At 66.8% G+C, this 55751-nt stretch carries 56 protein-coding genes (1 of these 56 running past the window's edge); 34 read left to right on the plus strand and 22 right to left on the minus strand.

Going from position 1 to position 55751, the window contains the following annotated elements:
* Positions 1-247: 247 nt before the first annotated feature.
* Together ASE50_RS03580 and ASE50_RS03585 are read right to left on the minus strand one after the other, a co-directional pair.
* Positions 248-1474, minus strand: coding sequence for a spinster family MFS transporter (locus ASE50_RS03580; RefSeq protein WP_414881699.1), 1227 nt, complete (start codon positions 1472-1474; stop codon positions 248-250).
* A gap of 149 nt (positions 1475-1623) precedes the next feature.
* The gene (locus ASE50_RS03585; RefSeq protein WP_056395715.1) at positions 1624-3861 is read right to left on the minus strand and encodes a TonB-dependent receptor; all 2238 of its coding nucleotides are present in this window, start codon (positions 3859-3861) and stop codon (positions 1624-1626) included.
* Positions 3862-3976: 115 nt separating this feature from the next.
* Here ASE50_RS03585 and ASE50_RS03590 point away from each other — a divergent pair, with 115 nt between their 5' ends.
* Positions 3977-4624, plus strand: coding sequence for a TetR/AcrR family transcriptional regulator (locus ASE50_RS03590; protein WP_056395718.1), 648 nt, complete (start codon positions 3977-3979; stop codon positions 4622-4624).
* A gap of 268 nt (positions 4625-4892) precedes the next feature.
* Here ASE50_RS03590 and ASE50_RS03595 read toward each other — a convergent pair whose 3' ends face one another.
* On the minus strand, positions 4893-5411 hold the full coding sequence (locus tag ASE50_RS03595) for a YceD family protein (RefSeq protein ID WP_056395721.1): 519 nt from the start codon (positions 5409-5411) through the stop codon (positions 4893-4895).
* Positions 5408-5920 (minus strand): ubiquinol-cytochrome C chaperone family protein, encoded by a 513-nt coding sequence (locus ASE50_RS03600; RefSeq protein ID WP_056395724.1) that lies wholly within the window; start codon positions 5918-5920, stop codon positions 5408-5410. The genes ASE50_RS03595 and ASE50_RS03600 overlap by 4 nt, the downstream gene beginning before the upstream one ends.
* 116 nt (positions 5921-6036) lie before the next feature.
* Here ASE50_RS03600 and ASE50_RS03605 point away from each other — a divergent pair, with 116 nt between their 5' ends.
* The 6 genes from ASE50_RS03605 (at position 6037) to ASE50_RS03630 (ending at position 11678) form a co-directional block, all read left to right on the plus strand.
* Entirely contained in the window at positions 6037-6513 is a 477-nt protein-coding gene (locus ASE50_RS03605; protein ID WP_056395727.1) for an outer membrane protein assembly factor BamE, read from the plus strand.
* Positions 6514-6686: 173 nt separating this feature from the next.
* Complete coding sequence (locus tag ASE50_RS03610) at positions 6687-7187, plus strand: RcnB family protein (RefSeq protein WP_056395730.1); 501 nt, start codon at positions 6687-6689, stop codon at positions 7185-7187.
* Positions 7188-7438: 251 nt separating this feature from the next.
* Positions 7439-8818: a glycosyl transferase family protein gene (locus ASE50_RS03615; RefSeq protein WP_056395733.1), complete on the plus strand. Its 1380-nt coding sequence runs from the start codon at positions 7439-7441 to the stop codon at positions 8816-8818.
* The gene (locus ASE50_RS03620) at positions 8815-9801 is read left to right on the plus strand and encodes a hypothetical protein (protein WP_056395737.1); all 987 of its coding nucleotides are present in this window, start codon (positions 8815-8817) and stop codon (positions 9799-9801) included. Before ASE50_RS03615 ends, ASE50_RS03620 begins: the two co-directional genes overlap by 4 nt.
* A 204-nt stretch (positions 9802-10005) precedes the next feature.
* Positions 10006-10920 (plus strand): sulfite exporter TauE/SafE family protein, encoded by a 915-nt coding sequence (locus tag ASE50_RS03625; RefSeq protein WP_056395740.1) that lies wholly within the window; start codon positions 10006-10008, stop codon positions 10918-10920.
* Entirely contained in the window at positions 10917-11678 is a 762-nt protein-coding gene (locus ASE50_RS03630) for a TIGR02186 family protein (RefSeq protein WP_056395742.1), read from the plus strand. Before ASE50_RS03625 ends, ASE50_RS03630 begins: the two co-directional genes overlap by 4 nt.
* 80 nt (positions 11679-11758) lie before the next feature.
* Here ASE50_RS03630 and ASE50_RS03635 read toward each other — a convergent pair whose 3' ends face one another.
* The 11 genes from ASE50_RS03635 to ASE50_RS03685 all read right to left on the minus strand — a co-directional run bounded on the left by ASE50_RS03635 (position 11759) and on the right by ASE50_RS03685 (position 18625).
* On the minus strand, positions 11759-12256 hold the full coding sequence (locus ASE50_RS03635; RefSeq protein WP_056395745.1) for an MmcB family DNA repair protein: 498 nt from the start codon (positions 12254-12256) through the stop codon (positions 11759-11761).
* A 62-nt stretch (positions 12257-12318) separates the two neighbouring features.
* Positions 12319-12927 carry a cell wall hydrolase gene (locus ASE50_RS03640; protein WP_056395747.1) on the minus strand — a complete coding sequence of 203 codons (609 nt, stop codon included), beginning with the start codon at positions 12925-12927 and terminating at the stop codon, positions 12319-12321.
* 152 nt (positions 12928-13079) lie between these two features.
* Positions 13080-13415 (minus strand): DUF1491 family protein, encoded by a 336-nt coding sequence (locus ASE50_RS03645; RefSeq protein ID WP_056395749.1) that lies wholly within the window; start codon positions 13413-13415, stop codon positions 13080-13082.
* Positions 13412-13912: a PaaI family thioesterase gene (locus ASE50_RS03650; protein WP_082438771.1), complete on the minus strand. Its 501-nt coding sequence runs from the start codon at positions 13910-13912 to the stop codon at positions 13412-13414. Before ASE50_RS03650 ends, ASE50_RS03645 begins: the two co-directional genes overlap by 4 nt.
* Entirely contained in the window at positions 13863-14330 is a 468-nt protein-coding gene (locus tag ASE50_RS03655) for a PTS sugar transporter subunit IIA (protein WP_056395753.1), read from the minus strand. Before ASE50_RS03655 ends, ASE50_RS03650 begins: the two co-directional genes overlap by 50 nt.
* A 1-nt stretch (position 14331) precedes the next feature.
* Positions 14332-14928 carry a ribosome hibernation-promoting factor, HPF/YfiA family gene (gene hpf, locus ASE50_RS03660; RefSeq protein ID WP_056395755.1) on the minus strand — a complete coding sequence of 199 codons (597 nt, stop codon included), beginning with the start codon at positions 14926-14928 and terminating at the stop codon, positions 14332-14334.
* Between the two features lie 58 nt (positions 14929-14986).
* Positions 14987-15673 carry a DNA polymerase III subunit epsilon gene (gene dnaQ / locus ASE50_RS03665; RefSeq protein ID WP_056395759.1) on the minus strand — a complete coding sequence of 229 codons (687 nt, stop codon included), beginning with the start codon at positions 15671-15673 and terminating at the stop codon, positions 14987-14989.
* Positions 15674-15680: 7 nt separating this feature from the next.
* Positions 15681-16277 (minus strand): dephospho-CoA kinase, encoded by a 597-nt coding sequence (gene coaE / locus ASE50_RS03670; RefSeq protein WP_056395761.1) that lies wholly within the window; start codon positions 16275-16277, stop codon positions 15681-15683.
* Between the two features lie 130 nt (positions 16278-16407).
* Complete coding sequence (locus ASE50_RS03675; RefSeq protein WP_056395764.1) at positions 16408-17217, minus strand: shikimate dehydrogenase family protein; 810 nt, start codon at positions 17215-17217, stop codon at positions 16408-16410.
* The gene (locus ASE50_RS03680) at positions 17214-17810 is read right to left on the minus strand and encodes a Maf family protein (RefSeq protein ID WP_082438772.1); all 597 of its coding nucleotides are present in this window, start codon (positions 17808-17810) and stop codon (positions 17214-17216) included. The genes ASE50_RS03675 and ASE50_RS03680 overlap by 4 nt, the downstream gene beginning before the upstream one ends.
* Positions 17807-18625, minus strand: a complete 819-nt coding sequence (locus ASE50_RS03685; protein WP_055998804.1) for a pyruvate, water dikinase regulatory protein — start codon at positions 18623-18625, stop codon at positions 17807-17809. The genes ASE50_RS03680 and ASE50_RS03685 overlap by 4 nt, the downstream gene beginning before the upstream one ends.
* Before the next feature lie 307 nt (positions 18626-18932).
* On the opposite strand from ASE50_RS03685, the gene hemE reads away from it, so the two are divergent.
* The 10 genes from hemE (at position 18933) to ASE50_RS03735 (ending at position 29614) form a co-directional block, all read left to right on the plus strand.
* Positions 18933-19967 carry a uroporphyrinogen decarboxylase gene (hemE, locus tag ASE50_RS03690; RefSeq protein WP_056395767.1) on the plus strand — a complete coding sequence of 345 codons (1035 nt, stop codon included), beginning with the start codon at positions 18933-18935 and terminating at the stop codon, positions 19965-19967.
* A complete protein-coding gene (locus ASE50_RS03695) occupies positions 19964-20419 on the plus strand; it encodes a CopD family protein (RefSeq protein ID WP_056395770.1) in 456 nt (151 codons plus the stop codon). The genes hemE and ASE50_RS03695 overlap by 4 nt, the downstream gene beginning before the upstream one ends.
* 145 nt (positions 20420-20564) lie before the next feature.
* Positions 20565-21821, plus strand: a complete 1257-nt coding sequence (gene rho, locus ASE50_RS03700; protein WP_055786574.1) for a transcription termination factor Rho — start codon at positions 20565-20567, stop codon at positions 21819-21821.
* Positions 21822-22093: 272 nt separating this feature from the next.
* A complete protein-coding gene (locus ASE50_RS03705; RefSeq protein WP_055998811.1) occupies positions 22094-22324 on the plus strand; it encodes a DUF6489 family protein in 231 nt (76 codons plus the stop codon).
* The gene (gene mnmE / locus ASE50_RS03710; RefSeq protein WP_056395772.1) at positions 22314-23606 is read left to right on the plus strand and encodes a tRNA uridine-5-carboxymethylaminomethyl(34) synthesis GTPase MnmE; all 1293 of its coding nucleotides are present in this window, start codon (positions 22314-22316) and stop codon (positions 23604-23606) included. The genes ASE50_RS03705 and mnmE overlap by 11 nt, the downstream gene beginning before the upstream one ends.
* A gap of 22 nt (positions 23607-23628) precedes the next feature.
* A complete protein-coding gene (gene mnmG / locus ASE50_RS03715; protein WP_056395775.1) occupies positions 23629-25455 on the plus strand; it encodes a tRNA uridine-5-carboxymethylaminomethyl(34) synthesis enzyme MnmG in 1827 nt (608 codons plus the stop codon).
* A complete protein-coding gene (gene rsmG, locus ASE50_RS03720; protein ID WP_056395778.1) occupies positions 25452-26072 on the plus strand; it encodes a 16S rRNA (guanine(527)-N(7))-methyltransferase RsmG in 621 nt (206 codons plus the stop codon). Before mnmG ends, rsmG begins: the two co-directional genes overlap by 4 nt.
* Positions 26069-26848: a ParA family protein gene (locus ASE50_RS03725; protein ID WP_056395779.1), complete on the plus strand. Its 780-nt coding sequence runs from the start codon at positions 26069-26071 to the stop codon at positions 26846-26848. The genes rsmG and ASE50_RS03725 overlap by 4 nt, the downstream gene beginning before the upstream one ends.
* Entirely contained in the window at positions 26845-27771 is a 927-nt protein-coding gene (locus tag ASE50_RS03730; protein WP_056395782.1) for a ParB/RepB/Spo0J family partition protein, read from the plus strand. The genes ASE50_RS03725 and ASE50_RS03730 overlap by 4 nt, the downstream gene beginning before the upstream one ends.
* A 193-nt stretch (positions 27772-27964) precedes the next feature.
* Complete coding sequence (locus ASE50_RS03735) at positions 27965-29614, plus strand: ATP-binding protein (RefSeq protein WP_056395785.1); 1650 nt, start codon at positions 27965-27967, stop codon at positions 29612-29614.
* Here ASE50_RS03735 and ASE50_RS03740 read toward each other — a convergent pair whose 3' ends face one another.
* Complete coding sequence (locus ASE50_RS03740; RefSeq protein WP_056396047.1) at positions 29615-31069, minus strand: M23 family metallopeptidase; 1455 nt, start codon at positions 31067-31069, stop codon at positions 29615-29617.
* A gap of 199 nt (positions 31070-31268) precedes the next feature.
* On the opposite strand from ASE50_RS03740, the gene ASE50_RS03745 reads away from it, so the two are divergent.
* The 5 genes from ASE50_RS03745 to ASE50_RS03765 all read left to right on the plus strand — a co-directional run bounded on the left by ASE50_RS03745 (position 31269) and on the right by ASE50_RS03765 (position 36093).
* Positions 31269-33779, plus strand: a complete 2511-nt coding sequence (locus ASE50_RS03745; RefSeq protein ID WP_056395789.1) for a helicase-related protein — start codon at positions 31269-31271, stop codon at positions 33777-33779.
* Positions 33779-34102 carry a S4 domain-containing protein gene (locus ASE50_RS03750; RefSeq protein ID WP_235512139.1) on the plus strand — a complete coding sequence of 108 codons (324 nt, stop codon included), beginning with the start codon at positions 33779-33781 and terminating at the stop codon, positions 34100-34102. Before ASE50_RS03745 ends, ASE50_RS03750 begins: the two co-directional genes overlap by 1 nt.
* Before the next feature lie 39 nt (positions 34103-34141).
* Positions 34142-34480, plus strand: coding sequence for a ferredoxin FdxA (gene fdxA / locus ASE50_RS03755; RefSeq protein ID WP_055998827.1), 339 nt, complete (start codon positions 34142-34144; stop codon positions 34478-34480).
* A 264-nt stretch (positions 34481-34744) separates the two neighbouring features.
* Positions 34745-35278: a CarD family transcriptional regulator gene (locus ASE50_RS03760; protein WP_055998829.1), complete on the plus strand. Its 534-nt coding sequence runs from the start codon at positions 34745-34747 to the stop codon at positions 35276-35278.
* Positions 35279-35415: 137 nt separating this feature from the next.
* Entirely contained in the window at positions 35416-36093 is a 678-nt protein-coding gene (locus tag ASE50_RS03765) for a head GIN domain-containing protein (protein WP_056395793.1), read from the plus strand.
* 286 nt (positions 36094-36379) lie between these two features.
* Here ASE50_RS03765 and ASE50_RS03770 read toward each other — a convergent pair whose 3' ends face one another.
* Positions 36380-37468: an alkene reductase gene (locus tag ASE50_RS03770; RefSeq protein ID WP_056395796.1), complete on the minus strand. Its 1089-nt coding sequence runs from the start codon at positions 37466-37468 to the stop codon at positions 36380-36382.
* Positions 37469-37591: 123 nt separating this feature from the next.
* Here ASE50_RS03770 and ASE50_RS03775 point away from each other — a divergent pair, with 123 nt between their 5' ends.
* The gene (locus tag ASE50_RS03775) at positions 37592-38437 is read left to right on the plus strand and encodes a DMT family transporter (protein ID WP_321163360.1); all 846 of its coding nucleotides are present in this window, start codon (positions 37592-37594) and stop codon (positions 38435-38437) included.
* Here ASE50_RS03775 and ASE50_RS03780 read toward each other — a convergent pair.
* A complete protein-coding gene (locus tag ASE50_RS03780) occupies positions 38434-39621 on the minus strand; it encodes an aromatic amino acid transaminase (RefSeq protein ID WP_056396054.1) in 1188 nt (395 codons plus the stop codon). The two genes, ASE50_RS03775 and ASE50_RS03780, sit on opposite strands and share 4 nt — an antisense overlap.
* A 91-nt stretch (positions 39622-39712) precedes the next feature.
* A complete protein-coding gene (locus ASE50_RS03785; RefSeq protein ID WP_056395802.1) occupies positions 39713-39970 on the minus strand; it encodes a glutaredoxin domain-containing protein in 258 nt (85 codons plus the stop codon).
* A gap of 114 nt (positions 39971-40084) precedes the next feature.
* Here ASE50_RS03785 and ASE50_RS03790 point away from each other — a divergent pair, with 114 nt between their 5' ends.
* The 3 genes from ASE50_RS03790 to feoB are packed head-to-tail and all read left to right on the plus strand — an operon-like array spanning position 40085 to position 42935.
* The gene (locus ASE50_RS03790; RefSeq protein ID WP_235512142.1) at positions 40085-40756 is read left to right on the plus strand and encodes a COQ9 family protein; all 672 of its coding nucleotides are present in this window, start codon (positions 40085-40087) and stop codon (positions 40754-40756) included.
* Between the two features lie 52 nt (positions 40757-40808).
* Positions 40809-41066, plus strand: coding sequence for a FeoA family protein (locus tag ASE50_RS03795; protein WP_056395807.1), 258 nt, complete (start codon positions 40809-40811; stop codon positions 41064-41066).
* A gap of 15 nt (positions 41067-41081) precedes the next feature.
* Positions 41082-42935 (plus strand): ferrous iron transporter B, encoded by a 1854-nt coding sequence (gene feoB / locus ASE50_RS03800; protein ID WP_056395808.1) that lies wholly within the window; start codon positions 41082-41084, stop codon positions 42933-42935.
* Positions 42936-42957: 22 nt separating this feature from the next.
* Here the strand turns inward: feoB and ASE50_RS18115 are convergent, their stop codons facing one another.
* Complete coding sequence (locus ASE50_RS18115; RefSeq protein ID WP_082438776.1) at positions 42958-43134, minus strand: DUF4169 family protein; 177 nt, start codon at positions 43132-43134, stop codon at positions 42958-42960.
* A 115-nt stretch (positions 43135-43249) separates the two neighbouring features.
* Between ASE50_RS18115 and ASE50_RS03805 the strand changes: the two genes are divergently transcribed.
* Positions 43250-44158, plus strand: a complete 909-nt coding sequence (locus tag ASE50_RS03805) for an endo alpha-1,4 polygalactosaminidase (protein ID WP_056395811.1) — start codon at positions 43250-43252, stop codon at positions 44156-44158.
* Positions 44159-44228: 70 nt separating this feature from the next.
* On the plus strand, positions 44229-44786 hold the full coding sequence (gene ssb / locus ASE50_RS03810; RefSeq protein WP_056395815.1) for a single-stranded DNA-binding protein: 558 nt from the start codon (positions 44229-44231) through the stop codon (positions 44784-44786).
* 19 nt (positions 44787-44805) lie between these two features.
* Here the strand turns inward: ssb and ASE50_RS03815 are convergent, their stop codons facing one another.
* A complete protein-coding gene (locus ASE50_RS03815; RefSeq protein WP_235512144.1) occupies positions 44806-46299 on the minus strand; it encodes a glycoside hydrolase in 1494 nt (497 codons plus the stop codon).
* A 133-nt stretch (positions 46300-46432) separates the two neighbouring features.
* Here ASE50_RS03815 and ASE50_RS03820 point away from each other — a divergent pair, with 133 nt between their 5' ends.
* The 6 genes from ASE50_RS03820 to ASE50_RS03845 all read left to right on the plus strand — a co-directional run bounded on the left by ASE50_RS03820 (position 46433) and on the right by ASE50_RS03845 (position 55519).
* Complete coding sequence (locus ASE50_RS03820; protein WP_056395817.1) at positions 46433-49633, plus strand: glycoside hydrolase family 2 TIM barrel-domain containing protein; 3201 nt, start codon at positions 46433-46435, stop codon at positions 49631-49633.
* Complete coding sequence (locus ASE50_RS03825; protein ID WP_056395821.1) at positions 49633-50988, plus strand: family 43 glycosylhydrolase; 1356 nt, start codon at positions 49633-49635, stop codon at positions 50986-50988. Before ASE50_RS03820 ends, ASE50_RS03825 begins: the two co-directional genes overlap by 1 nt.
* Before the next feature lie 623 nt (positions 50989-51611).
* Positions 51612-51800 carry a hypothetical protein gene (locus ASE50_RS03830; protein WP_056395825.1) on the plus strand — a complete coding sequence of 63 codons (189 nt, stop codon included), beginning with the start codon at positions 51612-51614 and terminating at the stop codon, positions 51798-51800.
* A 116-nt stretch (positions 51801-51916) separates the two neighbouring features.
* Positions 51917-52813 (plus strand): amidohydrolase family protein, encoded by an 897-nt coding sequence (locus ASE50_RS03835; RefSeq protein ID WP_200909473.1) that lies wholly within the window; start codon positions 51917-51919, stop codon positions 52811-52813.
* Positions 52814-52823: 10 nt separating this feature from the next.
* Entirely contained in the window at positions 52824-54509 is a 1686-nt protein-coding gene (locus ASE50_RS03840; RefSeq protein ID WP_056395831.1) for an alpha-L-fucosidase, read from the plus strand.
* Complete coding sequence (locus tag ASE50_RS03845; RefSeq protein WP_056395834.1) at positions 54506-55519, plus strand: zinc-binding alcohol dehydrogenase family protein; 1014 nt, start codon at positions 54506-54508, stop codon at positions 55517-55519. The genes ASE50_RS03840 and ASE50_RS03845 overlap by 4 nt, the downstream gene beginning before the upstream one ends.
* Here the strand turns inward: ASE50_RS03845 and ASE50_RS03850 are convergent.
* Positions 55509-55751, minus strand: partial view of a serine hydrolase domain-containing protein gene (locus tag ASE50_RS03850; RefSeq protein ID WP_082438783.1) — the 3' end only. The gene runs 804 nt beyond the window's last position; only the last 243 of its 1047 coding nucleotides appear in the window; its start codon lies beyond the right edge, outside the window; it ends in the stop codon at positions 55509-55511. The genes ASE50_RS03845 and ASE50_RS03850 overlap by 11 nt on opposite strands.

Below are 55751 nucleotides of genomic sequence, written 5' to 3' on the forward strand. Positions count from 1 at the left end.
CGGGCAATCGAACACCGTTCCTCGAGCGATAACTGACGGTAGATGGACATGGCAGCACCTGTCTCAGGTGTTGCACTTCGTTTGTGAACTCAGAGGGGCCCCGCTTCTTCCTTTGCCCGGACGAAGAAGAAAGAAGCGGGACGCCGGGTCAAGCCCGGGGTGACGGGTGGAGAGGTTCTCTGCGCCTCTGCGCCTCTGCGCGAAATCTACCCTTCTTCGCGGTCTTCGTGCTTTCGCGTGAACCCCATCACGCCACCCAGTCACGCTCCAAACGACGGCTCGCGAGCGCCATCAGCGCACCGGCGACCAGATACAGGCACAGCGCCGCCGCGATGGCGTAGCGCAGCGATTCGGTACCGTAGGTCGGGGCCAGCCCCTTCGACAGCTGCCCCACGACCCAGCTGCCAAGGCCGATGCCGATCAGATTGTTGATGAGCAGGAAACTGGCCGATGCCGTCGCGCGCATGTGCGAGGGCACCAGATGCTGGACGGCGGTCAGCACGGGCCCAAGCCAGACATAGACCAGCGCCTGCGGCACCACGAACAGGGCGAACGCGGCGAGCCAGCCGTTCGACAGCACCCCGGCGATGAACAGCGGCGTGCCGAGCGTGTAGCACAGCGCGGGCATCAGCGCGTACCAGCGCCTGTCCCGCGCCCCCAGCCGGTCGCCGAGCCAGCCGCCGATCAGGATGCCCGCCACCCCGCCGCTCAGGAGCAGCGCGCCGAAGAACTGGCCGGTCTGGACCAGATTAAGGCCGAAGCTGCGCATCATCAGGCTGGGCATCCAGAAACCGACGCCATAACCGCACATCGACCCCGCCGCCGCGCCGAAGGCGAGCAGCCAGAAACTGGGTTTACGCGCAAGAATGCCGAAGACTCCGCCGACCGGCATGTGATCGACGGCGACAGCGGCGCGCGGCGGGTCCTTCACCAACAGGCGAAAGAACGGCGCGATGACGATGCCGGCCAGCCCGACCGCGTAGAAGGCGGTGCGCCATTCGACCGCCTGCGCGATATAGCCGCCGAGCAGGACGCCGCCCGCCGCGCCCAGCGGAATGCCGAGCGAATAGATGGCGAGCGCGCGGGCACGGCGTTCGGGGGGAAAGGTGTCGGCGATCAGCGCATAGGACGGGGCGACGCCCCCCGCCTCCCCCACCCCGACGCCCAGCCGGAACAGGAACATCTGCGTGAAATTCTGCGCCGTGCCGCACAGGATGGTGAAGGCGCTCCACACGGTGAGGCTGATCGTGATGATCCATGTGCGGCTGGTGCGGTCGGCGATCAGCGCCAACGGAATGGCAAGCGTCGAATAGAGCGCGGCGAAGGCGAGGCCGCCGAGCATCCCCATCTGCCCGTCGTCGAGGCCGAGGTCGCGCTGCACCGGTTGGGCGAGAATCGCGAGAATCTGCCGGTCGAGGAAGTTGAAGCTGTAGACCAGCAGCAACATGGCGAGGGTGATGCGGGGATTTTTCATTTGATGACTCATGTTCCTCCCCGTTCACGGGGAGGGGGACCAGCATAGCTGGTGGAGGGGGAGCGCCGCGAACGCAACCGTGGTGGAAGCGGACACCCCCCTCCACCACCGCTGCGCGGCGGTCCCCCTCCCCGCGAAGCGGGGAGGAGTTAGAAGCGGACCTCGAACGTTGCGGTCGCCGTCCGTGGCGGGCCGTAATAGCCGATGACCGAATTGCCGAAGAGCGCGCCGGGAAAATTATACCCCCCGACCCGGTAACGCTGATCGGTCAGGTTGCGCAGCGCGACGCCGACCCGGTAGCGGCCCCCGCCCGAAATCCAGTTGGCGGAGGCGTTGACCAGCGCATAGCCGTCCTGATCGAGCGCGGGGGTCGGGATTTCGAACAGCGCGTAATCGCTGCGCAGCGTGACTTCGGGCGTCACCGACAGCGAACCGCCGGCAAAATCGGTCGAGGCGGTGAACGATGCGGCGGCGGTGAATTCGGGCGTATTCTGGAATACGCGCTGGTTCGATACATCGACCGGCGTGGTGCCGCCGCCGATAAAGGTCAGGAATTGCTTATAGTCGGCATTGGTATAGCCGAACGACATTTGTGCCGAGAAATTGCGCGACGGGACCATCCGCCCTTCGATCTCCAGCCCGTAGATATCGGCCTTGCCCGCGTTATCCACGAAGCTGGCGATGCCGCCATTCACATTGGGCACCTGAATCGTGACCTGTTGATCGGTGTAGCGCGAATAATAGCCGGCCATGTTGAGGAACAGGGTGCGGTCGAGGAACGCGCCCTTCATGCCGACTTCGTAGCTGGTGATCTTTTCGGGATCATAGCCATTCACCGTCGTCGGGGTGAACACCGCGTCGCCGCGCATGTCGAACCCGCCCGATTTGAACCCCCTGCCCCACGATGCATACAGGTTCAGGTCCTGCCGCGGTTCGTACGCGATCGAGACGCGCGGGGTGAACTGGTCGAAGCTGCGGTCGTTGGTGTAATCGGTGCGGATCAGCCCCGGCACCGCGGCGGCATTGCCGAACGCCGGGCTGCGGATGCCGGTATAGTTGCGGCGGAAGACGGTGCCGGTCTTGTCGTCCCTGGTATAGCGCAGGCCCGCCGAGATTTTCAGCCGGTCGGTCAGGTCGTAGCTGACGTCGCCGAACGCGGCATAGCTTTTGGTCCTGACCTGTCCCGAGGTCAGCGTGGTCAGGTTGAGGCCGCCCAGCACGGTATCGAACGCGCCCGACGCGTCGGCGTTGAGATAATAGAGGCCGACGACGCCCTGCACCCGTTCGCCTTCGATCAGCAGTTGCAGTTCCTGGGTGAATTGCCAGTCGTCATATTCGGCGGGCACGTCGAGCGTCGGCAGCGCGGTGTTGTCGAAATCGATGACGGTGTTGGTCGCCCCTTCGCGGTAAGCGCTGATCGATTTGAAGGTGAGCAGGTCGGACAGCCGGAACTCGCCGGTCAGCGACAGCCCCTGCGCCACCACCCGGTTGCGATCGCCGACCCCGGCGCGGGTGTCGTACACGCTGGCGGTCGGTGCATAGCGCGGATCGGTGCCGTTCCCCAGCAGCCGGGTGCCGTGGCGCGGGTTCGACCGGTCGAGCGTCCGGTCGCCGGCGACGCGCACGAAGATGCTGTCGCTCGGCGTCCATTCGGCCGAGACGCGTGCGGCCAGCACGTCCTTGTCATATTGGTCGGCACCGGTGGTCAGGTTGGTGCCGTACCCGTCGCGCTTGTACCGCGCGACCGCACCGCCGATCGACAGCGTGTCACCGATCGGCACCGTCACCTGCCCGATCAGGTCGAGCTGGTTGTACGCGCCATAGGAGGCGCGCGCAGTACCGGCGAAGTCATGGCCCAGCCGCCGGGTCACATATTTGATCGCACCGCCGATGGTGTTGCGGCCATAGAGCGTGCCCTGCGGCCCGCGCAGCACCTCGACCCGCTCCACGTCGAAAATGTCGAGCACCGCGCCCTGCGGCCGGGCGACATAGACATCGTCGAGATAGAGGCCGACGCCCGGTTCGAAGCCCCAGAGCGGGTCCTGCTGGCCGACGCCACGGCTGAACGCGATCAGAGTCGAGTTCGACCCGCGCGCGATCTGCAGCGTCAGATTGGGCGTCTTGTCCTGCAACGCGGTGATGTCGACCGCGCCGCTGCGGGTCAGCTGGTCGCCGGTCACCACCGACATGGCGATGGGCACATCGATGACGCTTTCGGCACGACGGCGGGCGGTGACGACGATGTCGCCATCGCCCTGATCCGCGACCACCGACGCCGATTCGGCGGGGGTTTCAGGCGGTGTTTCGGTCGTTTGCGCCAATACCGGCGATGCGACCAGCGCCGCCCCCAGCAACAAACCCGCGCGGATTCCGAACGTGCGACGCATCGACCTCTCCCTGTTATGGACGCCACCCGTTGGCCGGGTTGTACGTCGTTGTGCTTGGCTATACTGAAAGCTGAACCGGGTTTCAACTTGTCCCCGGACCGGGAGAGCATGTTTTATGGCCGACACGGGCGCGAGCAGCGGCGGCGACGACAAGACGCCGCGCACCGAACGCGGCCGCCGCACCCGCCGCGCGATCCTTGACGCCGCCGCCGCCGAATTCGGGGAAAAGGGATTTCACGAAGGATCGATCAGCGCGATCACGCGGCGGGCCGGCGTGGCGCTCGGCAGTTTCTACACCTATTTCGATTCGAAGGACGCGGTGTTCCGTGCGTTGGTCGCCGATATGTCGGCACAGGTGCGCGATCATGTCGCACCGGCGATCGCGCAGGCCGATGGGCAGATCGCGGCGGAGCGGGCCGGGTTGCTGGAATTCATCCGCTTCGTTCGCGCGCACAAGGAAATCTACCGCATCATCGACGAAGCCGAGTTCGTCGATCCGGCCAGCTTTCGGCTTCATTATTCGACGACGGCGGATCGGATCGCCGCCCGTTTGCGCGCGGCGGCGGGTCGGGGCGAGGTGTCGGCGGACGTGTCGGAGGTCCATGCCTGGGCGATCATGGGCATGAACGTGTTTCTGGGGCTACGCTACGGGGTGTGGGACGAGGATCGGACGCCGGAGGCGGTGGCGGACGCGATTGCTTCGTTGCTGGCGCGGGGGATGGTTGATTCGCGCGACGGCTCGAAGGGCGCGAAGGAAGATTAGGGGTTCGCGCGGAGGCGCGGAGGCGCGGAGGGTTTTGCTTTGGGTGGGCCGGGTGGCCTTGTTTCGCGATGTGGACGCTGGCGGGGCGGCTGTTTTCGAGCGCTTCGGGCGCAACGTCGTCGCCCCGGACCTGATCCGGGGCCCCGCTTCTTTCACTGCCCGCTGAAAGAAGAAGCGGGACCCCGGGTCGAGCCCGGGGTGACGGGAGGCTGGCTCTCTGCGGCTCCGCGTCTCTGCGCGAAATTTTTCCTTCGCGCCCTTCCCGCCCCTATTTCTTCAGCAAATCCTTCAGCGCACCCAGCGCCGGCAGCGGCCCCGCCTCTTCCTCCTTGAGCACGCCGGCCGTGCGTAACACTTCCTCGGCACGGGGGCTGCGCGGGTACGGATCGAGCGCCAGTGCCAGCGTTTCGGCTGCCGCCTCGCCCAGATCGATCGACGCGCCAGCATAGAACATCGTGTCCATCGCTTCGTCGTCGAGCTCGAACTCGCCACCATCGACGCTGCCTTCGGGCAGGAAGCGCAGGGTGAAGGGTTCGTCGACCGATTCGGGAACCGGTTCGCCGCTGGCGACGCAGGGTTGCGCGACCTGTGCCGTCAGACGGCCGGTGGCGACGATGTCGGCGGCGTCGCGGTGCAGGCTATAGTCTGCCTCCAGCGAATCGAGCGCGAGCAGGCCGAATCGCCCCATCAACCGGCGACGTTCGTCGGCATCGGCGGCGATATGTTGGCGGGTTTCGCCCTCCCCGATCTGGTCGATGCGGACGGGGCGGTGGAATTCGGGGGTCATTCGGGCAGCTTTCCGGCAAGAAGATCGTCGACGGACACGGCGTCGAGCGCGGCGCGCAGCCGCCGCAGATGCGCGGCGACATATACGAGCGCATGGGCATCGGGTTCGACACCGCGATAGAGGTTGCGGACCAGCGCCGATTCGAACGTTCCGTCGACCAGCCCGTCGCGATACGCGCCGATCCGCCCGCCGAGCATCGCCATCATCCGCCCAATATGCTTGCCGACGACCATATCGCCAAAGCCGATCTGGCGAAGCTGTCCATCCATGTCGTCGACGAAACATTCGGCGAGCGACGCGGCGGGTGCGGCCCCTGCCCCCTCGCCCTCCAGCCGGAGCATGACCATCGACAGGATGGCGGCGATCATGTCGAACCGCCCGTCGAGCGTGTCGGGCACCTGTCCGTCGAGATACCATGCAGGTTGCCGCCCGCGCGCGACGACCGCGTCGTACAGGGAGGCGGCGACCCGCGGGGGCGGCGCACGACGGAACAGGCGAGGCAGACGCATGGTTCTCCGGAAGGCAAGGGCGCGCTTGTGGATGGCGCGGGTCCGTCATATTGAACGCGTGGCCGCGCGATGCAATCGGGTGTGGCCCGGTCGCGCGTTCGCTGGACGGAGATTTTATGGTTCGCTTCCCCACCCGTGGCGCAGTGGCGCTGATGATCGCCTGTGCCGCGGCGGGCCTGGGAGGCTGCACGAAGCTGCGCAGCCATCAGGGCTATGTCATCGATCCCGATCTGGTCAACGCGGTGCAGCCGGGCGTCGATACCCGCCAGTCGGTGTTGCAGACGCTGGGCACGCCGACCTTCGTCGGGCAGTTTTCGGACCGCGAATGGTTCTATCTGTCGCGCGATAGCCGCAATCTGGCGTTCAACCGCCCGCGCGCCGTCGACCAGACGACGTTGAAGATCACCTTCGATCAGGCCGGCAACGTGTCCAAGATCGACCGGACCGGCGTCGATCAGGTCGTCGGCATCAGCCCGTCGGACAAGAAGACGCCGACGCTGGGCCGCGAATCGAACTTCTTCAGCGACCTGTTCGGCAATATCGGCACGGTCGGTGCGCCGGGCACGGGTGGGCCGGGACCAGGCCAGCAATAAGGGCTGAAGGCCGAGTTGCTCTCTTCCTGATCCCCGCGCAGGCGGGGATGACGGTACGGGGCGTGGACGATCGCTTCCGCCCAAGCCTTTCGGAACGCTGACAACCGCATTCGCCGATCGTTCAGCGCGAATCGCCCATCCCGTCGTCATCAACCGATGACGGGAGAGCGTATATGCGTAAGATGATCCTGGCCGTGCTGGCCGCGACGGTCGCCGTACCGACCATGGCAGCACCAGCCGCTGCACAATCGACGCGCGAATTGCGGCGCGACCGGGCCGACTATCAGGATGCCCGGCACGAATATCGACAGGCGTTGCGCCATGGCGACCGCCGCGACATTCGCGACGAGCGCCGCGATCTGGAACGCGCCCGTGCCGATTATCGCCAGACGCTGCGCGAGCGGCAATGGCGACGCGACGCGGGGCACGGCGCACATCGCCGGTCATATGCGCGCGGCAACTGGAACGCGCCGTTCCGCTATCAGGCATTTCGCCCCGGCGCGGCGATCGGGCGTCCCTTTTATGGACAGCGTTATTGGGTGAACGATCCCGGCCGTTATCGCCTGCCGCCCGCGCGCGGGTATCAGCGCTGGGTCCGTCACTATGACGACGTCGTGCTGGTCGATGCCCGGCGTGGGCGGGTAATCGACGTAGTCCGTAATTTCTATCGTTAAAAACAACGGGCTGGGCCTTATGCCCGGCCCGCGGTTCGGCCGCGCCGTCGGTACGCTCGGCGCGGCCGGTGCGCAGGGGCACCAGTCCCGAAAGGGGATTTAGGACCGTTTTTGCGAACGTCCGGGACTCGCAAGGGTTCAATTGCAGTGCACAAATAGTTGACCATCCCACTCATGCCTTAGTCTGAGCCCGCTTGCCGATCCGCCGCGCCGCCGACTAGCGTCGCGGCCGGGGCATATCGGGGGCTGTCATGGACGCGGCGATCGCGTGGATCGACGGGATCGCGCGCGAAACCATGTTGTTTGCCGCGATCGGATTTCTGATCGGCGGGATCGACGATCTGGCGGTCGACCTCGCCTATATCGTGCGGGCGATCCGGATGCGGTGGCGTCGATCGGGTGTGCCGGTCATGGCCGATTTCCCGGTCGCGACCTGTTGCGGGCGGATCGCGGTGCTGGTGCCGGCATGGGACGAGGCGGCGGTCATCGGCGCGATGCTGCGCGCGACGCTCGGCCGATTCGAGCATCCCGACTGGCGGCTCTATGCCGGTGCCTATCCCAACGACCGGGCGACGATCGATGCGATCACGGCGGTGGCGGCACAGGACGCGCGCGTCCGGCTGGTCCTGAACCCGCATCCCGGCCCGACCACTAAGGCCGATTGCCTCAACGCGCTGTGGCGGGCGGTGCTGGCCGATGGCGCGGCGGAGGGCAGGGCGTTCACCGCGATCGTCCTGCACGATGCGGAGGATGTGGTGCATCCCGGCGAGCTGCGGCTGTACGATCATCTGCTGCGCCGCGCCGATGCGGTGCAGATCCCGGTGCTGCCGCTGCCCGATCCGGCATCGCGCTGGGTATCGGGCCATTATATCGACGAATTCGCCGAATCGCATGGCCGGCAATTGCCGGTGCGCGATGCGCTGGGCGCGGGATTGCCGTTCGCCGGGGTCGGCTGCGCGATCTCGATCGCGATGCTGGCGCGGATCGCCGAATCGCGCGGTGGGGTCCCGTTCGACGATGCCAGCCTGACCGAGGATTACGAGCTGGGCCTGACCGTGCGCGCACTGGGCGGGCGGGGGGTGTTCGTCCGCGCGCTCGAAACGCCGGGCGGGCCACCGGTCGCAGTGCGGGCCTATTTTCCGGCGACGCTTGGCACCGCGATCCGTCAGAAGGCGCGCTGGATGACGGGAATCGCGCTGGCTGGGTGGGACCGAACCGGCTGGCATCGCGGATGGCGCGACCATTGGATGCGGATGCGCGACCGGCGCACCATCCTCGCGATCCCGGTATTGGCGATCGCCTATATCGCGCTGGTGACGTGGGGCATCGACGAGGCGCTGCATTGGTGGCGCGGCAGCGAACCGACCTCAGTCGAACCGGGCATATGGTGGGTGTTGTTCGCCAATATCGCGCTGTTCGGGTGGCGGATGGCCGTGCGGTTCGAAATGGTGCGGCGCGCCTATGGCCGGGGCGAGGCGCTGCGGTCGATCCCGCGCGTCTTCGTCGGCAATTTCGTCGCGCTGTTCGCGGCGCGGCGGGCGATGGTCCGCTATGCCGCGCTGCTGCGTGGGCAGCCGGTCCGCTGGGACAAGACCGCGCATCATTTTCCGACCGATCTGACCGCCCGATGACACCGGGGCGGGGGCGGCCGGTACGGTTTCTGGCGGTGGTTACCGTCGGCTGGATCGGTATGCGGGTCGTGCTGTTGCTGCCCGATGCGGTGGAGGTGGTGACACGGGGTGCCGCGGTGCTGGGGGTGCCACGGGTCGTGGCGGCACCGGTGACGACTGCGCACGGGTTACCCACGAGTTATCCACAGGTCTCCGAGTCCCTTTATCCCCGGTTTCATCCACAGCCGGGTCGCACCATGGTCGCCGCCGCGCCGCTCGGCCGGGTGGATTTCGCGTTGGTCTCGCCGGTCGCAGCAGCGGTCGCATTGCCCGGTAATGCGGTTTCGGACCCTCTTATCCTGCCGCGACCCGATCTGCCGCCGACAGTTGTCCGGCCGGGACTGACCGGCAGCGCGTGGCTGGCGGTGCGCGGCGGGTCGGCGACGGGCGGACCGGTGCAGCTGGGCGGCGGACAGGCCGGGGTGCGGCTGCGGCTGCCGGTCGCCGCGAACGACCGGCTTGCGGTCGTCGGGCGTGTCGCCGCGCCGCTGGCAGGGCAGGGGAGCGAAGCGGCGCTGGGCGTCGAATGGCGGCCGGGCGGGGGGCCGGTGGCGATCGTCGCCGAACGGCGGATCGCGCTCGATCGCGGCGCGAACGGGACCGGCTTGGGGGTGATCGCCGGACTCGACCGCATGGTCGGCGAGCGGATCGTCATCGAAGGCTATGGGCAGGCCGGTGTCGTCCTGCGCGCGGGGACGCAGCCCTATGCCGATGGCGCGGCGCGCGCGCTGTACCGGGTCGGATCGGGGCGGTTGCGGATCGGCGTCGGCAGCTGGGGCGTCGCACAGCGTGAAGGCGCGCGGGTCGATATCGGGCCATCGGCGGTGGTCGTGCTGCCCGTGGCAAAGCAGGCGGTGCGGCTGTCGCTCGACTGGCGGCAACGCGTGACGGGACGGGCGGCACCGGGGTCGGGGCTGGCCCTGACGCTGGGCAGCGACTTTTAAGGGTTCGTTTGAGAACTCGCGGTAAGGGCGAGTTTCAAGGCGGCACCGGCCGCTCCCCCTACCCGACCACCCACAAGGCACACTCAATGGGTGGCGGGGTGGGGGAACGGGCCGGTGCCGCAAAATGCGTCGCGACGCATTTCCAAACGGACTCCATGGCGTCTGGCTGGCCGTGGACGCGCGAACGCGGTAACCGGGGCGGCCATGGATCTCTACCTTCCCATCGCCAACCTGTCGGTCAATGCGCTGGTCATCGTCCTGCTGGGCGGTGGGGTGGGGTTCCTGTCGGGGATGTTCGGCGTCGGCGGCGGGTTCCTGACCACGCCGCTGCTGATCTTCTACGGCATTCCGCCGACCGTCGCCGCCGCTTCCGCCGCCAGCCAGGTGACCGGTGCCAGCGTGTCGGGCGTGTTCGCGCATCTCCGGCGCGATGGCGTGGATTTCCGCATGGGATGGGTGCTGGTCGCCGGCGGCGTGCTGGGCTCGATCGCGGGCGCGGGCATTTTCCGGCTGCTGCAATCGAGCGGACAGATCGATACTGTCATCGCCATCCTGTACGTGGTGATGCTCGGGTCGATCGGCGGGCTGATGCTGAAAGAGGCGATCGTCGCAGTACGGGTGCTCCGTGGCGCGATCCCGCCCCGGCCGGCGCGGCGACGCCACCATCCGCTGGTCGCGGCGCTGCCGCTGCGGTGGCGATTCTATGCGTCGGGGCTGTATATCTCGCCGTTCGCGCCGCTGCTGCTGGGGTTCGCGACCGGCATTTTGACCGTGCTGCTGGGGGTCGGCGGCGGGTTCATTCTCGTGCCGGCGATGCTGTATCTGCTCGGCATGGGGACGCGGGTGGTGGTCGGCACATCGCTGTTCCAGATCCTGTTCGTCACCGCGGCGGCGACGATGATCCATGCGCTGACGACCAAGGCAGTCGATATCGTGCTGGCGGTGCTGTTGCTGATCGGATCGGTGACCGGGGCGCAGATCGGGGCGCGCTTTGCGCAGAGGGCGAAACCCGAATATCTGCGGCTCGCGTTGGCGATCATCGTGCTGGCGGTGGCGTCCCGCATGGCGCTTGGGCTGGGGTGGCGGCCCGACGATATCTTTTCGGTGCAACCGGTATGAAGCGCGCGCTGACGCTGGCGCTGCTGGCCCCGCTGACGATGGCGGCGGCGGCACCGGTGCTGGTCCCCGACGTGTCGACCCGCGACGTGCGGATCGCGTACAGCTTTACCGGGGCCGAACTGCTGCTGTTCGGCGCGATCCTCTATCCTGGCGGGCGGGTGCCGCAGGGCGATACCCCGGCCGAGGTCGTGGTGGTGGTGAAGGGCCCCCCCGAATCGATCGTGGTGCGCGAAAAGGAAAAGGTAGCCGGCATCTGGGTCAACGCCGACCAGATGCGGTATCGCTCCGCCCCGTCCTTCTACGCGATCGCATCGGCGCGCCCGATCGAGCGGATCGTCGACGAACGGACGCGGGCGATCTACGAACTGGGGCTCGACAGCCTGCAGTTATCGCCCAGCGCGGGCACGTCCGCCGAAGATCAGGCACGCTTTGCCAAGGGGTTCGTGACGGTGCGGCAGCGTGCCGGGCTGTATGTCGAGGCACCGAACGCGGTCGAGATCACTGACGACGTGCTGTACCGCGCCAACATCACCATTCCGGCACGGGTGCCGGTGGGAACGTTCACGGCGGAGACGTTTCTGATCCGCGACGGGCGCGTGCTGGCCGCCGCCGTGCGTGAAATCGATATCCGCAAATCGGGGTTCGAGCGGTTCGTGGCGATGGCGGCGCAGCAGGCGTCGGTGCTGTACGGGCTGGCGGCGGTGCTGCTGTCGGTCGGGTTCGGCTGGGCGGCGGGAGCACTGTGGCGGCGGTTTTGACGCGTTCCTCCACTGGCGGTTCTCGACGGACGCTTCTCGACTACGTTCGAAGCTGCGCGAACTGAACGGGTATGGTGAAACTAGAACCCCTGAATCGCGTCCGGGTCGATCGCACCGATCAGGCGGCGGGCGGCGCGGCGGGCGAAGGCGAGGGTGCAGCGTTTGCGGACATGGGCGGGCAGGGGGGTCGTCGATGCCTCGCGCAGGATCGTCGCTTCGTAGCGGTCGGCGACGATGATGCCGGTGCGATCGGGCAGGAACGCCTCGCCGCGCAGCGGTGCGACATCGAAACCGGCCGGCACTGCCCAGAAATAGCGGTCGCAGGAGCCGAGATAGTCGGTCCATTTGCCGTCACCGAGCAGGTCGGCGCGCGATACCTTGATCTCGACGATGACGATCTGCCCGCGGGCATCGATCGCCATCAGGTCGGCACGACGTCCGCCATCGAGCGGGACTTCGGCCATCGCGGTCAGATCATGGGCCAGCAACATGCGGGTGACGCCGCGCGCAACCTCGGCAGCGATCAGCGGATAGGGGTCGGGTGCGGGCGGCAGGGCGCCGAGGGCAAGACTGGCCATCGGCCGATCATAAGAACATTATGCGAACGATGGAAGCACCTTCCGGTAATCGTCCCGGCAATTCAGCGATAAAAGATGTGGTTGCCGAGTGATGCGACGCGGGTGCGGCTCCATTTCGGGCTGACCCGACGGGCGTGGAAGAACAGGGCACCTTCGGCCGGGCTGTCCCACAGATCCTGCGTGGCGATGCGGGCGATGGCGACGGCGGTCTTCCACGCCGGGCGGCTGGTGTCGACGTCGGGCAGGCGGCCGCCCTTCACGAACGAGAACTGGCCGTGCTGGGTCAGAACGCCGCAGACCGAGTCCGGGAAACGACCCGACGTGGTGCGGTTGAGGATTACGTCGGCGACGGCGAGTTGGCCGGCGAGTGGTTCACCCTTGGACTCATAATAGACGCCGATGGCGAGGCAGTTGAGTTCCGCGTCGTCGATCGTGGCGGTCTGCGCAGCGACTGCGGCGTCAAGCGTCGAGAAATCGGCGTCGGTGTCGGTTGCGGGTGCCATCTCTTGCACGATTTCAGCGGGAGCGGCAAAATGCACCGGAACCTTTGCCGGGATCGACAGGTTGGTGACGTGTCCGGGCGAGGCGGTTTCCTCGGCCGATAGTGGTGCGCCCGTTCCGGCGAAAAAGGTCATGGCGGCAAGAACCGCCATGGGGAAGCGCAGCTTCATCCGTCGTCCGCTTCATGCGGTGAACCGGCACGTCAAACCCGTTCCACGTGGAACCTGTGCGCCTGCCCCCCGACTGCGCCACCGATCGAAATCCTGACCGGACCGGCGCTTGTCTTCGTTGCAAGGCGGGTACGGTCCCAAAGGTTAACAGGTCAATTCGTCCACAGCGTTTCAGCGGCCAACGGTTCGACTGCTGCGACGATCGCCTCGACCACCCATAGATCCGGGTCGCGGATGCGACGTGCCTGCCAATAGTCGGTCAGCGCCGCTTCACCCCCCAACTCCGGTTTGCGCTGGACGATCCGTGATCGCCCGTCGAGATCGCGTTCGCGCTCGAACAGGCGGACGGTCCCGTCGCGGTCGATGGCGAGCAGCAGGACGACGCCGGAATCCCGATCGCCCCGGGCCAGTACCATCGCGCTGCCGCCGGCATTCTCCACGGCGCGCGCAAAGGCGTTGACGCGGAGCGCCGTCGGCCAGTCGCTCATGCCTGCGCGTAGCCGGGCAGGGTGGCGAGCGGGATGCGGCTTTTCATGAAGGTGCCGGTACCGCGCGCCGCCTCCTCACCCTCACCATCGATCAGATGCGCATCGGCGATGAACACGCGCCGCCTGCCGCTGACCCAGCGTCCTTCCGCAATGACCCGTCCGGGCCCCAGCGGCCGTTGCAGCAACAGGTTGAACGCGGTGGTCAGCAGGAAGCGGTCAGTCACCAGACTGTTGGCGGCATAAAAGGCCGCATCGTCGAGCATCTTGAAATAGGTCGTGCCATGCGCCGCGCCGGCGGCATGGAAATGGCGTTCGTCGATGGTGAAGTGGATGCGGGCCACGCCGGCCTCGACGATCTCCAGCCGGGAATCGAACAGGCGGTTGATCGGCGCGACGGCATAGAGTGCCTCCAACGCCCGGAAATGCGCCGCTTCGCCGGCGGGCGTGTCAGGCAGCGTCACGCGCCTCGACACCCGACAACAATGCGTAGAGCGCATCGGCCGAACCGGCCCCGCGCAGTTTTGCCCGGAACGTCGCATCGCGCAGCGCGCGCGAGACGCGGGCCAGTGCCTTGAGATGGTCACCGCCGGCATCGGCCGGGGAGAATAATGCGAAAATCAGATCGACCGGCAGTTCGTCGACCGCGCTGAAATCGATCGGGCGTGCCAGCCGTACGAAGACGCCGCGCACCGCGCCCGGCGGGTCGAACCGGACATGCGGGATGGCGATGCCGCCGCCAAAGGCGGTCGTGCCCAGTTTCTCCCGATCGGCCATGCGATCGGCAAGCAGCTTCGCATCGACCCCCGTCGCCGGTGCGGCGACGGAGGCGATGTGGGTAAATAACGCCTTGCGGGTGCCGGCGGAGCTATCCGCCAGCACCGTTTCGGGCGTCAAAAGGTCATGGAAATCGTACAAATCAGGCTGCGCGATTGGGCTCGACCCAGCCGATCGTGCCGTCGTGGCGGCGATAGACCATGTTGAACGATCCTGTGCCGCTATTCTTGAACAGCAGCGCGTTGGTATTGCGCAGGTCGAGCATCATCACCGCGTCGGACACGCTGGCATCGGGCACGTCGACCCGGGTTTCGGCGATGATGAGGGGGGCGTCGGGCACCTCCTCTTCCTCCTGCTCGCCGCCGAAGACGGTGTAGCCGGCATTGTCGAAACCGTTGTCATAGCCGCCAGCCTCGTTCATCGCGACGACCTGTGCGGCGTTGCGATCCTTCAGGCGGCGGGTGTAGCGGCGCAGCTGCTTTTCGATCTTGTCGGCGGCACCGACGAACGCGCCCTGCGCCTCCTGTCCGGTGTTATGGCCCTTCAGCACGAGACCCTGCGTCACGTGGCAGACGATGTCGCAGACGAAACCGTTGTCGTGCGGCCCCTTGCTGAAAGTCGCGTTCGCCGAAATCGCGCGCTGGAAATATTTGTCGGCGATGCCCTGGAGACGCTCCTGGACCATCTCCTTCAGTGCGTCCCCAGTGTCGACCTGGTGCCCCGAAACCCGGATGTCCATGTAATCCTCCGTCATTGTGAAATCGTGTGAGCCGCTGAAAGCGGATGGTGTCAACGCCTCACGTCGGCAACTGGCCCCATAACGGGTCCTTCAACGTTGCGACGAAGGCGGCGTGGACCGCACGTTCGTCGGCACTCGGTGCGAAATGCCGCGGCGGCCGTGCCGTTGCCGGCGTAGTGATGCCGACCGTCTCGACGAGGATCGTCGGCGACGTATCGAGGCCGAAGCCGATCTGGCGACCGCCCATCAGCTCGACATAGACCTGTGCGAGCAATTGCGCGTCGAGCAATGCGCCGTGCAGCACGCGACGGCTGCGGTCGATGCCGAAACGGACGCACAGCGCGTCGAGCGTGTGTTTGGCACCGGGATGACGGCTGCGCGCCATGGCCAGCGTATCGACCATGCGGGTAAGACAGATCGGGTCGCGTCCGCACCCGCCCAGTTCGCCGTTCAGAAAGCTGAAATCGAACGTCGCATTGTGCGCGATCAGCGGACTGTCGCCGATGAATGCCAACAGATCGTCGATCGCGGTATGAAAGGCAGGTTTGTCGGCGAGGAACGCGTCGGACAGGCCATGGACCGCTTCCGCTTCCTTCGGCATCGACCGGCCGGGGTTGAAATAGGCATGATAGACATTGCCCGTCTCGACCCGGTTGACCAGTTCGACGCAGCCGATTTCGACCAGCCGGTCACCTTCCGAAAATTTGAAGCCGGTGGTTTCGGTATCGAACACGATCTCGCGCATTGCGACCTTATCCGCCTTCGCCGCCCCCCATGCAAGCGACGAGCGCGGCGACCTGCGCCCTGGTCGCGGCGAGTGTCGTGTCGGTGCGGATAAGATGCGTCGCGCGCTGCCGTTTTTCGGCGTCGGGCAGTTGCGAGGCGAGGATCGCGGCGAAAGCCGACTCGGTCATGGTCGGGCGCGCCAGAACGCGCGCGCGCTGAACCTCCGGGGCGGCGGTGACGACGGCGACCGAGTCGCATCGCGCGTCGCCGCCGGTTTCAAACAATAGCGGGACGTCGAGCACGACCAACGGCGCGACGGCATGGTCGTCGAGGAAACGTTGCCGCTCGGCAGCGACGGCGGGGTGGACGATCGCTTCGAGTCGATGGCGCGCTGCGGGATCGGCGAAAATCCGGTCGCGCAGCGCCTTGCGGTCGACTCCGGCCGGGCCGGTGGTGCCGGGGAAAGCGGCTTCGATGACCGGAAGCAACGCGCCGCCGGGTCCTTGCAGCGCGTGGACGGTGGCATCGGCGTCGAATACCGGCACGCCGAGGTCGCGGAACATGCCAGCGACGGTCGATTTGCCCATGCCGATCGAGCCGGTCAGGCCGAGGATATGGGTCATGGTGTCGCTGACATCGGCGTACCCCCGCGCATGCGGGGGTCCAGGGTTTCACAGACCGACAGTTGCGTTTGGCAACCCTGGCCCCCCGCCTGCGCGGGGGTACGGTGTGGTCGAGGCAGGGTAGTGCGCTTCACGCCACCAGTCGTTCGCGCAGTTCGTCGTCGCGATCGCGGGGCGGGGCGGCACCGAAGAACAGCTCGAACGCCAGCGCCGCCTGTCCGACCAGCATTTCGAGGCCATCGACGGTGTCGAGCCCGCGATCATGCGCCTGCGCCAGCAGCGGCGTTTCGATCGGCGCATAGACCGCGTCATAGACGACCGCATCGTGCGGTAGCGGGGCGAGATCGATATCGAGCGGCGGCTGGCCGGTCATGCCGAGCGTGCTGGCATTCACCAGCAGCTTTACCGCCGGCAAGGGGGCGGTGAGCGGCAGCGCGTCGCCCTTCAATCCGAAGGTTGCGAGGAGCGCGGCGGCCTTGAGCGGATTGCGGTTGAGGACGGTTATCCGGCCGACGCCCAGTTTCGACAGCCCGAACAGGATCGCGCGCGCGGCACCACCGGCACCGATCACCGCGACCGGTTGTCGGGTCAGGTCGAGGCCGGCGATCGGGGCGTGGAACCCGGCGGCGTCGGTATTGGTCCCGATCCAGTCGCCGCCTTCGCCGCGGAACACGGTGTTGATCGCACCGATCGATCCGCGCACATCGCCCGGATCGGCGACATGGTCGAGTGCGGCCAGCTTGTGCGGGACGGTAACGTTGCAGCCGCGCCAGTTCGGATCGGTCCGGCGCGCGGCGAAATAGTCGGCCAGCGCCGCCGGTTTCACCTGGAACCTTTTATACTCGGCATCGATGCCGAGTTGGTCGAGCCAGAAGCCGTGGATCAGCGGCGATTTGGATTGGGCGATCGGATCGCCGATCACTTCGGCATAGGGCTTCATGCGGGCAACATTCCCCGTTGGCGCAAATAGCGCGCGATTTCGAGCAAGGGCATGCCGAGGATCGTCCAGTGATCGCCGTCGATCCGGTCGAACAATTGCACGCCCGGCCCCTCGATCCGGAAACAGCCGACGCAGCCGGCGATCGCCGGCCATTCGGCGTCGAGATAGGTTTCGATAAAGGCGTCGGACAGCGGCCGGACGGTCAGTCTGGCATGGCCGATATGCCGCCAGACCGGACGGCCGCCCTCGACGAACACCGCCGCGCTGAACAGGTCGTGGCGTCCACCGGACAGCGCGCGCAGATGCGCGGCGGCATCGGCGCGGTCGACCGGCTTGTCGAGGACGGTGCCGTCGGCCAGCGCCACCACCGAATCCCCGCCGAGCACCATCGCCCCGCCGACACGGGTCGCGGCGCGCATCGCCTTCATCTCGGCGAGCGCATCGGCCAGATCGCGGGGTTTCAGCTGTTCGCCAGCCAGCGCCGCCTTCGCCGCCTCTTCGTCGAGGCCGCTCGGGATCGCGTCGTGCGGGATGCCGGCGGCGTCGAGCATCGCTCGGCGGGTCGCACTCATCGAGGCGAGGACGAAGCTCATGCGCGCGGCTCGATACGGCGTTCGTTGCACAAAGTGATGATCGCCGCCGCCGTTTCCTCGATCGAGCGGCGGGTGACGTCGATCACCGGCCAGCCATTGTCGGCGAACATCCGCCGCGCGAACGACAGCTCGCGCACCACCGCATCCTGTTCGACATAATCGGTGTCGGGCATCTGGTTGAGCGACAACAGCCGGTTGCGGCGGATCGCGATCAGCCGGTCGGCGCTGGTCGTCAGCCCGACGACCAGCGGGCTGTTCAGCCGGAACAGGATCGGCGGCGGCGGGCTTTCGACGACGATCGGGATATTGGCGGTCTTGTACCCGCGATTGGCGAGATAGATCGACGTCGGCGTCTTGGAGGACCGCGAAACACCGGCGAGGACGATGTCGGCCTCTTCCCAATCCTCCGACGCGATGCCGTCGTCATGGGCGATGGTCCACTGGATCGCATCGACCCGCGCGAAATAGGCGGCGTCGAGGCTGTGCTGCCGCCCCGGACGCGCCTTCGCCTCCTGCCCAAGCAGGCTCGACAGTGCATGGCTGACCGCGTCCATCGGCGCGACGATCGGCAGGCCCAGCGCGGCGCAGCGTGCCTCCAGCATCCGCCGGATCGCCGGATTGACCAGCGTGTAGAGGACCAGTCCGGGATTGACCGCGATTTCGGTCAGAATGCGTTCGAGATGCGCTTCGGATCGCACCATCGGCCAGAAATGCCGCATCGTGTCGACATCGTCGAACTGCGCCAGTGCCGCCTTGGCGATATTCTCCAGCGTCTCGCCGGTGGAGTCGGACAGAAGGTGGAGGTGCAGCCGCATACGGGGCCTTTCTGCACAAGGCTGTGGATAACTCGGGGGCAGGGGCTAGCGTAACTCGCCCCCGCCGCCAAGCTGTGGAAAAGCCCGATATCGATCCCGAGTTATCCACAATCCCGACACAGGCCGCGATTTTATCCACAGCCTGTGGATAACGGGGATGACATTCGGGGAATCGGCGGACTCGCGTGTGTTTCGTCCCGTCAATCTGTTGGCATTTCGGGTAATCCACCATAAGCCCCGTTACCCACCGCCCAACCACTTCCAACAATCCTATTAGATTCTACTTCTTGGTAGAGGAGCGACGACGCTGACCGGTCCTGCATCCCCGAAACCGCTTCTCCAGGTGCTGGCCGGGGGAAAGCCGCCCATGCCGCCGCTGTGGCTCATGCGGCAGGCGGGGCGGTATCTGCCCGAATATCGCGCGCTCCGTGCCGAGAAGGGCGGCTTCCTCGATCTGGTGAACGACCCGGCCGCCGCGACCGAAGTGACGTTGCAGCCGCTGCGCCGGTTCGCGTTCGACGGGGCGATCCTGTTCAGTGACATTCTGATGGTGCCGAATGCGCTGGGGCAGAAGCTGTGGTTCGAAGCGGGCGAGGGGCCGCGGCTGGCGCCCGAATTGCGGACGCGGGCGGCGATCGACGTGCTGGTACCCGATGCGACGATCCTCGACCCGGTCTATGCGACGGTTCGTGGTGTAGCGGCTTCCCTGCCTGCCACGACGACCTTCCTCGGCTTCGCAGGATCGCCATGGACGGTGGCGACGTACATGATCGCGGGCAAGGGTAGTCGCGAGCAGGCCGAGGCGCGGCGTATGGCCTATGGCGATCCTGTCGCGGTGCAGACGCTGATCGACCGGATCGTCGCGATGACGATCGACTATCTGGCGGGGCAGGTCGAGGCCGGGGTCGAGGTGGTACAACTGTTCGACAGCTGGTCGGGCAGTCTTGCGCCGGCCGAGTTCGAACGCTGGGTGATCGCGCCGACCGTGGCGATCGTCGACGGACTGCGGGCACGGTGTGATGTACCGGTCATCGGCTTTCCAAAGGGCGCGGGCGGCAAGCTCGCCGCCTATGCGCGCGAGACCGGGGTCGATGCCATCGGCCTTGATGAGACGGTCGATCCGGTCTGGGCGAACGCGGCATTGCCGGCCGGCCTGCCGGTGCAAGGCAATCTCGATCCGTTGTTGCTGATCGCCGGGGGCGAGGCGCTCGATGCCGGGGTCGACCGGGTGCTGGCGGCATTCACCGACCGGCCGCATGTCTTCAACCTTGGCCACGGCATCCAGCAGGACACGCCGATCGCGCATGTCGAGCGACTGGTGTCGCGGGTGCGGGGGGCATGAGCGGGTTTCTCGGCGGCGCGTATTTCTGGGTGAAGGCGGCGCATATCGTCTTTGTCATCTTCTGGATGGCGGGGCTGTTCATGCTGCCGCGCTATCTGGTGCATCATCAGGAGGGGTTGAACGACCCCGCCGAGCCGCCGCGCTGGATCCGGCGCGAGGCGTTGCTCAAGCGGATGATCCTGACCCCGGCGATGGTGATCGTCTGGGTGCTCGGGCTGCTGCTCGCCGCCAATGTCGGCCTGTTCGACGGCGGGGCTGGGCTGGGATGGCTCCATGCCAAGCTGCTCGTGGTGGTGCTGCTCAGCGGCTACCATGGCTGGGCGGTTAGTTATGCGCGGAAGCTGGCGGCGGGGCGGCCGACCCTGACGCCCAAACAGCTGCGGCTGGCGAACGAATTGCCGGCGCTGGCGGCGATCGCGGCGGTGGTGCTGGCGGTGGTGAAGCCGTTTTAGCAGGGTGATACGCTTGACTTGAAGCGAGCCGCGACCTAGTCCATCCGGCAGTGGTGCCCGGTCCTCGGTGCGCCCGTCCCAGCCGCTTGCGTCCGCTTGTCTTTGCCGACCTTGCCTCCTCATCGCTGATCTGGACCACCCCCCGATGCATCTCAAAGATTTAAAGAAACACGCCCCCGCCGAACTGGTCTCGATGGCCGAGGAACTCGGGGTCGAAGGCGCGTCGACGATGCGCAAGCAGGACCTGATGTTCGCGATCCTGAAGGCGCGCGCCGAGAATGGCGAGCAGATCATGGGCGTCGGCACGATCGAAGTGTTGCAGGACGGCTTCGGCTTTCTGCGCAGTCCGGAGGCCAATTATCTGGCCGGGCCGGACGATATCTATGTCTCGCCCAACCAGGTGCGCAAGCACGGCCTGCGCACCGGTGACACCGTCGAGGGCGAGGTTCGCGCGCCGAAGGATGGCGAGCGCTATTTCGCGCTGAGCAAGCTGGTGTCGGTCAATTTCGACGATCCCGATGCGGTCCGTCACCGCGTCAACTTCGACAACCTCACACCGCTGTATCCCGAGAGCAAGCTGACGCTCGATCAGCTCGACCCGACGGTTAAGGACAAGTCGGCGCGGGTGATCGACATCGTCAGCCCGCAGGGCAAGGGCCAGCGCACGCTGATCGTCGCGCCGCCGCGCGTCGGCAAGACCGTCATGTTGCAGAACATGGCGAAGGCGATCACCGACAACCATCCCGAAGTGTTCCTGATCGTCCTGCTGATCGACGAACGACCCGAAGAAGTCACCGACATGCAGCGCAGCGTGAAGGGCGAGGTCGTGTCCTCGACCTTCGACGAACCCGCGCAGCGCCACGTCCAGGTCGCCGAAATGGTGATCGAGAAGGCCAAGCGGCTGGTCGAGCACAAGAAGGACGTCGTGATCCTGCTCGACAGCATCACGCGCCTCGGTCGTGCCTATAACACGGTCGTGCCGTCGTCGGGCAAGGTGCTGACCGGCGGTGTCGACGCCAATGCGCTGCAGCGGCCGAAGCGCTTCTTCGGTGCGGCGCGTAACATCGAGGAAGGCGGGTCGCTGTCGATCATTGCCACCGCGCTGATCGATACCGGCAGCCGCATGGACGAGGTGATCTTCGAAGAGTTCAAGGGCACCGGCAACTCGGAAATCGTCCTTGACCGCAAGGTGGCGGACAAGCGCATCTTCCCGGCGCTGGACGTCGGAAAGTCGGGCACCCGCAAGGAAGAGCTGCTGGTCGACAAGACCAAGCTGTCGAAGATGTGGGTGCTGCGTCGCATCCTGATGCAGATGGGCACGATCGACGCGATGGAGTTCCTGCTCGACAAAATGAAGAATTCGAAGACCAACGAAGATTTCTTCGACAGCATGAATCAGTGATCGAATGCGCCCTGCGACGTGCCGTCGCAGGGGTCGCATCGATCCGGCCGGCGGGCTGCCAGCCCGACCGACGACGCGGGCTTCGCCCGCGTCCGCCAACAACGAACCGCCCGCCTTTTCGGAAGAGGCGGGCGTTGTCATATCCACGCACCGGCGCTCTTGCGTACGGAGTCTCCAGCCTGCGCTGGGGTGACGTAATGGCGTTACGCCTTATCGCCATCCACCGCTTTTCCCCCTATCGTACCCGTATCACTCCCACGCGAAGGGCTGCCATGAAGATCAACGTCGAAGTCGAGTGCACCCCGGAGGAAGCCCGGCGCGCGATGGGATTGCCGGACTTCACGCCGATCCACGAACGCTATGTCGCCATGCTGGGCGAGACGATGGAAAAGGGGGCCAGCCCCGAATTGCTCAACCAGCTGATGCAAAGCTGGGCACCGATGGGCGAGGCGGGCATGACGTTCTGGCGCAAGATGTTCGAAACGGCGGGCCGTGGCGGCTGACACGATTTTCGCGGTGTCGAGCGGACGTCCGCCTGCCGCGATCGCCATCATACGGATTTCCGGGGCCGGCGCGATCGGCGCGGTCACCCGGCTGGCCGGCGACCTTCCCCGGCCACGGCATGCCGCCATCCGGGCGCTGCGCGACCCGGCGGATGACCAGTTGCTTGATCGGGCGCTGTTGCTGGTCTTTCCGGGACCGACGACGGCGACCGGTGAGGATCTGGTCGAACTACATCTCCATGGCGGGCGGGCGGTCGTTGCCGGGGTCGAGCGGGCGCTGTCTGGTCTGGATGGGCTGCGGGCAGCCGCGCCGGGTGAGTTCACCCGACGCGCGCTGGCGCAGGGTCGCATCGACCTGACCGAAGCCGAGGGGCTCGGCGATCTCCTGTCGGCGGAAACCGATGCCCAGCGGCGGATGGCGCTGGCCAATAGCGACGGGCGATTGCGGCGCGCGGTGGCCGACTGGACGGCAATCGCGACGCGGCTGTCGGCGATGATCGAGGCGGTGCTCGATCATGCCGATGAGGATGATGTCGATGCCGGCGACGATGTACTGGCCGGCGTCCGGCGCGAGGCGGCGACACTGGCCGATACGATCGATGCGGTGTTGGCGGTGCCACCGGTCGAGCGGCTGCGCGATGGCATCCGCGTCGTGCTGGCTGGACCACCCAATGCCGGCAAGTCGACATTGCTCAATGCATTGGTCGGTCGCGAGGCCGCGATCGTGTCGCCGGTGGCGGGAACGACGCGCGACGTGATCGAGATTCCGGTGACGCGCGAGGGGATCGCGTGGCTGTTCCTCGACACGGCCGGCTTGCGCGACGAAGCCGTCGATCCGGTCGAACGGATCGGGATCGACCGGGCGACGGACTCGATCGTGATGGCGGATATCGTGCTGTGGCTGGGTGACGATGCACCGCCGCAAGCGGCATCGGTACTTGCCCTATACCCGCGAAGCGACATTCGTAGCGAAGCCGTTCCAGCGGATCGCGTTGCCGTGTCTGCCGAAACGGGGGAGGGGCTGTCCGAGCTTTGGCGGGCACTGGCCGATCGGGCATCGACGATGCTGCCGAAGGTCGACGATCTGGCGTTGAACCAGCGACAGGCGACCCATGCCCGGACTGCGGCGGCGGCGCTGCGACGTGCTGCAACGCAACTCGACCCGCTGTTGCTGGCCGAAGAATTGCGCTATGGCGTTCAGGCATTCGCGGCGCTGACCGGAATGCGCGCGACCGAAGCGGTTCTTGACGATCTGTTCGGGCGCTTCTGTATCGGCAAATGATGTTCCACGTGGAACCCAGTACATGACCTTTGATGTAATCATCGTCGGTGGCGGCCATGCCGGCACCGAAGCAGCGTCGGCAGCGGCGCGACGCGGCGCGACGACGCTGTTGATCGATTTCGATCCGACACGGATCGGAGCGATGTCGTGCAACCCGGCGATCGGCGGGTTGGGCAAGGGGCATATCGTTCGCGAGATCGATGCGCTCGACGGGCTGATGGGACGCGCCGCCGATGCTGCGGCGATCCATCACCGCATGCTCAACCGGTCGAAGGGATCGGCGGTGCAGGGGCCGCGCGTCCAGGCCGATCGGGTCCGCTATGCGCAGGCGGTGCGCGCGTTGCTGGCGCATCCGAACCTGACCGTCGTTGGCGGAGATACGGTCGCGTTGATGACCGAGGCGAACCGGGTCACCGGGGTCGAACTGGCCGATGGTAGCCGGATCGCCGCCCGGACGGTTGTCCTTGCGACGGGTACGTTCCTCGGCGGTACGATGTTCCGGGGTGAAGAGCGGGCGATCGGCGGACGGGTCGGCGAGCGGGCGGCGACCCGGCTGGGTCAGCAGCTGCGCGATCTGTCGCTGCCGATTGCCCGGCTGAAGACGGGGACGCCGCCGCGACTGGACGGCCGGACGATCGATTGGGCAGTGTTGCCCGAGCAGCCGTCCGATGCGGATATATGGACGATGTCGCCGCTGTCCGATCCGGCGAAGCGATTGCCGCAACTGGCCTGCGTGATCGCCCGGACCACGGCCGAGACGCATGACATCATCCGCGCCGGTCTGGACCGGTCGCCGTTGTTCGGCGGATCGATCGAGGGACGTGGCCCCCGCTATTGCCCGTCGATCGAGGACAAGGTGCATCGGTTCGGCGACCGCGACGGGCATCAGATCTTCCTCGAACCCGAGGGGCTGGATACGCCTCTGGTCTATCCGAACGGCGTGTCGACCTCGCTGCCGACCGACGTGCAGCTGGCGATGCTGCGCAGTGTCGTCGGTCTGGAACGCGTCGACATCGTCACGCCGGGTTATGCGGTCGAGTATGACTATATCGATCCGCGCGCGCTCGGGGCCACGCTTGCGTTGCGGGCGCTGGGCGGGCTGTATTTTGCGGGACAGATCAATGGCACGACCGGCTATGAAGAGGCGGGCGGGCAGGGGCTGATCGCCGGCGCGAATGCCGCCGGTGAGGCGCTGGGACTCGAGCCGCTGATCCTGTCGCGGGAGAGCAGCTATATCGGCGTCATGATCGACGACCTGGTGTTGCAGGGCGTGTCGGAGCCGTACCGAATGATGACGGCGCGGGCCGAGTATCGGCTGCATCTCCGGTCGGACAATGCCGCGACCCGGCTCGGCGCGATCGGTGCTGCGGCGGGTCTGTTGTCGAAGAGGCGGATCGCGCAACAGGTCGAGCGAAGCCAACGGCGTTCGGCGTTGCTGGAGCAACTGTCCGCGCGGCATTCGGCAACCGCACTGGCCGCCAACGGTGCGCCGGTCGCCGGCACCGATACCCGCAGCGGTGGCGAATGGCTGCTGGTGTCGGGGGTTCGGCCGGACCATCTCGGGATCGACGGACAGGATGATGTGTTGGGCGAATTGATCGAAGACGCGCGCTATTCCCCGTATCTCGAACGACAGGCGGCCGAACTGGCGGCGGCAAAGGTCGATCACGTGCGGCTGCCGAACGATTTCGCCTATCGCGCGGTGCCCGGCCTTTCGAACGAAATGGTGGAGCGTCTGACATCGGCGGCACCCGACACGTTGGCGGCGGCCGGTCGCATTCAGGGCGTAACCCCGGCGGCGCTGGTGGCAATCCTGCTGCACCATCGGTCGGGCAAGCTGGCGGCATGACCGAAGCCGAAGCGCGGGCATGGATCGACGAACGGTTCGGGGCGGAGCGGACGGCCGTGTTGGCCCGCTTCGCCGACCGGATCGTCGCCGAGACCGAGAACCAGAATTTGATCGCGGCATCGACGGTCGATCATATCTGGGAACGGCATGTGCTCGATTCGGCGCAGCTGATTCCGTTGGCGAATACCGCCAATGCCGGCGATTGGATCGATATCGGATCGGGGGCCGGCTTTCCCGGGATCGTCGCCGCGATCCTGACCGATCGGCGGGTCGTGTTGGTCGAACCGCGCGCACGGCGCGCTGCGCTGCTCTCGGAAATCGCTGCTGATCTCGATCTTGGCAATATCGTCGTTCACCAGGCGAAGATCGAAAAGCTTCCCGCCACCCGTCCGGCCGCGATCATCAGCGCGCGTGCCGTCGCAAAACTCGTCGCCTTGTTCGCAATCGGCCATCGGCATAGTGACGGCGATACGATATGGGTGTTGCCCAAGGGACGTTCGGCGACCGAGGAACTGGTCGAGGCGCGCGCCGCGTGGCACGGGACGTTTCACGTGGAACACAGTATTACCGATCCGACATCGTCGATCGTGGTCGCCAGGGGAGTGCGCCAAGCATGATTTGCATTGCCATCGCGAACCAGAAGGGGGGCGTCGGCAAGACCACCACGGCGATCAACGTCGGTACGGCGCTGGCCGCGACCGGGTTGGAGGTGCTGATCCTCGACCTCGATCCGCAGGGCAATGCCTCGACCGGGTTGGGCATCGGCCGCAACGATCGTGAATATTCGACCTATGACCTGCTGGTCGGCGACATGATGCTGCACGAAGCGGCGATCCCGACGCGGGTGCCGCGCCTGTCGATCGTCCCGGCAACGGTCGATCTGTCGGGTGCCGAAATCGAGCTGATCGAGTTCGAGGCGCGCACGCACCGGCTCGACCGGGTGGTGGAGGCGAGCGGCGGCAAGTGGGACGTGATCCTGATCGATTGCCCGCCGTCGCTGGGCCTGTTGACGATCAACGCGATGGTAGCGAGTCATGCACTGCTGGTGCCGCTGCAGTGCGAGTTCTTCGCGCTGGAAGGGCTCAGCCAGTTGCTGACGACCGTCGAGCGGATTCGCGGCCGGTTCAATCCGGGGCTGGCGATCCTCGGCGTGGTGCTGACAATGTATGACCGCCGCAACCGGCTGACCGATCAGGTGTCGGACGATGTGCGCGCGGTGTTGGGGAAAGTAGTGTTCGATACGGTGATTCCGCGCAATGTCCGGCTGTCCGAGGCACCGAGCCACGGCATGCCGGCGCTGATCTACGATTATCGTTGCGCCGGATCGGAGGCGTATATCGCACTTGCCCGCGAAGTGATCGCCCGGCTGCCCGGTCTGGCGGAGGCGGCATGACCGAACCGGCAGTTCCGCGCCGCCCGCGCTCGGGCGCATTGGGCCGTGGCCTCAGCTCGCTGCTGGGCGAGCCCGATGGCGAGGGTTCGACTCCGCGCCATGCCGGCCCACCGAGCGGGGTGCGGCAGATGCCGGTGACCGCTCTGTCGCCATTGCCCGGACAGCCCCGTCGCTTCTTCGATGAATCGGCGCTCGACGAACTGGCCGAATCGATCTCGGCGCGCGGGGTCATTCAGCCGATCGTCGTCCGTCCGCATGGCAAGGGCTTTCAGATCGTCGCTGGTGAGCGTCGCTGGCGCGCGGCGCAACGGGCGCGGCTGCATGAGGTGCCGGTGGTCGTCCGCGACTTCACCGATGCCGAGACGATGGAAATCGCGCTGGTCGAAAACATCCAGCGTCGCGACCTGACCGCGATCGAGGAGGCGGAGGGCTATCGCCGGCTGATCGACGAATTCGGTCATACGCAGGAGGCGCTGGCGAATCTGGTCGCCAAGTCGCGCAGTCACGTCACCAACCTGTTGCGGCTGCTCGACCTGCCCAAGCCGATTCAGGACATGGTCGGCGACCAGCGATTGAGCATGGGCCATGCCCGCGCGCTCATCAACGTGCCGGGTGCCGAGACGATCGCCGAAAAGGTCGTCGCGAAGGGGCTGTCGGTGCGCGATGCCGAACGACTGGCGCGTAATGCCCGCGAACCGCGCGACAGCAAGCCGGCGCGGACGCCGCGTCCGTCATCGAACGATACAGAGGGCGATAGTGAAGGCGATGCCGATCTGCGCGCGCTCGAACGCCAATTGGGCGACGTGCTCGGGCTGAACGTCGACATCGTCTTCAGCGAAAAGGGCGGAACGATCACCATCGGCTATTCGACGCTCGATCAGCTCGACATGGTGTGTCAGAGGTTGAGCGGCGAGCGGATCTGAGGGTCCGTTTGGAAACGCGCGGTTGCGCGTTCTGCGGTGCCGGCCCGCTCCCCCTCCCGGCCACCCATTCAGGATACGCTGTGGGTGGCCGGGCGGGGGAGCGGGCCGGCACCGCCTGAAAACTCGCTCTTCCGCGAGTTTTCAAATAGCCACTGACACCCAAAATTTACGCGTCGCCCGTAGGTTAGCGGGCATGACGTTCCAGACCCGCCCGCCACTGCCCGTCCCGGAAACGGCAGCCTCGCACGATGTGGCGGCACCGATCGGGGTTCTTCTCGATATCGCCGGGGCGTCGAGCCGGTTGTTGCTCGACCTGCCGTCGTTACAGGCATTGGCGACCGATCCCGACGACCCGGCGGGACAGGTGGGGCAGGTCGGATCGCTGGTGACGATGCAGGTCGGCCGGATGTGGATCGTCGCCGCCATCCGGTCGATCCGGTTGGCCGATGACGGCATCAACCTGGTTGCGGACGTCGACCTGATGGGGGAGGCGTATCAGCCCGATCCGACGCAGGGACTGCGGGGGTTCCGGCGCGGGGTGACCCGCTACCCGTTACCCGGCAGCCCGGTCTATCCGGTATCGCGCGATGCCCTGCGACAGATTTATGCCAAGCAGGATCGACCGCATATCACGATCGGTCGGGTGCATATGGCACCCGATATGCGAGCGGCGCTGTATGTCGATGCGCTACTCGGCAAGCATTTCGCGCTGGTCGGATCGACCGGTACCGGCAAGTCGACCAGCGCCGCATTGATCCTGCACCGGATTTGCGAAGCCAGTCCGCATGGGCATATCGTCGTGATCGATCCGCATGGCGAATATGGTGCGGCCTTTGCCGATACCGGCGAATTGCTCGACGTGACGAACCTGCAGCTGCCCTATTGGCTGCTCAATTTTCAGGAGCATTGCGATATCCTGTTGTCGCCGGGCGGCGCGGCGCGACAGGTGGAGGCGGATATCCTCGCCCGGTGCCTGCTCGCCGCCAAGGGGAAAAGCCGCATGGCGCAGGACGTCGTCCGGCTGACCGTCGATACGCCGATCCCCTATCTGCTGACCGACCTGTCGAACATCGTCCAAACGGAAATGGCCCGGCTCGATCGTGCCAGCGACAATGCCCCGTTCCTGCGGTTGAAGGCGCGGATCGAGGAATTGCGCGGCGATCCGCGCTACAGCTTCATGTTTTCCGGCATGCTGGTCGCCGATACGATGGCGGCATTCATCAAACGCGTGTTCCGCCTGCCGGCGCAGGGCAAGCCGATCTCGATCATCGACGTGTCGGGCGTGCCGTCGGAAATCACGTCGGTCGTGGTCGCGGTGCTCAGCCGGCTGGTGTTCGACTTTGCGCTATGGTCGCGCGGCGGCGCGTCGCGGCCGGTCCTGCTCGTCTGCGAAGAGGCGCATCGCTATGTTCCGAACGAACGGTCGGGCGCCAATTCGTCGGCGGCGACCATTCTGGGGCGGATCGCCAAGGAGGGGCGCAAATATGGCGTGTCGCTGGGGCTGATCACGCAGCGGCCATCCGATCTTGCCGAAGGGGTGCTGTCGCAGTGCGGCACGATCCTGACCATGCGGCTGAACAACGAACGCGATCAGGCGTTCGTGCGCGCGGCGATGCCGGAAGATGCGCGCGGGTTTCTCGATTCGATCCCGGCGCTGCGCAATCGCGAATGCATCATCGTCGGCGAAGGGGTGACGACGCCGATCCGCGTCGCCTTCGATCCGCTCGAACCCGAACGCTGCCCGGCTTCGGGATCGCCCTCGTTCACCTCGCTGTGGCAGGAACCGGGCGGCGCGGATGCGCTGGTCGAACAAACCATCCGCCGCTGGCGAACGGGACGCTGATCAGCGGGCGGCGACGCCCATCAACCGGCCGACCAGCGAGCGGAAGCGGCCCAGTTCCTGACCCTGCAACCGCTGAACCGTCGCAAAGGCGACCGAGCGTGGATTGACCGGTACGCCGTTCTTCCACAGTTCGTAATGCAGGTGCGGCCCGGTCGACAGGCCGGTCGATCCGACATAGCCGATCACCTGACCGCGCGAAACGCGGGTACCGGGCGCGACGACGATCCGGCTCATATGGCCATAGCCGGTGGCGAGACCACCGCCATGATCGAGCTTTACGAAATTGCCATAGCCGCCATGCCGTCCGGCGATCGCGACGCGACCATCGGTCGTTGCGCGGATCGGGCTTCCATAGGCGGCGGCGAAATCCATGCCCTTGTGCAGGCGGCGGAAGCCGAGCACCGGATGTACGCGCCAGCCGAAATTGGACGAGATGCGCGCGGCGACCGGCCAGATCATCGATCCCTTGCGCTCGCCCACGCCCGCCGGATCGAGCCATTCGGCACGGCCGCCATCCTGCCAGCGTACGAGGCGGACGTCGCGCCGTCCCGTCAGACCGGCATAGAGCAGCTGGCCGAGCTGTACCTCGCCAGTGGCGGCGCGGGCCTGTTCGACGATGATGTCGAAACGATCGTCCTGCCCGACCTGTCCCATCGGGACGAGGCCGGAGACGGTGCGGATATAGGATTCGACCGCCTTGGCCGGAGCACCGGCGGCGCGCGCGGCACGGTACAGGCTGGCCCCGACGCGGCCGCGAATCCGCAAGGGAGTATGGTCGACCGCGATCGGCCGCGCGTCGAGACGCAGCGTGCCGCCTTCGCGCACGACTTCGAGGGCGAGATCGAATTTGGCGCGGAAGGCGAGGCGTTCGAGCGGGCGCGGCTGGGTCGGCGCGTCGCGCCGGCCGAGCGTGATGTCGAGCCGGGTGCCGGGCGTTAGGTCGGCGGGATCGACCCGACCGGCGATCATCGCCGCGACCTGCTGCGCTTCGCCGGCACCGACGCCGGTCCGCTGCAAGGCACCGGCCACGCCGCTGCCGAGCGTCGCCGTCGCCTCGACGACGGGCCGTTCGGGCGTGTTGGCCAGCGGGCGGACGCGTGACGTGGCGGCAAGGCGCATCCCGCTGGTGCCGCCAAGGGCACTGGCCCCGAACGACAGGCTGCGGGCCTCGTCGAGGGCGGTGCCGTCGAGCGTGGCGGGGACGGCGCTGTAGATCGGACGATCGACGCCGGGCGACAGCATCCACACCGCGCTACACATCGCGGTGCAGGTGGCAAGGCCGCGCCACCAGGTCCGCGACCCGAGGTCGGCACCCAGATCTGGAGTCCAGCCGAAGGATTCGATCCGGCCGCGCCACGCGGCGGCGGCGGGAGCGGCGGTGATCGGCGCGCGACCGAAGCGCAGCGCGCTGGTGCCGCCGGCCAGTTCCAGTCCTTCATCGGTGCGCAGGAACACGCCCAACCCCCAGTTTCGGCCGATCGATCCGGCCCGGTGCCCTCCCCCTGTGAAGCGAAGGTTTTAAAGTCAAATGAACCATATGATATTGCCGGCGAAGCTGCGCCGGGGCGTGGGGTGGAAGCGGCGGGACGAAAGCTGTGCATGGAACCGACGAAAGCCGTTGCGCCGCGCGTCGACAGTCCCGATGTTGCGGAGGATGAGCCAGTTCGCGCGTAGCCCGGTCACCGCTGTGCTGGGACCGACCAATACCGGCAAGACCTATCTCGCGATCGAGCGGATGTGCGGTCATGCGTCGGGAATGATCGGCTTTCCGCTACGGCTGCTGGCGCGCGAGAATTACGACCGGGTCGTGGCGCTGAAAGGCGTCGAGAATGTCGCGCTGGTCACCGGTGAGGAACGCATCGTTCCGCCCAAGGCGCGCTGGTTCCTGTGTACCGCCGAATCGATGCCGCTCGAACGGGAGACGGCGTTCGTCGCGCTGGACGAGGCGCAATTGGGGGCCGATCCCGAACGCGGCCATGTGTTCACCGACCGGCTGCTGCGCGCTCGCGGGCGGGAGGAGACGATGATCCTCGGCTCCGATTCGCTGCGGCCGATGGTGCGGGCGTTGGTGAAAGATGCCGAGATCATCTCACGCCCGCGCTTCTCGACGCTCAGCTATGCCGGCGCGCGCAAATTGTCGCGGTTGCCGCGCCGTTCGGCGATCGTGGCCTTCTCGTCCGAAGAGGTCTACGCCGTGGCAGAGGCGATCCGCCGGATGCGCGGTGGGGCGGCGGTAGTGATGGGGGCGCTGTCGCCCCGCACGCGCAATGCGCAGGTCGAGATGTTCCAGTCGGGCGAGGTCGATTATCTGGTCGCGACCGATGCGATCGGCATGGGCCTCAACCTCGACGTCGCCCATGTCGCCTTTGCCAGCCTGCGCAAGTTCGACGGGCGACGGCAACGGCGATTGACCGTCGCGGAAATGGCGCAGATTGCCGGGCGGGCAGGGCGCCACCACCGCGACGGGACGTTCGGCGCGCTGGTCGAGGAAGGACCGAACGCCTTTACCCCGGAAGAAGTGCTGGCGATCGAGGGGCATCATGTCCCCTCGCTCGAACGGCTATACTGGCGGCGCGGCGAACCCGATTTCTCCAGCATCGATGGCCTGATCGACAGCCTGTCGGAACGGCCGACCGACCCGGTGCTGACCGCGGCACCGGAGGCGATCGACCTGATCGTGCTCAAGCGACTGGCCGAAGAGGATTGGGTGCAGGCGCGGACCCGATCGCCGATGATGGTTCGGCGGTTATGGGCGGCATGTGGCGTGCCCGATTTCCGCAAGCTCGGCCCCGATCCGCACAGCCGCTTCGTCGGGCGGATCTTCAGCTATCTGAGCGAGGGGGCGGGGCATATTCCGCACCAATGGTTCGCCGACGAATTGCAGCGGCTCGATCAGATGAGCGGCGATGTCGAGACGATTGCCGGCCGGATCGCGGCGGCTCGCAGTTGGGCCTATATCGCGCACCGCAGCGACTGGTTGCTCGATCCCGAACATTGGGCGGCACGAACGCGCGGCGTCGAGGAGAAGTTGTCCGACGCGCTGCACGACCGGTTGCGGCAACGTTTCGTCGATCAGCGGACGACGCTGTTGCTGCGCCGGATCGGGGCGGGCGCGGCGGACCTGCCGGTCGATGTCGCCAGCGATGGCGCGGTCAGCGTCGACGGCCATGCACTGGGGCGGCTGACCGGTTTCCGGTTCGACGTGTCGCCCGACACGCGGGTTGCCGACAAACGGCTGCTGATCGCCGCTGCCGAAAAGGGGCTTGCAGGCGAGTTGCGCAAACGGGGGGCCGAACTGGCGGTCGCGGGCGATGCCGAACTGGCGCTGGTCGCCGATCCGGGTGGCGTACCGGTGCTGACGTGGAAAGGGCTGCCGGTTGCGACGCTGACCGGCGGGACGACGCTCGACCGGCCGGTGGTGACGCTCGACCGCAGCCTGCATGTGCTCGACCGGGCTGCGCAGGGGCAGGTACGCGATCGGCTGGCGGCATGGCTGCAAGGCGAACTGACGAAGCGCGCGCCGACGCTCGGCGCGCTGGCGGCGCTGGCGCGGGACCCGGCGGCGGGCGGTGCGTTGCGGGCGGTGGCGGCGGCATTGACCGAGGTCGGCGGCATCGCGCCGCGCGACGGGTTCGAGGCAATGCTGCTGCCGCTGAGCGGCGACGATCGGCGGCGGTTGCGCAAGGCGGGGGTCGCGATCGGTACGCTCGACCTGTTCGATGCGCGGCTGTTCAAGCCGGCGGCGGCGCGGTGGCGGGCGGCGCTGCTGGCGGCACGCGACGGCCATCCGGTCGAACCGCTGGCCCCCAATGCCGCGACGGTATTGCCGGCGGGGCAGGGGGCATGGGGCTATCGCCGCTTCGGTCCGCAAGCCGTCCGGGTCGATCTGGTCGAGCGACTCGCCCGCGCGGCGCATGACGCGCGACAGGGTAACGCTCCGTTCGCGCCCGACCCGGCACTGGCCACCTCGATCGGGTTGAAGGTCGAGACGATCGCGCGGATGATGGCGCAACTCGGTTTTCGACCGATCACTGGCGTGGGCGAAGCACCGCAATGGCGCTGGCAGCCGCCGCGCCGCCCTGGCCCGCCGCCGACGCCGGCACACCCGCCGCCGCGTCCCGGCAACGCCTTTGCCGCGCTCGCCGAACTGGCGTTTCGCCGTTGATGGCGGCGCGCACGCCCGAACTGCTTCCGCAGATGCGGATCGACCTGTTCCTCTGGTATGTGCGCCTCGCGAAAACGCGCAGCGCGGCGCAGGCGATCGCGGTCCGCGGGCTGCTGCGCATCGACGGACGACGGATCGAACGTGCCCATTGCCCGGTCCGGGTCGGCATGGTCATCGCCTTTCCGAACGACGGACGCGTCCAGATCTTGCGGGTCGATGCCCTGCCGCACCGGCGCGGGCCCCCCGCCGAAGCGATGACACACTATACCAGGCTGGAACCGACGGGGGCCGCCCCCGTTGACGGAGACGAAGACCCGGCATAACGCGGGTTCGATTCGATTTTCCCGGAGCTTGTTCGACCCATGACCTACGTCGTCACCGACGCCTGCATCCGCTGCAAATACATGGACTGCGTCGAAGTGTGCCCGGTCGACTGCTTCTATGAAGGCGAGAACATGCTCGTCATCAACCCTAGCGAATGCATCGATTGCGGCGTATGCGAACCGGAATGTCCGGCAGAGGCGATCTTGCCCGACACCGAAAGCGGGTTGGAGCAGTGGCTGGAGCTGAACAATACCTATTCGGCCCAGTGGCCTAACGTTACGCGCAACGCCAACCAGACCCCGCCCGATGCCGACAAGTGGAAGGGCGTCGAGAACAAGATGGAGCATTTCTCGGCCGAACCGGGCGCCGGCGACTGATCGGCGCACACCGTCCAACCGGGGCTGTCCCAAATCGTTTCACGTGGAACCACGGCCGCTCGGGCAGGGCGGCCGGGTGGTCGGGCTTTGTACTGGTAATTTTCTTACCAAGATGTTATAGGCTGCGGCGACGGAGGCTATTTACCTAGCTCCCCGCCCGGAGATCACCTTAGCAACGTTCCCTGACCACCTCGCCAGCCGCCGTTCGAACAGCGATTGGCGGAGGACGATGGTATCGGAACGACGACCACGGAAAGGTTACCAATGGCTGCCAAGGCATTGTCCTTCGATGTCGGCGACTATGTCGTTTACCCGAAACACGGCGTCGGCCGTGTGATTGAACTCCAGCGTAGTGAAATCGCTGGCATGCAACTCGAACTCTATGTGCTGCGCTTCGAAAAGGAGCGGATGACCCTGCGCGTTCCGACCAACAAGGCGGAAAGCGTCGGTATGCGCAAGCTGTCGTCGGACAAGACGATGCGCGAGGCGATGGAAACGCTGAAGGGCAAGCCCAAGGTCAAGCGGACCATGTGGTCGCGCCGCGCGCAGGAATATGAAGCGAAGATCAACTCGGGCGACCTTGTGTCGATCGCCGAAGTGGTCCGCGACCTGTTCCGTGCCGACGATCAGCCCGAGCAGAGCTATTCCGAGCGTCAGATCTTCGAAGCGGCGGCCAGCCGCCTCGCCCGCGAACTGGCGGCGATGGAACAGGTCGACGAGCCGAAGGCGCTGGAGCGGATCATCGAGATCCTGCGCGAGGCCGCCGCGATCTATAACAAGGAAAAGACCGCCGCCTGACCGGGCAGCCGGTCGGATCGAACGAGGGGGCGGCCGGAAACGGTCGCCCCTCTTCGTTCGGAGTACTGGCGTCCCTAACCGCCTTGCTGTATAGTATCAGCAATACAGGGGGAACGCAGATGCGGTGGATATTGGCAATGACGCTGGGACTGGCAGGATGCGGCGCAAGTAACACCGAACAGACCGTTGCCGCTCCGCGCGACGACGCTGCCCTGCGCGACTTTACCGGCGTCGCGCTGGCGAGCGACGATCGGGTCGAGATCGTCCAGGGACCGGCCTTCGCCGTGTGGGTCGAGGGCGACAAGGCCGCGCAGGACGGCCTCGACATCCACCGCGACGGCGACATGCTCAAGATCGGCCGCAAGCAGGGCAATTTCTGGGGAAGGGGCCACGACGGCGCGCGCATCCGCGTCACCATGCCGACGATCGCCGCCGCGGTGCTGGCCGGATCGGGCGATATCAGTATCGACCGAACCGGCGAAGACTTTGCCGCGACGCTGAGTGGATCGGGCGACATGACGATCGGCCAGTTGCGTGGCGATCGCGCGGCGCTGACCGTCGCCGGCACCGGCACGATCGCGGCAGCAGGCGCGGTGCGGCACCTGACGCTATCGGTGGCAGGAACCGGCGATATCGATGCCCGACAGGTCAAGGCGAGCGAGGCGAGCGTCTCGATCGCCGGCACTGGCGATATCAGCGCCGACATCCATGGCCCGGTCGAGGTATCGCTGGTCGGGTCTGGATCGGCGACGCTGGGTCGCGATGCGCGCTGCGTGGTGAGTCGCGTCGGCACCGGAACCGTCGACTGCGGCTAGAGCCAAACTCTACCGCGTTTGGTTACTCTCACCCTTCGCCGCCTTTTGCGTCTTTCCCTCCGCCAGCGGGAGAGGGAGGGAGCGGCGCAGCCGCGGAAGGGTGAGGGCGATCACGTTCGATCGAAAGCGACTCTAACATCACGGAACCGAAGGCCGTTTCATCCTCGTCTCCCCGGGCTTGACCCGGGGTCCCGCTTCTTGCTGGTTCTAAACGAAGAACAGCGGGATCCCCGGTCAAGCGCGGATGACGATCACGATAGGTACGAACTTCGGTCAGGCGGCTAGATCACGCCGCTTCGCGCGCCAGCGTCGGGTAATCGGTATAGCCTTCGGCTCCACGCGAATACCACGTCGCCATATTGTCGGGATTGAGCTCGGCACCGGCCTGCAACCGCTGCGGCAGATCGGGATTGGCGAGGAACGGCCGACCGAAGGCGATGGCGTCGGCGATGCCGGCGTCGAGTTCGGCCTGCGCATTGTCGCCGCGATAATCCTGGTTCAGCACCAGCGGGCCGGCGAATACCTTGCGGATCTCGGGCGAGACGCGGGGCTGGGTCGCGCTGCCGAAGGTGCCGTCGGGGCCGGGTTCACGCAGTTCGAGGAACGCGATGCCTTTGTCCGACAGCAGTTTCGCGGCCGGCACGAATACCGATGCCGGATCGCTGTCGATCACCCCTTGCGTATCGCCATTGGGCGAGAAGCGCACTGACGTCCGCCCGGCACCGACTTCCGCAATCAGCCGGTCGACGACCTCGCCGAGCAGCCGGATGCGGTTTTCGGGCGACCCGCCATAGGCGTCGTCACGGGTGTTGGCCCCGTCGCGCAGGAATTGGTCGATCAGATAGCCATTGGCGGCGTGCAACTGCACCCCGTCGAACCCGGCGGCCTTCGCATTGCGGGCGGCACGCGAATAATCGTCGAGCACGCGAGCGATATCGTCCAGCGTCGCGGCGCGTGCCGCTCCATAGGGCTTCTTGCCGTCATAGGTGTGCGCCTGTCCCGGCGCGGTCGTGTCCGACGCCGACAGCGGCGCGGCCCCGTCCAGAAAATCGGGATGCACTACCCGGCCCATATGCCAGAGCTGGGTCACGATCCGGCCGCCGGCGGCATGGACGGCGGCGGTGACCGGCTTCCACGCTTCGACCTGTTCGTCGGTCCACAGCCCCGGCGCGAACGGCCAGCCCAGCCCTTCGCGGCTGATCCCGGTGCCTTCGGAAATCAGCAGGCCGGCCGAGGCACGCTGCGCATAATAATCGGCCATGATCACGGTGGGGACGTGTTCGCGCGTCGCGCGACCGCGGGTCAGCGGTGCCATCAGCACCCGGTTGGGCGCTTCGATATCGCCCAGCGTGATCGGATCGAACAGGGTCGGCATGCAATAAACTCCGGGATATTGTAATTCAGGCGACGATGCGGAGATAGGGCGGTAGGGGGCGGCATGCAGCCGGTACCGCCTGAAACAAAAATTATGCCGCCCCATAGAACACCCCGTCGGGCAGTGGCCGCGGTCATCGTCGCGAACGTCGCGCTGGCGTTCGGACCATGGTTCGTGCGGCTGGCCGATACCGGACCGGTCGCGGCCGCATTCTGGCGGATCGCGCTGGCGTTGCCGGTGCTGCTGGTCGCCGCGCTATGGACCGATCGCCGTGCGTTCGGGCGGGCAGGGTCGATGCTGGTGCCGCTGCTGATCGCGGGCATCGCCTTTGCCGTGGATCTGGGCGCATGGCATATCGGTATCCTGCGCACGACGCTCGCCAATGCGACGCTGTTCGGCAATTGCGCGGTGCTGATCTTCCCGATCTACGGCTTTTTCGCGATCCGCCGCTGGCCGACGCGGGGGCAGGGGGCCGCGCTGCTGCTGGCGGCGGTCGGCGGCATATTGCTGCTGGGGCGCTCGGCCGAATTGTCGTCGCGCCACCTGGCGGGCGACCTGTTCTGCGTGCTCGCCGGCATCCTGTATGCGGGGTATTTCATCGCGATGCGGCGGGTGCGCCGGACGATGGCACCCGTGCCCGCGCTCGCGCTGTCGAGCATCGCCAGCGTCCTGCCGCTGCTGTTGCTGGCGATGGCATTGGGGGAAACGATCCTGCCGACGCAATGGGGACCGCTGCTGGCACTGGCATTGGTCAGCCAGATCGCGGGGCAGGGGCTGATGATCTATGCGCTGGGCCATCTCAGCCCGCTGGTCGTCGGCCTTGCGCTGCTGGTCCAGCCGCTGGTCGGCGCGACGATCGGCTGGGCGGCGTATGGTGAGCGCCTGACCATGCTCGATGCGGTCGGCGCGGTGCTGGTCGCCGTCGCGCTGGCCGTGGTCAGCGCGCAGCGGCCGGCGGCGCGCGCTTAAACTCCCGCCCGGCCCAGATCGACGAGCGCCTCGCCGAAGCGGGCGATGTCGCCCGGCGCGAAGCCGGCGATGTTGATCCGGCCCGATCCCGCCATGTAGATGCCGTGCGTCGCGCGCAGCCATTCGATCTGGGTCGGCGACAGCGGCAGCGTGGCGAACATGCCCTTGCCGCGGGCCAGCGGGGCCAGATCGGCCGAACCCGCTTGCCCGATCGCCGCCAGTTCGCTGCGCAACCCCTGCAACCGGGTGCGCAGCGCATCGAGTTCGCGACGCCAATCGGCGGCGAGATGTTCGTCCTCCAGCACGATCCGCACCGCCGCCGCACCATGATCGGGCGGCATCGACCAGTTGGCGCGGGCCAGCGCCAGCAGGTTCGACAGGACGATGTCGCGTGCCTCCGCGTCGGGTGCGGTCGCCCACAGCGCGCCGGTGCGTTCGCGGTACAGCCCGAAATTCTTGTCGCAGGAATAGGCGACCAGCGCGAACGGTACCGCGTCCAGCACCGCGCGGGTCCCTGCCGCGTCGGTGGTCATGTCGTCGCCCAGCCCCTGATAGGCGAGGTCGATGAACGGCACGATACGGCTGTCGGCGATGGCGGCGGCGATCACCTGCCAATCGTCGGCGGTCGGATCGATGCCGGTCGGATTGTGACAGCAACCGTGCAGCAGGATCGCGTCGCCCGCCTCCGCCTGACCGATCGCGGCGCGGATCGCGGGCAGGTCGATGGTCTGCGCGTCCACGTCGAACATGGCATGCGGAACGACGACGATGCCGGCGGCGGCGAAGACCGGCGCATGGTTGGCCCAGCTCAGCTGCCCGATCAGGATGCGACGCACCCCCGCCTTGGCCAGCAGTTCCGCGCCCAGTCGAAGCGCACCGGTCCCGCCCGGCGTCTGCAACCCGCAGCGGCGATCGGCGGCGGGAGCAGTGCCGAACACCAGCGGTTCGAGCAGCGCGACGAAGCCCTTGTCGCCCTCCGGTCCCAGATACGCCTTGCTGTCCTGCGTCGCGATCAGGCGCATCTCGGCCTGCTTCACTGCCTGCATCACCGGGGTATGGCCGTGATCGTCGCGAAACACGCCGACACCCAGATCGATCTTGTGCGCGCGCGGATCGGCGCGGAACGCACCGATCAGGCGCAGCAAGGAGTCGGCGGGCTGGGCGACCAGCGAACGAAACGGCATGAACATCCCCGAAATGGCGGTAACGTCCGCGCCTATAGGCCGATCGATGCGGCGAAGGCAGGAAAAACGCGTACCGCTTTCGGACGATACCCTATTCGTCGCGATGCCCGGCGAGGAAGCGTTCGAGATCGTCGCTGCCGCCGATGCGCTCGCCATCAATGAAGACTTGGGGGGTGGTGTCGACGCCCTGTTCAGCCTTGTAGGCGTCGACTTCTTCGCGCGACCGCAGGATATGGTCGTCGACGGTATAGCCGGCGGATTGCAGCAGCTGCTTGGCATGGACGCCGAACGGACAGGTGTGGTCGGGCAGGACCATGCGATAGAGGGTGGCGTTCCGCGTGTCGGCCATGATGCATTCCTTTTGCTGCAGTCGGTCCCCGCCACAGCGCCCGGACGATGCGCCGGTTCCGCCGTTGCCGTTTGCGCCGCCACATCCTAGCTAAGGCGGATGATGGAGGATGCGATGGCCCCGCTGGCACCTGCCGACCTGACGCTCGACGAACTGCGCGCGGCGCTTGCGCCGCTGGTCGCTGCCAATGCCGCGTTCGACGGCTGGAACGACAAGGCGGTGGCGGCGGCGGCACAGACCTTCGGTGCCGATGGCGATGTCGCGCGGCTGGCCTTCGCAGGCGGCGCGGTCGACATGATCGATGCGTGGTTCGGCGAGATCGACCGGCGGATGATCGAGGCGCTGCCCGCCGATCGCCTGTCCGCGATGAAGATCCGCGAGCGCATCACCGCGTTGGTCGAGGCGCGGCTGGCGGCGGTTGCGGGTGAGCGCGAGGCGTTGCGCCGCGCGCTGGCGATCCTCGCCATGCCGCAGAATGTCGCGCGGGCGGCCAGACTCGGCTGGCGGACGGTCGACCTGATGTGGCGGCTGGCCGGTGATACCGCGACCGATTACAATCATTATACCAAGCGGACGATGCTCGGCGCGGTCTATGCCGCGACCATCACCGTGTTCCTCGACGACGAAAGCGGTGGCCATGCCGATACCCGCGCGTTCCTCGCGCGGCGGATCGACGGCATCATGCGCTTCGAAAAGTTCAAGGGGCGGATGCTGGCGTCGCGCGATCCCGAACGGCGGTTGAGCCTGTCGCGCTTCATCGGGCGATTGCGCTATCCCGCGGTCTGAACCCCCAAAGAATCCGCTTTCATTGGCGCGGGCTTATTGCTAATTAGTCGCAATGCTCGCTCCCAATCTGAACCTCGCCCAGTTGCCGCGGACCCAGCAGGCCACGGTCGCGTCGATCGAATGGGAACGGATGTCGCTGACCGAGGCACGGCGCCTGCGCGAATTCGGGCTGGACGAGGGCGTCGATATCGAACTGCTCCACCGCGCGATGCTGGCCGGTGGGCCGTTGGCCTGTCGGATCGGGCGGATGACCGTGGCGTTGCGCGCGCATGTCGCCGGCGCGATCCGTGTCGCGCCGCTGGCGGGCTGATCGACCGGACCCGACGTGAACCCTGCACCTCTGGTAGCACTTGTCGGCAATCCCAATGCCGGCAAGACCGCGCTGTTCAACGCGCTCACCGGTGCCCGGCAAAAGGTCGGCAATTACCCCGGCGTGACCGTCGAACGGCATTCGGGTCGCCTCGCGCTAGACGACGGGCGTCCGATCGAACTGGTCGACCTGCCCGGCACCTACAGCCTCGATCCGTCCAGCCCCGACGAAGCGGTCACCCGCGACGTGGTCCTCGGGCGGCAGGCGGGCGAGCGGGTGCCCGATGCGATGATCGTCGTCGCCGATGCGACGAATCTCGACAATCACCTGCGCTTCGTCCTGCAGCTGAAGTCGCTGGGGCGGCCGATGGTGCTGGCGCTCAACATGATCGACATGGCGGCGCGCGACGGGCTGAAGATCGATCTGGCCGTGCTGTCCGCCGAACTCGACCTGCCGGTGGTGGCGACGGTCGCGGTGCGCAAACGCGGTCTCGACGAATTGCGCGCGGCGCTGGCCGATGCGCTGTCGCGCGCGCCCCGTTCGGCGGCGATCGACGGGGTCGAGGCCGATATCCGCCATTTCCAGCGCGAGGCGCGCCGCATCGCACGCACCGCCGTGGTCGAACAACCCCGGTCGCGTGCCGTCACCCGCAGCGTCGATCGCATCGCGCTGCACCCGGTCGCCGGCCCGATCCTGCTGTTCGCCATCCTGTTCATCATGTTCCAGGCGGTGTTCAGCTGGTCCGAAGCGCCGATCGGCTGGATCGAGGGGGGGCAGGGCTGGCTGGCTGATACCGCCATGGCGAACCTGCCCGCCGGTTTCCTGCGCAGCCTGCTGGTCGAAGGGGTCATCAACGGCGTCGGATCGGTCGTGGTGTTCCTGCCGCAGATCCTGATCCTGTTCGTGTTCATCCTGCTGCTCGAAGCATCGGGTTACATGGTCCGTGCCGCGTTCCTGATGGACCGGTTGATGAGCGGCGTCGGCTTGTCGGGGCGGGCCTTCATCCCGCTGCTGTCGTCGTTTGCCTGTGCGATTCCCGGCATCATGGCGACGCGATCGATCGACGATCCCAAGGAACGGCTCACCACGATCCTGATCGCGCCGCTGATGACCTGTTCGGCGCGCCTGCCGGTCTATGCCGTCGTCATCGGCGCGTTCATTCCGGCTCGGGCAGTGCTGCCGGGCGTGGGGTTGCAGGGGCTGGTGCTGCTGGTGCTGTACCTGACCGGTATCTTCGGCGCGGTGATCGCCGCGTTCGTACTGCGCCGGACCGCGACCAAGGGCGTGGGTGGCGGATTTCTGATGGAAATGCCGCGCTATCAGCTGCCATCGATCCGCGACATCGCGATCGGCCTGTGGCAGCGCGCCTATGTCTTCCTGCGTCGCGCCGGCACGATCATTTTGCAGGTAACCGTCGCGCTGTGGCTGCTGACCTCCTATCCGGTCGCGCCGGCGGGCGTGAAGCAGTCGGAATATTCGATCGCGGGCCGGATCGCATCGGGGCTGGAGGTCGTGTTGCGGCCGATCGGCTTCAATCACGAAATGTCGCTGGCAGTGATCCCGGCGATGGCGGCGCGCGAGGTCGCGGTGTCGGCGTTGCAGACCGTCTATGCGATCGACGCGGCGGATGAGGAACAGGGCGCGCAGGAGCTGGGCGGGCGCCTCGCCGGGCGATGGAGTCTCGCCACCGCCCTCGCCTTCCTCGCTTGGTTCGTGTTCGCGCCGCAATGCCTGTCTACGATCGCGGTGGCGCGGCGCGAGACCAATGGCTGGAAATGGCCGCTGGTGATGATCGTCTATCTGTTCGCGCTGGCCTATATCGCGGCGGGTGCGACCTATTGGACGGCGGTTGCCTTCGGGCTGGGATAGGCGTTTCGTCCTACTTCGATCCCTACTCCTCCAGCTTCGCCCCATCGAGCAACGCCTTGCGCCGCGCGGCATCGGCGTCGTCGCGTGCCTTGTCGGCGGCGGTCCGGCCGAATTTCGCGCGATTGGCATCGGCTTCCTGCGCCCGGTCCGCCTTGGCGCGGGCCTTGCGGAAACGGTTAAGGTTGATGACGTCGCCCATGGCTGCTCCTCCTGCGACGAAATCTGCCGTGGCGCCGCGCGATTGACCAGTCCGAAACGCATTTGCCGCCATGGCTCGTCCGGCGTAGCGGGCGTGGCGACGGAACAGGGGCACTATGCGGTATCGGACGGGAACGGGCAGGACATGGGCGCTCGCGCTCGCGCTCGCGCTATCGGCGACCGCCTGTGGCGGCGGCAGCGGCGAGGCGGAGGGCGGGACCGTCGTCGCCCCCACCCCGACGCCGACACCAGCAGCTTCGCCGACACCGACGCCTGCCCCGACCACGACCGCCGGCTGGTGGCGACCGACCGCGGCGACGACGTGGCAGTGGCAGTTGAGCGGGACGATCGACACCCGCTACGCCGTCGACGCCTATGACATCGACCTGTTCGACGCACCGCCCGCGACCATCGCCTCGCTCCACGCCGCCGGGCGGCGGGTCATCTGTTATTTCTCCGCCGGATCGTCCGAAAACTGGCGCAGCGACGACGGTGAATTCACCGCTGCCGATCGCGGTGCGACGCTCGACGGCTGGGCAGGGGAGCGGTGGCTGTCGGTCACCTCGACCAATGTCCGTCGGGTGATGGCGCTTCGCCTAGATCTGGCGAAGGCGAAGGGCTGCGACGCGGTCGAGCCGGACAATGTCGACGGTTACGCCAATCGCAACGGCCTGGGCATCACCGCCGACCAGCAGCTCGACTATAACCGGTTTCTCGGCACGCAAGCGCATGCGCGCGGGCTGGCGGTCGGGTTGAAGAACGATCTCGATCAGGTGGCGGTGCTCGCCCCCGCCTTCGACTTTGCGGTCAACGAACAATGCCATGAATATGCCGAATGCGACCGGCTGACCCCGTTCCTGACCGCCGGCAAGCCGGTGTTCGTGGCGGAGTATAAATCGGCCTATCGCACCAACAGCGGCGGTGCGCGCGATGCGTTGTGCGTCGCGTCGCGGGTGCAGGGGCTGCGCACGCTGGTGCTGCCGGTCGAGCTCGACAACCGCTTCCGCTTCAGCTGCGACGACTGACCTATCCACTGGCATTGAGGACCGCAGTCGCATAACAGCGACGATCAGGGTTCGAACGAGGAATTTTGCCATGGCTGGCAGCGTGAACAAGGTAATTCTGGTGGGCAATCTGGGCCGCGACCCGGAGTCGCGCTCGTTCCAGAATGGTGGCAAGGTGGTGAACCTGCGCATTGCCACGTCGGAATCGTGGAAGGACCGCAATTCGGGCGAGAAGAAGGAAAAGACCGAATGGCATTCGGTCGCGATCTTCAACGAAGGGCTCGCCAACGTCGCCGAACGGTTCCTGCGCAAGGGGTCGAAGGTCTATATCGAGGGCCAGCTGCAAACCCGGAAGTGGCAGGACCAGAACGGCCAGGACAAATACAGCACCGAAATCGTGTTGCAGGGCTTCAATAGCGTGCTGACGATGCTCGACGGTCCCGGTGGCGCGCAGGGCGGCGGCGGCGGTGGTCGCAGCGGTGGCGGCGATTTCGGCGGCGGGGACGATTTCGGCGGCGGCTCGGGTGGCGGTGGCCAGAGTGGCGGATCGCGGGGCGGCAGCGGCGGCGGCTTCAATTCGGGCGGCAACAAGGGCGGTAATTTCGGCGGCGGCTTCGGCGACGATCTCGACGACGACGTGCCGTTCTGATCGTCGCCGCCGCCGGCGATCACCGGCGAAGGACGAAGGTCGTGATCGATCGGGGCTGCGCGACCATCGTGCGCCCCGCGACCGGCGCGGCATTGTGCGTCGCGTCGGTCACTACCGTTTCGGCAAGGTGATAGCCGGTACCGGCCAGCGACAGGTCGCGGCGGACCGGCCCCGCATTCACATGCACCACGACCAGCGTTGCGCGATCGGGTGACAGCGCGGCGATGCTGTCGATATCGTCGATCGGGATCAGCCGGTATCCGGGTCGGACATAGCGGCTGAAATTGGCCATCGTCCAATATTTGCGGGTGATGTGGATCGACTGCGGACCCGGGGCGGGCGCGGTCAGGTCCATCTTGATAAGACCCCAATTCGATCCGGGCTTGCCGTTGCGCCCGCTCAGCGTCTCGACCGCCTGCCAGAATACCCACGCGGCGGGTTCCAGCCGCCGGAAATCGCCGACCAGATGCTCGGCAAAGGCCAGCGGCGTCGTCATGCTCTCGAAATTCTCGAGGTCTTTGTCGGCGCTCATGTCGTGCTCGCTCATCCACAGGCGGATATTGGCGGCACGTGCGATGTCGCGGACGGCGGTCTGGTGGACATTGCCATAGCTGTGGACGTTCAACTGCCCGACCCGCGCCCGCGTTGCTGCGTTCCAGCCGGCCCAATCGGCGACGAACAGCGTCGAATTGGTTTCGTCGGGCGCGGCGATCACCGTCTTCAGCCCGCGTGCCTTCAGCGCGGCGTCGGCGGCATCGATCATCATGCCCTGTCGCGCCGGGCTCCAATGCGCGCCTTCCTGCGTATTGGCGGCGAACCAGTAATCGGTGTTCGGCTCGTTGACCGGCGACAGCGTGCGAAAGGCGATGCGGTGGCGGCGCTGCAACTCGTCGACCACCCGCGCCAGATAGGTCGCGAACTGCGGTTCGGCCCCGGGCCGCAGATTGTCGTCGGTGCCCTTGGTCGCGCCCGATACGCGCCCGCTGACGGTCATGAACCATGGCGGCGAGTTGGAGAAGGCTTCGAAGATCGGCTGGCGGACGCGCTCTCGGATCGCGTCCAGCCACCAGCGCTGAGCGGCATCGGCCGACCAGTCCCACATCGCCGGATCGTCGGCCCGCCACCAGTCGCTGCCGGTCGCGCCCGCCGGCTTGCGCCAGAATCCCGGCACCGCCGCGCCGGTCCGCAGATAGGGCGGCGTGTCGGCGGCATTGCCCCCGCCGATATTGTAGCGCGCGATCGTCCAGCCGAGGCCGTTGCAGCCGTAGAACAGGTCGGCCAGCCGGTCGCGCGTTTCGGGCGGATAGCCGCCGGTCACGTTCGCGAACCATGCGAGCGCCGTGCCCCAGCCTTCGAAGGTCGTGCCCGGCCGGTCGGTTGCGACGCGCAGCGGGATCGCGACTCTGGCAGGGTCCGCAGGTGGTGGTGCCGCTTGTGCCATGGCAGGCATCACCGGGGCGGCCCATAGCAACGCCGCCGCCACCATGCCCGTCGCCCATCGCCGTTCCGCCATTCTCGTTCCTCCCTTGCCACGCGGTACGCCCCGGCGAACCGACCCGAACCGCACTTCGGCGATTGCATCGTCGCTCCGATCGTATATTGTCTGACAAAACTAATCTAGGGAGAGCCGTGTGAATTTTGGCAGGATGCTGGCCGGGGTCGGCCTGATGGCATTGGCGGTACCGGCGGTGGCGCAGGCGCCGAAGGTCGATCCGGTGCAGGTCGATCCCAAGCGGCCCGATTGGGAAAATCCGGCGGTCTATGCGCGGGGCAAGATGCCGGCGCGGGCGACCGGCTTCGCCTTCGAAACCCGCGAGGGTGCGCTCGCCGGCGACCGGACCCGATCGAGCCGCTTCCTGTCGCTCAACGGCGACTGGCGCTTCAACTTCAGCCCGTCGGTCGACGGCGCGCCCAAGGGGTTCGAGGCCCCGGGCTATGACGTATCGGCGTGGAAGACGATTCCCGTGCCGGCGATGTGGCAGGCGCAGGGGTACGGCCAGCCCAAATACAACAACATCACCTATCCGTTTCCGGCCAATCGTCCGCTCGTTCCCCACGACACCAACGAAACGGGTTCCTATCGCCGCGACTTCGATGTGCCCGCGACGTGGAGCGGCGACGACGTGATCCTGCATATCGGTGCGGCGGGATCGGCGTACCGGGTGTGGGTCAACGGGCAGGAAGCCGGCTATTCCGAGGACAGCAAGCTGCCGTCCGAATTCGACGTGACGCGCATGGTCCGGCCCGGTCGCAACACGGTGGCGGTACAGGTCATCCGCTGGTCCGACGGGTCGTATCTGGAGGATCAGGATTTCTGGCGGGTGTCGGGGATCGAGCGCGAAGTCTATGTCGCGGCGGTGCCCAAGACGCGGATCGCCGATATCTTCGTCCATGCCGGGCTGGACCCGGCGTTTCGCGACGGGCGGCTGGCGGTCGACGTCGCGGTGAAGGGCGCGGCCCCGGCCAAGGCGCGGATCGTCCTGCTCGACGGCACAAACGAGGTCCTGTCGCGCGAGGCGGCGGTCGGCGGGCGGGGTGATGCGCGCAGCGTCACGATCAGCGCCGACGTGCCCGGCGTGCGGCAGTGGAGTGCGGAGACGCCCAACCTCTACACGCTGCTGGTCGAACTGGTCGATGCGCAGGGCCGGGTGATCCAGTCGACGCCGCAGCGGATCGGGTTCCGCGACGTGCGGATGCTGAACGGCAAGGTCAGCGTCAACGGCCGCCCGATCGTGATCCGCGGCATCAACCGCCACGAACATGATCCGGTGACGTTTCACGTCATTTCCGACGAATCGATGCGTCGCGACATGGAGTTGATGAAGCGCAACAACTTCAACGCGATCCGTACCTCGCACTATCCCAACGACCCGCGCTGGTACGCGCTGGCCGACGAGATGGGCATGTACGTGATGGACGAGGCCAATATCGAGAGCCACGCGTATATGGATTACGCGAACAAGCATCCCGAACTGCGCCCCAAACTCCAGATCGGCTTCGATCCGGCATGGGAGGGCGCGCATGTCAGCCGGGTGATGAACATGGTCGAGCGTGACAAGAATCACCCCTCGGTGATCTTCTGGTCGCTCGGCAACGAAGCCGGCATCGGGCCCAATTTCGAAAAGGCCGCCGCCGCGATCCGCAAGCGCGACGGGGCCCGGCTGGTCTCCTATCTCGGCTGGGGCACGCTCGACTGGGATCACCAGCCCAACCCCTATGTCGATATCTATGCACCGATGTACGACGACGTCGAGAAGATGGTCGACTGGGCGAAGGACCCGAGCCGCAAGCAGCCGATGATCCAGTGCGAATATGCCCATATGCAGGGCAATTCGGGCGGCAATTTCAAAGAATATTGGGACACCATTTACCGCTATCCCGACAAGTTGCAGGGTGGCTTCATCTGGGATTGGGTCGACCAGTCGATGTACCGCGCGAACAAGGACGGCAAACGCTATTGGGGCGATGGCGGCGAGTACGGCCCCAATCCGGGCGGCGATATCGAGTTCGGCGACGGGCTGAACCAGCCCGATCGCACCCCCAATCCGCAACTCTATGAGGTGCAGAAGGTCCTGTCGCCGATCCAGTTCGAAGGGTTCGATCCCGCAACCGGCCGGCTGACCGTCCGCAACCGCCACGATTTCCGCGACCTGTCGGGCTTCGCGTTCGACTGGGTGGTCGAGGAGGACGGGGTGGCCGTCGCGACCGGGGCGTTGCCGCCGCTCACCACCGTCGCGCACGGGACCGAGGCGGTGACGGTGCCGCTGACGTCGGTGCCGCGCAAACCCGGCGCGGAATATTTCGTGACGGTGCGCGCGCGGGCGAAGCAGGGTGCGGTGCCGATGGTCCCCGCCAACTATGTCGTTGGCTGGGAACAGTTCGCGCTCGGCAAGACGGTCGCGCCGGTAGCGGTGCGCAAGGGCACGGTGACGATCGCCGACAGTGCCGATGCGGTCCGCCTGTCGGCGAACGGTGCGTCGCTGTCGATCGATCGCAAGACCGGGTTGCTGGAGGGGTATCGCAGCGGCGGGACGACGCTGGTGCAGGGCGGCGCGCCCAATTTCCATCGCGCGCCGACCGACAACGACCTCGCCAACGGCAACCTTGCCGATACTTCCGCATGGGAACCGGTCGCCGACAATCGGCAGGTGCGGTCGGTGACGGCGCAGCGTGGGCCGGACGGAACGGCCAATGTCCGCGTCGATTATGAAATGGGCGCGGGCGCGGCGTCGTTCGTCACGACCTACACCATGGCCGGCGACGGTTCGGTGGCGGTGGTCGGCGACTTCGTGCCGCTGAAGAGCGATCTGACCGCGCCGATCCGCATCGGCATGGCCTATACGCTGCCGACCTCGCTGAAGACGGTCGAATGGTATGGCCGCGGCCCGCACGAAAGCTATGTCGATCGCAAGACCAGCGCGGCGATCGGCCTGTGGCGCGGTGCCATCGCCGACCAGAACCATGACTATATGCGGCCGCAGGATACCGGCAACAAGGTCGATGTCCGCTGGATGGAGTTGAGCGGTACCGGACGCGGCGTCCGCGTGGTCGGCGACACGCCGCTGATGATGCAGGCGCTGGCCTTCCCCTACACCGACCTCGATCGCCGCACGCCGGGTACGTGGAAGTCGAGCGATATCGTGCCGCACGATCATGTCACGCTGAACATCGATGCCGCGCAATGGGGCGTGGGTGGCGACACGACGTGGAGCCATGTCGGCCAGCCGCACATGGAATATCGCACGAAGCTGGTGCCGACGCGCATCGCCTTCCGCCTCGAACCGTTCGGCGGCGAAGGGACGACGCCGGACAAGGCGCGCCCGGCCCGCGCGACCGAGGCGCAGTGATGCGGGGCGGGAGCGTCGCGGCGGTGCTAGTGGCGGGGCTGCTGGTCGCCGCCGCCGCGCCCGCGCCGCGCTGGGACAGTCCCGGCGCGGCCAATCCGCTGCTGCCGGGCTATTTCGCCGATCCGTCGATCGTCCGTGACGGCGCTCGCTGGTATATCTTTGCCACGATCGATCCATGGGGCGACGACCGGCTGGGGCTATGGACGTCGGACAATGGCCGCGACTGGCGCTTCTCGCTGCCCAACTGGCCGACCAAGGCGGCGGCGACCAGCCCCAGCTCGGGCGATTCGAAGGTCTGGGCACCATCGGTGGTGAAGGCCGCCAATGGCCGCTGGTACATGTATGTCTCGGTCGGCAGCGAGGTGTGGGTCGGCAGCGCCGCTTCCCCCGCCGGGCCATGGGCCGATGCCAATGGCGGCAAGCCGCTGATCGCCAAGGCGTTCGCCCCCGACTATCACATGATCGATGCCGAAGCGTTCATCGACGATGACGGGCAGGCCTATCTTTATTGGGGATCGGGCTGGAACTGGACCAACGGCCATTGCTTCGTCGTGAAGCTGAAACCCGATATGGTGACGTTCGACGGGACGCCCCGCGACGTCACCCCGGCCCATTATTTCGAAGGGCCGTTCATGGTCCGGCAGGGCAAGCACTATCTGCTGACCTATAGCGACGGCAAGACGACGACCGACACCTACAAGGTCCGCTATGCGATCGGCGACACGCCGTTCGGACCGTTTCGTGAGGGACCGGACAGTCCGATCCTGTCGACCGATGCCGCGCGATCGGTCATCAGCCCCGGCCATCACGCGGTGTTCCGCTCGGGCGGCCAGCCCTATATCCTGTATCACCGGCAGGGCCTGCCCTTTCCGCCGCCGGGCGACGCGGTGCTGCGACAGGTCGCGGTCGATCTGCTGACGATCCGGCCCGATGGCAGTATCGCCAAGGTGGTGCCGAGCCATGGCGGCGCGGTGAACGGCTTCACGGCGCATCGCGACCCCGGCTTGCGCTGGCGGGCGAGCGGACAGGGCAGCGACGCGCTGCACGGACCGGCGCGGGCGGCGGACGATAATTATGCGACGTGGTGGACTCCGGCGGCAGGGGCAGCGCCGCTGCTGACCGCCGATCTGGGCGCGATCCGTCCGGTGCGCGGCAGCGCCGTGCGAATGCGCTTCCCCACCCATCATTACGCCCTGTCGGTGGAAGGATCGCGCGACGGTCGTGTCTGGCAAAAGCTGGCAACGGCCCATGCCGCGACCGGATCGCCGATCGACCTGCACCACCCCGCCCGCGTCCGCTATCTGCGGTTGCGGGTTCCCGCCGATGCCGGGGTCTGGGAATGGACGCTGCGGTAGGGGGTGGGCCCAACGGCCTCAACGTGCGGACGTTGTCCTTCGCAAGCTCGGACCGATCGACATTCAGCAATACCTACGGAATTTCGTCATTCCCGCGCAGGTGGGAATCCATACACGCCGACGGTTTGGCTCGATCCGCGACGCTGGCGGATATGGACTCCCGCCTGCGCGGGAGTGACGAGAGGGGATGAAGCGCTATTCCTGCGCCCAGCGAACCGAATCTCGATCCCGCCTAGGATGGCGCAATCGACGTCCGTTTCATCATCGTCACGCCGGGCTTGAGCGAGACCTTTGCGACAGTACCGGTTCCCGTCCCCTGCCGTACTCCCGCGCAGGCGGGGGGCCAGGGTTCCAGGCGCAAGCCGTTGTTATGCTCGGCTCTGGACCCCCGCCTGCGCGGGGGTACGGTGCGTTTCTGGCCCAGCTTGCGACTTTCGCAGAGGTCTTCACTTGCCCCGGAGTCCCGCTTCTTGGCCGCCATGATCGAAGAACAGCGGGATCCCGGGTCAAGCCCGGGACGGCGATATCGACGGTGCCTTCGACCGGACCGTTGACGCAAATCTACCTAATAAAAGGTATTTCTGCACGATATGGCGGATCGGGTGGCGGGGGTAGGATCGGCCATGCCCAACGAGTTCACTCCCGCGCCGATCGCCGTCTCCGAATCCGAAGACCGCGACTATCTGCTCAAGCGGGCCGATCAGCATCGCCGTCAGGGCGAACGATGCGACCCGGTCAGCCGGTCGCTTCATGCGAGGTTCCAGCGCCTCTATGAGGATCGCGCCGCGGCACTGCCGCCGGAAAGCGACTGATCCCCTTGCCAGCGTTGCATTTTCCGACCTAGGATCGCACCCATAAAAAGGTCGCGCATCGGCAAGCGGCCCGTGGGTGAGACAGCGACGATGCGGCGGCAGCGACGGGGACGGTGGTGACTGCAGGCGACACCCATCGCCCGCCGTTCGTCGATGCGCATTTCCACCTGTGGGACCATGGCGTGCTGCCCTATCCGTGGTTGGCCGATCCGGCGCAGGCGGCGATCGCCCCCGATTACCGGATCGACGATTACCGGCGCGAAACGGCGGCATGGCATCCCGTCGGGGCGGTGCATGTCGATGCCGGGGCGCACCCCGATCAGGGGCGGGCGGAGACGGACTGGCTGACCGGCGTCGCCGCAGCCGATGGCCTGCCTAGCGCGATCGTCGCCCGCGTCGCGCTCGACCGGGCGGATGTCGAGGACGAACTGGCGTGGCAGGCGGCGCAACCGGGCGTGCGCGGTATCCGCCACCTGATCAACTGGCATCCGCGCGATGCCGCACGATGTGCCCATGACCGCGATCTGACGCGCGATCCGACATGGGCGCGCGGGTTCGCGCTGCTCGCCGACTATGGCCTCAGCTTCGATTTTCATGGCTTCCCGCCGCAACTGGCGGGACTGGCCGACCTGGCGCGTGCCCATCCCGACGTGCCGGTGGTGCTGAACCACCTCGCACTGCCGATCCTGTCCGACGGGCTGGACGAATGGCGCAGCGGGCTGATCGCCTTGGCCGAACTGCCCCATGCCGCGATCAAGCTGTCGGGGGCGGGGTTCATCGACCCGGCGCTCGACCCGGTGGTGCTGGCACCAATCGTGGGCGAGGTGGTCGACCGGTTCGGTGCCGACCGGGTGATGATCGCCACCAATTTCCCGACCGACCGGCTCGCGGCGGGGCTCGATGCGACGCTGTCGACCTATGCCACGCTGCTGTCGAGCCTGTCCGACGACGAACGGCGGGCGGTGTGGGGGCGGAGCGCCGATCGCTTCTATCGGCTGGGCTTGGATCTGTAGGAGGGTTGGTATGGACGCGACACGGCGCGAGATGATCGGGGGCGGGCTGGCCGCGGCGGCAATGGCACCGGCGGTGGCATCGGCGATGCCGACCCAGCCGACGCCGATGGGGGCGGGGCGCGCGCTGAAGGTGCCGCCGCCGGCACGCTTCACCCCCGACTGGGCGTCGCTGACCGCCGGCTACAGCGCGCCCGACTGGTTCCGCGATGCGAAGTTCGGCATCTGGGCGCACTGGACCGCGCAATGTGTGCCGGAGGCGGGCGACTGGTATGCGCGCGACATGTATCTGCCGGGCAGCCGCGCTTACGACCATCACCTCAAGCATTATGGTCATCCCGCCGATCGCGGCTTCATCGAAATCCAGAATCTGTGGACGGCCGATCGCTGGGACCCGGCGCGGTTGCTCGACCTGTATCAGAAGGCTGGCGCGCGCTATTTCATGGCGCTGGCCAATCATCACGACAATCTCGATGCCTATGCGTCGCGGCATCACGCGTGGAACACGACGCGGGTCGGGCCGAAGCGCGATATCGTTGGTACCTGGGCGAAACTGGCGCGCGAACGCGGGCTCCGGTTCGGGGTGTCGAACCATTCGGCGCATGCGTGGCACTGGAACCAGGCGGCCTATGGGTACGATCCCGACGGGCCGCGCGCGGGACAGCGGTATGACGCGTACACGCTGACCGCGGCACAGGGGCGCGGCAGATGGTGGGACGGGCTCGACCCGCAGCAACTCTATACCGGGCGGCACATGCCGATGCCCGACGGCATCCGCACGCGGGGTGAAGCCGATCTGTGGCACGACGCGACCGACCGGTTATGGACCGAAGGGGTGCCCGCGAACAGCGACTTCGCCCGCAATTGGGAATTGCGGTGCCGCGACCTGATTGAACAACATCGTCCCGACATGATCTATTTCGACAATTTCGACCTTCCGCTCGAACAGCACGGGCTCGACGTGACGGCATGGTATTACAACCAGTCGATGGCGTGGCATGGCGGGCGGCTGGAGGCGGTGGTCACCAGCAAGACGACGCCGCCGCAGCGGCGGATGGGGATCGTCGACGACGTCGAACGCGGCGGCAAGAGCTATATTGAACGCTTTCCGTGGCAGACCGATACCTGTCTCGGCAACTGGCATTACGATGCCGATCTGGCGGCGCGCGACGGTTACAAGTCCGCCGCCACCGTCATCCATACCCTGTGCGACGTCGTGTCGAAAAACGGCAATCTGATGCTGTCGGTGCCGATGCGCGGCGACGGGACGATCGACGCGAAGGAAGAACGGATCGTCGGAGAGATTGGCGGCTGGATGCAGCGCTTCGGTGCCGCCATCTATGCGACCCGGCCGTGGAAGCGGTTCGGCGAAGGGCCGACCCGCGCCGGACAGGGGCTGTTTTCGGAAGGTGGTCCCAACTCGCCCTATGGCGCGCGCGACGTGCGCTATGTGGTGCGCGGCGACGATCTGCACGCGCTGGTGCTCGGCTGGCCCGACGATAACGTCGTGCGGCTGACCCTACTGGGCAGCAACGATCCGACGCTGACCGGGGAGGTGCGCCGCGTGACGATGCCCGGCGATACCACGCCGCTGTCGTTCCGGCGCACCGGCGATGCGCTGGAAGTGACGCTGCCCGCAGCGGCGCGCCATCCGATCGGGCTGGCGCTGGTGCTGTCGGGGCGGGGGCTGACCGCGTGAAGGCGCTGGTCTGTGCCGAACCGTTCGACCTGCGCCTCGAAACCCGTGAACCGCCGCGACCGGCGGCGGGGGAGGTGCTGCTGCGGATGCGGCGGGTCGGGCTGTGCGGCACCGACTATCATATCTATGCCGGCAAGCATCCGTTCCTCGAATACCCCCGGTTGATCGGTCACGAACTGGCCGGCGAGGTGGTCGAGGCACCTGCCGGCAGCCGGTTCGCGGTCGGGCAGGTGGTGACGGTCAATCCCTATCTTTCGTGCAGCACCTGCCGCGCATGTCGTCGCAGCAAACCCAATTGCTGCGCAGCAATTCGCGTGCTGGGCGTGCATGTCGACGGCGGCCTGTGCGAATGGCTGACCGTGCCCGAGGCGGCGGTGATCGACGCGACCGGCCTCAGCCTCGAACAGGCGGCGATGGTCGAATTCCTCGCGATCGGGGCCCATGCGGTCCGGCGGGCAGCGGTCGATTCCGGCGACCGCGTGCTCGTCGTCGGGGCGGGGCCGATCGGCGTCGGCACCGCCCTGTTCGCGCGGATTGCGGGGGCGGAGCGGATCGTCCTGGCGGATGCGCGCGCGCAGCGGCTGGACTATGCCGCCGGGCAATTCGGGTTCGGCGAGACCGTGGTCGCCGACGCGATGCTGACCGACACGCTGGCGGCGATGACCGAAGGTGAGATGTTCGATCAGGTGTTCGACGCCACCGGCAACATCGCGGCGATGCGCGCGGGTCTGGCCTATGTCGCGCATGGCGGCGATTATACGCTGGTCGGGGTGTGCAAGGACGATCTGGTCTTCGCCGATCCCGAATTCCACAAGCGCGAGACGACCCTGCGCGCCAGCCGCAACGCGCTGTCGGTCGATTTCGACCACGTCATCGCCAGCATCCGCAGCGGTCGGATCGCCACCGACCATATCGCCACGCATCATCTGTCGATCGACGAAGCGCTGGTCCGGATGCCGCAGTTGATCGAGGAGGCGGATAGCGTGCTGAAAGCGATCGTCAGCCTGTAACGCCCGCCTCGGCCGCCGGGATGACCCCGTCGGCCACCAGCCGGTGCAGCGCGTCGATATGCCCGGTGTCGCGCGGGGCGTCGGCGGCGGAGGTCATGACGATCGTCAGCCGCAGGTCGGGGACGACATACACCATCTGCCCGCCATAGCCCCATGCGAAGCGCACCGGATGGCCGCGCATCGTGGTCAGGAACCAACCATAGCCATAGTCCTGCCCGCTCCATGGCGATGT

The organism is Sphingomonas sp. Leaf5, assembly GCF_001421155.1.
Taxonomy (GTDB): Bacteria; Pseudomonadota; Alphaproteobacteria; order Sphingomonadales; family Sphingomonadaceae; genus Sphingomonas.

What these genes read in the sequence shown, in the direction of transcription:
- ASE50_RS03580 (WP_414881699.1), bottom strand. Translation starts at nt 1,474, where the DNA reads ATGAAAAATCCCCGCATCACCCTCGCCATGTTGCTGCTGGTCTACAGC.
- ASE50_RS03585 (WP_056395715.1), bottom strand. Translation starts at nt 3,861, where the DNA reads ATGCGTCGCACGTTCGGAATCCGCGCGGGTTTGTTGCTGGGGGCGGCG.
- ASE50_RS03590 (WP_056395718.1), top strand. Translation starts at nt 3,977, where the DNA reads ATGGCCGACACGGGCGCGAGCAGCGGCGGCGACGACAAGACGCCGCGC.
- ASE50_RS03595 (WP_056395721.1), bottom strand. Translation starts at nt 5,411, where the DNA reads ATGACCCCCGAATTCCACCGCCCCGTCCGCATCGACCAGATCGGGGAG.
- ASE50_RS03600 (WP_056395724.1), bottom strand. Translation starts at nt 5,920, where the DNA reads ATGCGTCTGCCTCGCCTGTTCCGTCGTGCGCCGCCCCCGCGGGTCGCC.
- ASE50_RS03605 (WP_056395727.1), top strand. Translation starts at nt 6,037, where the DNA reads ATGGTTCGCTTCCCCACCCGTGGCGCAGTGGCGCTGATGATCGCCTGT.
- ASE50_RS03610 (WP_056395730.1), top strand. Translation starts at nt 6,687, where the DNA reads ATGCGTAAGATGATCCTGGCCGTGCTGGCCGCGACGGTCGCCGTACCG.
- ASE50_RS03615 (WP_056395733.1), top strand. Translation starts at nt 7,439, where the DNA reads ATGGACGCGGCGATCGCGTGGATCGACGGGATCGCGCGCGAAACCATG.
- ASE50_RS03620 (WP_056395737.1), top strand. Translation starts at nt 8,815, where the DNA reads ATGACACCGGGGCGGGGGCGGCCGGTACGGTTTCTGGCGGTGGTTACC.
- ASE50_RS03625 (WP_056395740.1), top strand. Translation starts at nt 10,006, where the DNA reads ATGGATCTCTACCTTCCCATCGCCAACCTGTCGGTCAATGCGCTGGTC.
- ASE50_RS03630 (WP_056395742.1), top strand. Translation starts at nt 10,917, where the DNA reads ATGAAGCGCGCGCTGACGCTGGCGCTGCTGGCCCCGCTGACGATGGCG.
- ASE50_RS03635 (WP_056395745.1), bottom strand. Translation starts at nt 12,256, where the DNA reads ATGGCCAGTCTTGCCCTCGGCGCCCTGCCGCCCGCACCCGACCCCTAT.
- ASE50_RS03640 (WP_056395747.1), bottom strand. Translation starts at nt 12,927, where the DNA reads ATGAAGCTGCGCTTCCCCATGGCGGTTCTTGCCGCCATGACCTTTTTC.
- ASE50_RS03645 (WP_056395749.1), bottom strand. Translation starts at nt 13,415, where the DNA reads ATGAGCGACTGGCCGACGGCGCTCCGCGTCAACGCCTTTGCGCGCGCC.
- ASE50_RS03650 (WP_082438771.1), bottom strand. Translation starts at nt 13,912, where the DNA reads ATGCGCTCTACGCATTGTTGTCGGGTGTCGAGGCGCGTGACGCTGCCT.
- hpf (WP_056395755.1), bottom strand. Translation starts at nt 14,928, where the DNA reads ATGGACATCCGGGTTTCGGGGCACCAGGTCGACACTGGGGACGCACTG.
- dnaQ (WP_056395759.1), bottom strand. Translation starts at nt 15,673, where the DNA reads ATGCGCGAGATCGTGTTCGATACCGAAACCACCGGCTTCAAATTTTCG.
- coaE (WP_056395761.1), bottom strand. Translation starts at nt 16,277, where the DNA reads ATGACCCATATCCTCGGCCTGACCGGCTCGATCGGCATGGGCAAATCG.
- ASE50_RS03675 (WP_056395764.1), bottom strand. Translation starts at nt 17,217, where the DNA reads ATGAAGCCCTATGCCGAAGTGATCGGCGATCCGATCGCCCAATCCAAA.
- ASE50_RS03680 (WP_082438772.1), bottom strand. Translation starts at nt 17,810, where the DNA reads ATGAGCTTCGTCCTCGCCTCGATGAGTGCGACCCGCCGAGCGATGCTC.
- ASE50_RS03685 (WP_055998804.1), bottom strand. Translation starts at nt 18,625, where the DNA reads ATGCGGCTGCACCTCCACCTTCTGTCCGACTCCACCGGCGAGACGCTG.
- ASE50_RS03695 (WP_056395770.1), top strand. Translation starts at nt 19,964, where the DNA reads ATGAGCGGGTTTCTCGGCGGCGCGTATTTCTGGGTGAAGGCGGCGCAT.
- rho (WP_055786574.1), top strand. Translation starts at nt 20,565, where the DNA reads ATGCATCTCAAAGATTTAAAGAAACACGCCCCCGCCGAACTGGTCTCG.
- ASE50_RS03705 (WP_055998811.1), top strand. Translation starts at nt 22,094, where the DNA reads ATGAAGATCAACGTCGAAGTCGAGTGCACCCCGGAGGAAGCCCGGCGC.
- mnmG (WP_056395775.1), top strand. Translation starts at nt 23,629, where the DNA reads ATGACCTTTGATGTAATCATCGTCGGTGGCGGCCATGCCGGCACCGAA.
- rsmG (WP_056395778.1), top strand. Translation starts at nt 25,452, where the DNA reads ATGACCGAAGCCGAAGCGCGGGCATGGATCGACGAACGGTTCGGGGCG.
- ASE50_RS03725 (WP_056395779.1), top strand. Translation starts at nt 26,069, where the DNA reads ATGATTTGCATTGCCATCGCGAACCAGAAGGGGGGCGTCGGCAAGACC.
- ASE50_RS03730 (WP_056395782.1), top strand. Translation starts at nt 26,845, where the DNA reads ATGACCGAACCGGCAGTTCCGCGCCGCCCGCGCTCGGGCGCATTGGGC.
- ASE50_RS03735 (WP_056395785.1), top strand. Translation starts at nt 27,965, where the DNA reads ATGACGTTCCAGACCCGCCCGCCACTGCCCGTCCCGGAAACGGCAGCC.
- ASE50_RS03745 (WP_056395789.1), top strand. Translation starts at nt 31,269, where the DNA reads ATGAGCCAGTTCGCGCGTAGCCCGGTCACCGCTGTGCTGGGACCGACC.
- ASE50_RS03750 (WP_235512139.1), top strand. Translation starts at nt 33,779, where the DNA reads ATGGCGGCGCGCACGCCCGAACTGCTTCCGCAGATGCGGATCGACCTG.
- fdxA (WP_055998827.1), top strand. Translation starts at nt 34,142, where the DNA reads ATGACCTACGTCGTCACCGACGCCTGCATCCGCTGCAAATACATGGAC.
- ASE50_RS03760 (WP_055998829.1), top strand. Translation starts at nt 34,745, where the DNA reads ATGGCTGCCAAGGCATTGTCCTTCGATGTCGGCGACTATGTCGTTTAC.
- ASE50_RS03765 (WP_056395793.1), top strand. Translation starts at nt 35,416, where the DNA reads ATGACGCTGGGACTGGCAGGATGCGGCGCAAGTAACACCGAACAGACC.
- ASE50_RS03770 (WP_056395796.1), bottom strand. Translation starts at nt 37,468, where the DNA reads ATGCCGACCCTGTTCGATCCGATCACGCTGGGCGATATCGAAGCGCCC.
- ASE50_RS03780 (WP_056396054.1), bottom strand. Translation starts at nt 39,621, where the DNA reads ATGCCGTTTCGTTCGCTGGTCGCCCAGCCCGCCGACTCCTTGCTGCGC.
- ASE50_RS03785 (WP_056395802.1), bottom strand. Translation starts at nt 39,970, where the DNA reads ATGGCCGACACGCGGAACGCCACCCTCTATCGCATGGTCCTGCCCGAC.
- ASE50_RS03790 (WP_235512142.1), top strand. Translation starts at nt 40,085, where the DNA reads ATGGCCCCGCTGGCACCTGCCGACCTGACGCTCGACGAACTGCGCGCG.
- ASE50_RS03795 (WP_056395807.1), top strand. Translation starts at nt 40,809, where the DNA reads ATGCTCGCTCCCAATCTGAACCTCGCCCAGTTGCCGCGGACCCAGCAG.
- ASE50_RS18115 (WP_082438776.1), bottom strand. Translation starts at nt 43,134, where the DNA reads ATGGGCGACGTCATCAACCTTAACCGTTTCCGCAAGGCCCGCGCCAAG.
- ASE50_RS03805 (WP_056395811.1), top strand. Translation starts at nt 43,250, where the DNA reads ATGCGGTATCGGACGGGAACGGGCAGGACATGGGCGCTCGCGCTCGCG.
- ssb (WP_056395815.1), top strand. Translation starts at nt 44,229, where the DNA reads ATGGCTGGCAGCGTGAACAAGGTAATTCTGGTGGGCAATCTGGGCCGC.
- ASE50_RS03815 (WP_235512144.1), bottom strand. Translation starts at nt 46,299, where the DNA reads ATGGCGGAACGGCGATGGGCGACGGGCATGGTGGCGGCGGCGTTGCTA.
- ASE50_RS03820 (WP_056395817.1), top strand. Translation starts at nt 46,433, where the DNA reads ATGCTGGCCGGGGTCGGCCTGATGGCATTGGCGGTACCGGCGGTGGCG.
- ASE50_RS03825 (WP_056395821.1), top strand. Translation starts at nt 49,633, where the DNA reads ATGCGGGGCGGGAGCGTCGCGGCGGTGCTAGTGGCGGGGCTGCTGGTC.
- ASE50_RS03830 (WP_056395825.1), top strand. Translation starts at nt 51,612, where the DNA reads ATGCCCAACGAGTTCACTCCCGCGCCGATCGCCGTCTCCGAATCCGAA.
- ASE50_RS03840 (WP_056395831.1), top strand. Translation starts at nt 52,824, where the DNA reads ATGGACGCGACACGGCGCGAGATGATCGGGGGCGGGCTGGCCGCGGCG.